Below are 57,671 nucleotides of genomic sequence, written 5' to 3' on the forward strand. Positions count from 1 at the left end.
ATCATCCCGAGTGACCGAGGTGATGACGACGTGTTTGAGGCCGAGTTTTTCGGCGGCCTTTGCGATTCGTTCCGGTTCATCGGCCGCGGGGGCTTCGGGTGGTCGTCCGCGACGTACCGCACAAAATCCGCAAGGCCGCGTACAGACGTTTCCCAGGATCATGAATGTCGCCGTTTGTTGGCTGTAACATTCCATGCGGTTGGGGCATTTCGCGTTCTCGCAAACCGTTTCGAGCCCGAGTTCGTCCATCAAATGGTCGGTCAGATGGTTCGCATTCGATTTCGGGATCGGCCGTTTTAGCCAACGCGGCAATCGCCCGGTGGCGCTAACAGAGGTGCCCACGGGCATTTCAGGTTCGGCAACGACAGGCAATCGAAAAGCCATCAGATCAATCTATTCCAACGAGTGTCATTCTGCGGAGGACGCAAGGTGCGGCGAGGCGAACCGAATCACGGGGAACGCCTGCGACGCCATTGTAGCCACGAGACCAAAATCTCACCATCGCCGCCCCCACCGCTTCCCAATCTCGTCTTCGCGATACAATGCGCACCATGTCGAAGTCAAAAACCAAATCGCACAAAACCAGCCTCACGGCCGCCGGACGCAAAGAAGCCGACACCAAGGCCAAGAAAAAAGGTGGCAAGAAGTCGAAGTCTGCGAAGGCACCCGCACCCGTTACCACGCCCGTAGCCGAGAATCGGAAGGCGAAATTCCGCTATGAGATCCTCGATTCAATCGAGTGCGGGATCATGCTCCGGGGGAGCGAAGTCAAATCGATGCGGGAAGGCAAACTGTCGCTCGATGAGGCGCATATTCGCGTGACGGATGGGGAGTTGTGGCTGGTCAATGCGGACCTGGCGCAGTACTCCAACGCGGGATTGTGGAACCACGACCCGCGGCGGGCTCGTAAACTTTTAGTCCATCAAAAAGAATTCAACAAATTCGCAGGACGCGCTCACGAGCGTGGGCTCACGTTGATTCCGTTGCGGGTGTATTTCAATGACCGCGGCATTGCCAAGTGCGTGATGGGTCTGGTCAAAGGAAAGAAATTGCACGACAAGCGAGAAACCATCAAGAAACGCGATACCGACCGTGGACTGCAACGGGCAATGCGTCGTGGGTAGGTGCGTCATGTTTAAGTGCGTCATGTTTAAGTGCGGCATGGTTAAGTTTGCCGTGGGGCGTCGTTAGGATGCGCATGATCGGGGCGGTTCGGGCGGGTCTCGCCGCCGGAGGAATTTCTCGTAGGAAGACTGCCGCATGGTTGAGACTGCTGCATGGTTGAGACTGCCCATGATCGAAATAACCCTGTGATTGAAATCTCCCCTGATGTTGTTCTGCTACTGTCTTTCTAAGAAGCTAACCTGCAAGGATTCCCGTCAATGCTGACGATCGAGAACCTTATTAAAAAATTCCAGCAACCCGGCGGCGGTGAACTGACGGTGCTCGACGTGCCCAAGTTCGAGATTGCCAGTGCCGAGCAAGTCGCGTTGATTGGCGAGAGTGGTGGTGGCAAAACAACCTTGTTGCACCTGATCGCGGGGATGTTGTCAGCGACATCGGGTTCGATCCGAGTCGATAACATTGAGTTGACTCGGTTGAGCGAGCAGGGGCGCGACCGATTCCGTGCGGCGACGATCGGCTATGTTTTTCAAACGTTTAACTTGCTGCCTGCTTTCTCGGCGGTTGAGAACGTCAAGCTAGGCATGACTTTCGGCAGCGGTCGTGTCGACAGCGAGCGTGCGTTGGATTTGCTCGACCGTGTCGGGTTGGCTGAGCGGGCGAATTATCGGCCGAATCAATTGTCCGTCGGTCAGCAGCAACGCGTTGCGATCGCACGAGCTCTCGCGGGACGGCCCAAGCTGTTGCTCGCCGACGAACCGACCGCGAACGTCGATCCGGCGAGTGCGGACTCGGTGCTCGACCTCATCATCGATTCCTGTCGTAGCGAATCGATTGCCCTTTTAATGGTCACCCACAGCATGGACGTCGCGGACCGATTCGAACGGATCGAACGACTCGAAGACATCAACCGCATCCCCGCCCTGAAGCAGAGCTGAACGAATGAATCTTCTGTTCATCGCGTGGCGTAATTTCCGTTACCGCGCGTTATCGAGTTTCCTCACCACGTTGTCGTTGATGCTCGGCGTCGGGCTCGTCGTGATGGTGATGGCGATTTACGGCATCATCAGCGAGGCGTTCGTTCGCAACGCCGCGGTGGGATACAACCTCGTGGTCGGGCCGCGTGGCAGTGCGTTGCAGTTAACCCTGAACAGCGTTTATTACCTCAGCCAACCGATCGAGAATCTGCCTTACACCGAGTACATGGAATTCTTCCCCGCGGAAGAGCGAGCGAAGATGGTCCGTGAATTCGGCGGTGATCCGAAGTTGGGCGAAAGGGACGGCGTCTATGCCGGTTTCGTCGGGGACGGCTATGCGATTCCGTTGGCGTTGGGGGACTATTTCGGCGAGTTCCGTGTTGTTGGAACCATTCCGGACTTCTTCGAAAAACTCCGTCATGGGCCCGAGGTCGACCAACCGTTCACGTTCCGCGAAGGACGAGCTCTGGAAACGTATAACGAAGAAAACCAATACTTTGAATGCGTGCTGGGGTCGAGGGTCGCCGCCCAATCCGGAATGAAAGTCGGCGATGTGATGAACCCGACCCATGGCGATCCGGAAGGCAAAGGGCACGGCCAAGGATTCACCGTGGTCGGTATTCTGGCTCCCACGGGGACACCCAATGACCGTGCGGTTTTTGTGAACCTCGAGGGTTTTTATTTGCTCGAAGGGCATGCCAAACCGATCGAAGACGACGCGGTGATCACGCTGCCCGAGCGGGATCCTGACGACACACGTCCTCCGCTGTTGATGATTCCAGAACGAGAGGTGACCTCCATTCTGGTGCGAAACGGGAACATCATGCACGCGCCCGGGATGCAGAATCGAATCAACGAAAGCGGTCGGGCACAGGCGGCGGCTCCGATCGGTGAAATCAATAAACTGATGTCCGTGATCGTCGGCCCGCTGCTGTCGGCGTTGTTGGTGATCACGTTGATCACGTGTGTGGTTGCCGCGTTTGGGGTATTGGTGGCGATCTATAATTCGATGAACGATCGACGCCGCGACATTGCCGTGATGCGAGCGTTGGGGGCTCGCCGTGGCAGCGTCACATGGGTGATCCTTTTTGAGAGTTTGATCATTGCGATCATTGGTGGTGCGGCGGGATGGTTGCTCGCACACGTCGCGATTTACTCCGCGGGGACTTTTATCGAACAACAGACGGGCGTGCAGGTTGGTCTGTTTTCGGTAAGTCAGTTCGAATGGTTGCTGCTGCCTTTCGTGCTGGTATTGAGTTTGATGGCGGGGATTGTCCCGGCTATGGCTGCGTATCGCACCGACGTGGGATCGAACTTGTCTGCGTGATGGGCGACGGTCGGGATCGATGAGTTGAAATGAAACAGGTGAACGTTGTGCTGCCGATTATTGAAAACGAATCACCTGGGAATGACGTCACGCCGTTTTCTCAACGCATGCGAGGCGGCGGGGAGCGATTCCTCCGTCGCGAGTTGACGGAACTGCAGATCAATCTCGGGAAGTTATGCAACCAGACATGCACGCATTGTCATGTCGACGCGGGACCGACCAAGCGGCGAGAGAACATGTCGGTTGATGTGGCGGAGCGAATCATTTCGCTCGCCGCGGCAACGCCGAGTTTGAAAACCGTCGATCTGACGGGCGGTGCCCCGGAGATGAACTCTTGCTTCCCGGAGATGGTGAAGACGTTTCGCGCAGCGGGGTTGAGGGTGATTGATCGGTGTAATTTGACCATCCTTTCAGAGCCGGGATATGATTGGTTGGCACCTTTCTTGGCGGAGCAACGCGTCGATGTGGTAGCCTCCCTGCCTTGCTATTTGGAAGAGAACGTTGATTCGCAGCGAGGCAACGGAGTTTTTGAACGGAGTATTGCAGGGCTGCAGCGATTGAACGAACTGGGGTATGCCCAAACATGCGAGTCGGACAGCGAGTTGCGATTGGATTTGGTGTACAACCCGACCGGGCCGCACTTGCCTCCGGATCAAGCCAAGCTTGAGGTGGATTACCGCCGTGAGCTGCGGCGTCGATACGGCATCGAGTTCAATTCTTTGTTGGCAATCACAAACATTCCGATTCGGCGATACGCACAGTATCTGCGAAAAAAGGGAATCTACGACGATTACCTACGGATGCTGGTCGATGCGTTCAATCCCGCAGCCGTCGCAGGTGTGATGTGTCGGTCTCTGCTTTCAATCGGTTGGGATGGACGCATCTACGATTGTGATTTCAATCAGATGGTCGAGCTCTCGATCGAATCGCCGACGGTCTGGACGATCGATTCGCTCGATCAGTTCGTCAACCGACCAATCGCGATGGCGGATCATTGCTATGGCTGCACAGCCGGTGCCGGCAGCAGTTGTTCAGGGAGTTTGGTTTAACTCTTTTTGTCATTCAACCCAACACTGTTTGCAGCAGCGTTGCTCCCGGCCGGGAAAGGATCACCGTGAAATCAGGCAGAGGACGTGTGATATCGCGTTGTTCTTTTGCGCAAAGTCGCTCGGGTGATAGGGGAATCCCCGATGACCGCGCGATGCCCCCACGGTGACCGTCGATTGGAGCATTAATTTCTCGTTTCTAGATGAATTATTGGATTGAAGGTCTTCCCGTAACGGCAAATATCGGAGATGCTCAACTTGAGCGTTTTGTGTCAGGGGTTTTGCCTTCGAGATGCAGATGAGCTTCGTACTGCGGAGAGCATTCATTTCGCGACGAGTTGGGGCATTGCTACAGGGGGATTTTCTGTAGCACTCTGGCAGATATTCATCATGCCACGGAATCGCTTTGTCATCTTCGAAGCCAACCACCGTTTCGTCGTCATACCGGACGACCCGACTCATTGAGTTACCGGAAACCGTCGCTCTTTGTGACGAGGAAATTCGTCAGGACGTGCGAGTTCTGCGCGAGCGGGGCGACTTTGACATCTTTCAACGCTGCGTCGACGGGGAGGCCGTGCCTGAGGCACTGAGCGATCATCTGGACTCGTTGGAGCTGAACGCCTCCGTCTCGGTCAGCACGAACGATCGGGTATTGCTCGGGTACAACGCGGTTGCGGCTCGGAACTGCTCTTTGGAGCCCGCGATGTTGGGGCGACGTCTACCACGCCTCCAATCGGGTTCCATTCGCCAACTCGATGAGACAACGGACAAGGTATTGCTCGGCGGTGCCCGCATCGTCTGGTTCGAGCATGATTCGCCTTCTCCCGACGGTTCTTGGTACCGATGGTCGACGCTGAAGATGGCCGTTCTCGGCTTTCAAAAGGTAGCGTTCTGTCTGTTGAGTCTTTCTCGTCCGGTGATGCGTTTGGCGAATGAGTCGGCGGCCCCCGGCCGGTTGTTGAACGAGCAATTGGTCGTCTACCAGCAACTCGACGAAATTGATCGGCAGATTTGCCAAGGGATTGCCGTCGGCGACTCTACCGGGGAAATCGCCACCTCGGTCGGACTGACCCGCCGCAGCATTGAGGTACGACGGGCGAAAATTCTCGAGCATTTTGGCTTTTCTCGCCAAGTGCAGATCGTTCGGTTGTTGGTTCGGCTGGAAGAAAACGGCCTATTGCCAGATTGATCTCGCGGTTGCATGCAAAACGCATTGCTTCTGCATTTCCTCTAAACTGGTTATATTGTCAGGGCCGACGCACGAAATCGTGATATTTGTCGGTGGGAACGGACCTCTCCCCCTTCATCAGAAGCTGCCTGACGGATGTTGCAGTGCCTATTGCCGAACTTTTTTTGGGTCACGTTCTTTCATGGGTGCCGAATCGGAGCTGAACGGTCAGAGTTTTCGTGATGCGATCTTGCGTCACGACGTCGCGTCGATCACCCAACAAATCGTTCACAGTCATTTTGTTCTGATCCATCTCGCCGAAGAGTCGGAGTCGGATGAGGTCCTCGGCGCGCTGACCGCCTGCAGTGAGGGGAATGACTACCTGGTTGTGTTCTCGAGCCACGAGCAGGCGGCCCGGTTTGTCGAATCCCGGACGGATTTGTTCGAGGAGGAATCCGAGGTTAGTGGCTTTTGGGTCGATGGCCGCACGATGCTGGATTACCTCGATGACGAGCTGGGCATTCTCCTGAACCCCGATGGAGAGGGGCACCGTCAGATCGGTACTGATTTGGTTCGTGAGATCCTCGATGAACTGGGCCTCGAGGGCTGATCCTGGCGGCGCGGGTGGATTGCCTGCGTAACCGGAACAGTTTCACATTTTCGGTGTGGGAAGCCGTTATGCGGCGTTCTTTTCCTAACGATGGTCTTAATTTTGACGATTATGCGGGCCGATACGACAGTTGTGAACTTAAAATCCCAAATCTAGGGACTTTCATCACTCGGTCATCCTTCTTTTGCGGGGTGCACGACCCTTCAGACGCTGTGCACGGACGACAGCAAGACGGAGTGGGGCGGGATGAAGCGGCCATCTAGATCGGGGGAACCATCGGGGAAGGATCCTATAAAGATGATGTCGAAACGATCTAAATTATTGTTAGTCCTTGGCGGCATCGCCGCAGCGACTTGGGGTTCGGTTGGCGTGACAGCGACGGCCCAGGATGCCTTGGTCTCCGAAGCCGCGTATCAGCAACCGGTACAGGACGTGAACCAGATCCAACAAGTTGGATTCTGCGGAAGCGGGTCGGAGTGCGACGCTGCTCCGATTTACGAATCCGATTGCGGGTGTGGTGGTCCTTGCGACTGCGACATGGGTGATTGCTGCAGCGACGAGAGTTGCGGATGCGACGACGCCGGCGGGTTCTTGCTCGACGGATGTCAGTGCGACCTCGGCGAACCATTCTCGCTGTTCGGTGAAGCGAACGGAATTTCCGTTGGCGGTTGGGCTCAGCTCGGCTACCACACCAAGGCGGTGCCGTTGTTCAACAACCGTCCCGATGAGTATCAACTGCATCAAGCGTGGCTCTACGCTGAGAAAGCGATCGATACCAGTTCCGGTTTCGATATCGGCGGACGTATTGACTACGTCTACGGTACCGATGCCCAAGACACTCAGGCGTTCGGTATCAGCAACGATCACTGGGACAATGACTGGGATCATGGTTCGACCGACAACGGGTATGGCCATGCTTTGCCACAGGTCTACGCCGAAGCCGGTTATGGAGACTTGTCCGTGAAGGTCGGGCACTTCTTCACGATCATCGGTTGGGAAGTTGTCGCTGCTCCTGACAACTTCTTCTACAGCCACGCGTACACGATGTACAACAGCGAGCCGTTCACTCACACCGGTGCGTTGTTCACATACAACCTTGGCGACGACGTCACCGCCTACGGTGGATACACCATGGGTTGGGACAGCGGGTTCGAGGACAATGGCGATTCGTTCTTAGGCGGGGCTTCGGTCGCGTTGACGGACAACTACACCCTCACCTATGCGGCGACGGGTGGTCGTTTCAGCAAGGCATACCCGGACGGTGGCGATAGCGAGCGTGGTTACATGCACTCGATCGTTTCAGACGTAACCGTCACTGATAAGATCCAGTACATCGGTCAATCGGATTACCTGCGGACCAAAGACGCCGCAGGCAACGTTCTTCGCGACACGATCGGGATGAACAACTACCTGATCTACACCATGAGCGACTGCTTGGCTCTCGGTACACGTTTCGAGTGGTATGACTCCGCGGGTGTGTTCGACAATGAAGTTGACATGTACGCGTTGACTTTGGGTGCCAACATCAAACCTCATGCGAACGTTTTGGTTCGACCCGAGGTCCGTTGGGACTGGGTAGACGGCAATCCAGCAAACATCCTTGAGAACAACGAAGATGAACAAACCACGTTTGGAATCGATACGATCTTCATGTTCTAAACGAGTGAGCCGGCTTGCCGCTGGCTAATCATTCGCTGTGCACCTTCGAAGACGAGGCGGTGACGATTGTTGCCGCACTCGTCTTTTTGCATGGATACGAAGCAAGCTTCCCCCTTGAGGAGGGGTGCGATGCGTTCTGTATTGAGTGCCGGTTGGCTGGCACCATTTCACTGGTAATATGCGTGAGATAACATGCATTGCCCACGAACTTCCCCAAACAATCTTTCGCGGACGTCGACGTGATCCATCGTTTTTTTCTGAACCGCCGAACTCACTATTTGTACACGCTGTTCGCCTTTGTTGTGGCGATCGGCAGTGTTGATCGTGCTGCAGCCGCCGACACCTATCTCAGCGGTTTGCGTCTGCTGCCTGCGGATGCGGCAGGTGTGGCGTGGGTCGCCGATATGCCGGTGTTGGTGGAGTCGTGGAAAAAGACGACGCTTCATGAACTCGGCCAAGACGACGTGATGAAGCCACTCGTGGAGGCGAACCTTGGTGCCGATGGGGCTCTTTGGAGCAAAATTGGTGACAAAATCGGAGTGCGACCGAAGGATTTGTACGAGATTGCCTCCGGTGAAGTGGTCGTTGCCTGGTTGCCCTTTGAGAATGATCGCCGCCGGCCATCCTGTCTGTGTGTGATCGCCGACACGCGCGGCAAGCATCAGAAGGCGATCGCGGTTGCCGATCGAATTGATCAGGATCTGAAAGCGGACGGTGCGACCCGCAAGGATGTTGAGAAGTTTGGCGAAACGATTCGCATCTATCAGCCCAAGACCCGGCCCGGTCAGTTGAAGATCGAGCAGGTGGTCATTTCAGTTACGGAGGATCGCGTGATCGCGTCGAACCGCGATTCGGTCGTGATGGATATCCTCGAGGCAATTCCGCAGGACGGATTAACGGATTCGGTCGAGCAGGCGGCCCTGTTTCAAACGGTTGCCAAACAGGTCAGCGACCGGATGGAGATCAAGACCCCGGGTTCGACGTTGCAGTGGTACGTACGCCCGTTGGCGATGGGACGTATCCTGCGTGACGTCGCCAAGGTGGATCGTGGCAACAAGGTGAAGATCTTGAACCTGCTCGAGAACCAAGGCTTTGATGCGATACAGGCGATGGGTGGAACGGTTGTTGTCCGTCAGGATGAATTCGATCTGTTGCACCGCGGATACGTTCACGCTCCACCGGTTACCGATCAACCGGATCGATATCGTTTGGCTGCACGAGTTTTGCAGTTCCCAAACGGAAACCTCCAAGAGTTACCGGGATGGATTCCAAAATCCACTGCCTCGGTAACGCAAATGAATTGGAAGATGGAAGAGGCGTTCTGGGCGCTCGAATCGTTAGTGAACGAAGCGTTCAACGATAAGATTTTTCGTCCCACGATCGCTGGGATTCGCGATGACGAAGAAGGCCCGCAGATCGACATCGAGAAAAACGTGATGCCGAATCTCGGCGAGCATCTGTTGTTGCTGACCGATAACACCGAGCCGATTACGGTGGATTCGGAGCGTCTGTTGGTTGCGATTGAAGTGATCGACCAAGATGTGATTGCCAACGCGATCGAGAAGGCGATGGAAGTCGAACCCGACGTGCTGTTAGTGGAAGCCGTTGAAGGTGTGGACATTTGGAAAGTCCAACGCGGTGAAGGTGAGATTGAAGAAGAGGCCTTCTTCGATGACTTCGGAAGCGATGAGGACATGCAAGAGGAACAACCACCACTTCTCGACACGTGGGCAATCGCCATGGTTGGAAAGGGGCCTGGATCTGATAAGCCTTATCTCATGTTTTCGAGTCATGTTGATTTCCTCGTCGAAGTTGCGACGCGTATCCAATCCGGAGCAGGCGATGGTCTGCATGAACAACCCGAAATCGTAGAGTTGCTCAAAAAGACGCAGGACTTTGGCGGAAAGCAGCCGTCGATCCAGCGTGTTGTGCGACTCCGCGAATCGTTGCAAGCGAAGTATGAACTGCAGCGGCGCGGTGAATTGCGAGACAACGATTCGGTGTTGGCCACGATCATTCGCAGGTTGTTCCAAGCCGACGAGCAGGAAGAGATTGAACGCCCCAACGCATCGAAGTGGCCACCGTATTCCGAGGTAAAGAACTTCTTCAAAAATGCGTCCAGCTACGTCGAGACGACCGACACCGGTTGGTCGCTGAACGCTTTCTTGTTGCACTAAGAACCGATCGAAAACTCTTCAGCCGATCGTCGTTCGCCGCGGCAAACGCATGGCGAGGGGAGCTAACGCTCGCCGGCGAATCAATTTGCCGCGGTTGTCGGACCGGTTCTTATCCTTTCGGATGGCTCGCCGATAGACGGACGCCAAACCTACTTAACTCGTAGCCAGATAGAATCATGACTGTTCAGACGAAGCGTGTATCGGACCCGCCCACGTTGGCTGCGGAGTTTGCAAAGGACTTTGCGGATTGGTCTGCGCGGCAGACGCACGACAAAATCAGCATCGCGTTGTCGGGTGGTAGCACACCCAAGATTCTGTTCAAGCTTTGGGCAGAACAGTACGCGGATGTGATCGATTGGTCGCGTTTGCATTTCTATTGGGGAGATGAACGTTGTGTCCCGCCGGGCGACCCTGAGAGCAACTACGGTGTCGCCAAAGAGTTGCTCTTTGACAAGGTTCCGGTTCCTCCGGAGAACATCCATCGCGTGCTCGGGGAAGCCGACCCGCAGGAGGAGCGATTCCGGTACGAAGATGAGATTCGTTCGGTTGTGGCGTTGGGAGCGAACGGTTTGCCACAGTTCGACTTGATGTTGTTGGGAATGGGCGATGACGGGCATACGGCGTCGATCTTTCCACACCAACGAGAGCTGCTCACGTCCACCGAGATTTGCGAGGTGGCTCAGCATCCTGTCTCCGGGCAAACTCGGATCACGATGACCGGGCCTGTCATCAAAGCCGCCAAGAAGACGGTCTTCTTAGTGACCGGTGCGGGCAAGAAAGCGGTGCTCGCGGACGTGATTCATCACAAAGGCGAGTTCGAAACCTATCCGGCCTCTTATATCGATGAAGGTGACGTGACGTTCTACGTCGATGATGCCGCTGGTGAGCTTTTGTAATATCGTTGGCACAGGAATCGCTGCCTCAAGACCCGGGTTTTGAATCTGGAGTCGCTCTGAAGCCCGAACAGAATCCCGGTTAGGTTTGAATCGTCATTGCGGTTCAACGAGCGGTGTTTCGGAGTATTAATGAGGAGACGCGGCATGCGTGTTCAAACTGTCCGGTCGAAGTGGCGTGCGGTTCGTGGGGGGGTGGTCCCACGGAGGAAGGTGCAGAGCCGGGCCGAAGTTTTGTTGAAGACGATGATGGGAATGATCGTCGGGACGGAGTTGATCGGGGGGCCGGTCTTATTGGCCGCATCCGTTTTTGGTGGTGTTGAGATTACGCAATCACCCATGGCGTGTGGGCTGTGGATGGCCGGTGCAGCGGTCGTGGGGGCATGGTTGAGTGTCCGATTTTTGCCCCGCTTTTCACGCGACCGAGGGCGAGTGGCGGACTTTTTGATCGACCCGAGACAGGTGCGGAGTTCGCTCGGGTTCGGCGATCATTGGATGAGGTAGCCCGAAGGCGGCTTGCCTTTGCCGCTGGTGCCGCCAAGGATAGTCTGTCGGGTCGGTCGCGCGGGTGCACGACCGACGACAGAACAACAGTGGCGTGTCAGAATTTTTGAAGGAACGACATCAATGTCCCGCTTTTTCTTTGGTCTCTTCTTAGGTGCGGCGCTAATGTACGGGGCGATGCACTATCACCTCGTTCGCGGTCAGGACGGCGTTTTCATGGTGCCCAAAGTGACCAGCGATTTGCGAGACGTTTATGTCGACATCCGAGGATTCACCCTCGAAGATTGGAAACAGCACAAGCCGTTGGCAGCAGCGATCATGAATAGCGATCGCTCTGAAGTGTTGTCTGACTCGACGTTGTCTGGATTTCGCGACAACGTTCATTCATTGGTCGACCGGTTATTGTCGACCGAATGAATGGTTGTCGGATTGATCGAACGCGTGAGGCGTCGTTGACGAAGAGTGTTTAGACTTCTTCTTCGGAACTCGGTCGGTTTCCTCGACCGCCTCGGCCTTCGCCGCCGCGACCTTCACCACCTCGACCGCCACGGCCTCCGCGTGCATCGCCACCGCGACCGCCACGACCTTCACCGCCGCGTCCTCCTCGCATGTCGCCACCACGTCCGCCGCGGCCGCCCATGTCACCGAAGTCGAAGGGCTCGCCCTTCATTTCTTCGAACTCGGCTTTTTGCTCCGACGTCAGGACCGCCATCACGTCTTGTTCGATTTCTTCGCGGATCTCTTCCATCTTTTCACGCATGCCGTTGCGGTCGCCCGACTGCATGAGGGTCCGCATCCGCTCGCGCATCTTTTCTTCTTGTTCAGAGCGAACTGTTTGCAGTTTTTCGCGTTGTTCTTTTGACATCTTGAGTGCGTCTTGGATCTCGGTGTCTCCGAGAGCGACGAGACCGCGACGTTGGAGAACGAGCTCATCGAGTCGTTCCATTTGGTAAAAGTCGAGGACTTCTCCGAGCAGTTCGCGGTGTTTCGCGGATTGCTCTTTTTGTTCTTCCTGCATTTTGCTGAAGTATTCGGCGCGTTCTTCTTGGCTCGCGTTGCGGAAATCGAAGTCACGTGCGCCGCCACTACGAGGTTCCTCGCGAATGCGTTCTTCGAGTTTGCGTAGGCCTTCTTCTTGCTCGGGTTCGAGTTTCAGGTGCTCGCGGACTTCTGGCGATCGCAGCAATGCCATCGCTGGGTCACCTCCTCGTGCTCCACCGCCACGCATGCCGCCACCGCCGCCAAAACCTCCGCCGCCCCGCATTCCGCCGCCACGTTGACCGCGGCCACCCTCACGTTCACCGCCCCCTGGGGGTTGCGCCGATGCAATGGAGGTCAACGGGAGATCCGCCACGAGATTGCATGCGAGGATCGCTGCGGTGACGATAACGAAGTGTTTTTTCATGATTAGGTCCTCAGAAAGGGGTTGTAAGGGCATCGCCGATGTACTTCTCGCGGCGCAAATTGAAAGATGCGTGTGCCGTTGGACACCCTCGCGAGATCGTGCAACTCCTTTAAAACACTCGTCTGCGGCGAAAGTTTCGTTGGACCTGATTGAGAACGGTTTCTAGCCGAGTTTTTTGATCCCGGCGGTCGGATGGATCGACCGCCACGCTTTCTTGACCTTTTCTTTCATTGGGATCCGCTTGGCGTACTGCGAAAGCGTATTGGACGCCGAGTGCGTTAGGCGATGCCAACGTGAGTTCGTGATCGTCCCGCAGGCAACGTCGGTCGTCGTGGCGGTTTGCTTTTGCTTGTACGGTTGTTCGCCATAGCCCATGTCGATGCTGTCGACGCCGTACTTCGTGGAGGCACGAACGAGTTCGGTGAAAAGGGCGGTTCCGGGTGAGTATCTCGCGTATTGCGGGTCGTAGGTTGGGAACCAATAGTGGAGTTGGCCCTTTTCGATCATCCCGTAGTGGGCGGCAACGATTTGGTCCCCTGCCCACAACACAGAAAGGAGCCCACCGAGCGGAGCGTCGGAAAGGTCGGCCATCGCACCGCGTTCCTTCCCGCCGTGGAGGACATCCACCATGCACCGGGTCCATTCGGGTAGGAACAGATCGAGGATGTGAGTGCGTTGATACTGCGACCGTTTCCACGCGATCGTTTGAGCGAGCACCTCCGGCGAACGGCAGTCGACTTCCAATCGAATGTCCCCGATTTCGCGGCCGAGTTTACGAGTTTTCTGGCCCTGTTTGGCAATCGTTCGGTGATCCCTGCACAGGGTCTGCAAGTACTGCTCGGAGTCGCCCGCAAAGTCAGCCCGGTACGCTCCGATACTGTTGAGATGGTACTTGTCCACCCACTGATCCGACGGGTGCACGATTGCATGCAGGTCGAACGCGACGACGTCGCATGCCCGCAGAAGCGCCTCCCAATCAACGAGATGGGGCGGAAGGCCGATGACGTTTTGGGCGTCGTTGAGGAACCTGCCGGCGGGAACGCCGATGCGGCCGACTCGGTGAAATGGGAGAAAGCCGACCGGACGATCAGGTTTTCCGGGCAACCGGTGGGCGATGACCGCCACCAACACGTCGCCCCGCGCTCGATGCACCGCAGAGGAGAAACGCGAGGCGAAGAAAGGCTGGCTCCACCGAGAATCCTGGCTCCGGCGATGTTCCCAACTTTCTAGCGTTTCGGCCGAGAGTTGATCGAACTCATGGACGGAAATGACGAGTTCCTCCGCGGAGTTGATCTCGTCGATTGGGTCCAAGGAGCTCGAGGCGTCCGCGTTATTGTCCGATTCGCGCATGAAAAATCGATCACCATCGGGTTGATCGATGGGCGATCGAGCTTTGCCTAAATCAGGCGGGGGTTCGGAGGAAACGTCGGGCAACACCGTGGAATCGCAATGCTCGGCAGAAAACTAGGTTCAACCGCGATATACGCGTGTACCTAAGAGTAGCCAAGGAACCCCATTCGCCAATAGAGAACGCCTTTATCGGCGACGTTTTTTGATTTTTGCCCCGCCTTGGCGGACCTTGAATTTCGGATTGCTTTTGCAGATCACATAAATTCGGCCGCGGCGTTTCACGACCTGGCAATCAGGGTGGCGGTATTTCAAAGCGCCAATACTACTAACGACCTTCATGAGAGATTTCTTCGGAAGATGGGCGATTGTTAGGGATTTTGATTTTTGGCCCCGCAGAATAGCGAATTCTCCACGTTCGGCAACGCCAATCGCGAGCTATTGCAGCATTTGCTCGAAGGCGGACGTCAATTCTTCGATCGGGAACAAGCAAAATGAGAGTTCTCGGCTGGCGAGAATCTGTTCTTCGGTTTGTTTCAACCGGAGTCTTTGCAGTGAGGCTTGTAGATTTTGACGTTCGGTTTCCAATTCTGCCGCGATGGCTGAATTGAGGCTGTCCATCTCGTGGTGCCACTCGCTGCGTTGTCCTTTCGGAGGCATGTTGTCGAGTAGCGTCTTCTTGCGTTGAACCAACGGGCTTTGCTCGCCGCTTCGCGTGAGGAGCCATTTTTCGCCGTGGTACCGCGTGTCTCGAATTTGGCGGTGGAGTTTCTCTGCCTTCAGCGGCAGGGATGGATCGCGATCTTGTCCGGGCAGGCGGACGGTTGCCGAGACCACTTCGAAGGCGGGGGGACGTTGTTGGAAGAACTGACAGATGATCCGATCGGCCAATTGATCGTACTTTCCGCCCCCAATCCCGTGGATGAACAGGTCGCTCAGCACGAGTCGGGCGAACATCGTTGTGACGAGCGCTCTGGGGCGGAGTTTGAACTCGGGTGACGCAGCGTCGGCGAGCACGGCTGCGGCGGCGTCTCGGTTGTCGGCCGGCAATCGCACCAGGGCCGCAGCGGAGTTCGATGATTCGCGATCGCTCAATTCGAGTTGGTTGCCGATGCGCCGCGCCCAAACCGGCCGACGAACCGGATTGTCGTTCCCGTAGACCCATAGCGGCAGTTCAAACCAATCGCCGTCGCGGGCGAGATTGGGGACCGGGTGGGCATTGCTGCGGATGCCGTGCCAGGCCCGATAGTGGTCAGCGGCGTCGTTGTAGACCTGCCGGAATCCTTCTGCTTGATCGGCGATTTCCATCACGAACCGAGCAAACGGCCAGCCACGGACAGCGACGCCGAGGGGAATCTCGAGCGTTTCCCAACCGAGTTCGCCTTCGAGGGCATGACGGGCCTGCGCGAGAGCACATCCGGCAATTTCGCAACGACGAATGGCGGCGCGGGCGTGCGGCCAAACGCGACTGATGGATGGGTCGGAAACGAGCGGGGCGATGGTCCGGCGGACCTCAGCGTCGAAGCGATCGAATTGGCGCAGATCGCGGATCTTTGCCTGTTCGAACGGGATCCCGGCGCCGCCAACGTCGTAGCTGACGGTTTGATATCGAACGCGTCCCAATGCGTCGCGAACCGGAACGCGGATCGATCGACTCGCGGCCACATCGTTGTCGATGACCAGGTTGATCGCATGGGCCCCGGTATCGCGTGCGATTCGATCGAGCGCATAATTTTTGAACCAAACACCCGGGTGAAATAAGGTTGGTTGGTGACCTGCCATCACGATCGGGATGCAAGCGGAGTCGACATCCGTGCTCGCCGTTGCCGAGTCGCTCGGCCGCGTCGTTTGGAAGGGCCGCGATGATTGGCGGGCCGGAGTCGATGGGGGGGCCGGAGTCGATTGCGAGTCCGGGGTCGGAGACGTTGGCGGAAGGTCCCGGTAGGCAGACGTGTACCGACGCGAATCGCTCAATAACTGCGATCGGGCTTGGTCGCGTAGCGAATCCCAAAAATCAGAATTCGAGCCATTCGATGATAAATCTTGGGCTGCCGACGGTCGGGGCAGGGTGCTCGACGACGTGCTCGACGAAAGATTGTTCTTGAGCAGCAGTTCAGCATCGCTCAGTGGTGGAACGATGAGGGCAGTCTTGTTCTCACCCCGAGCCCGATATTCCTGATACGTCTCGTCTTCGCATCCGCCCTCAGATGGGTCGACCCCAGATGAGCCAACTTCGGACGCAACCGGCCCAGCGTGTTTTTCGGGCATGGCGCCGCGTTGGGAGTTGTTTGCCCCCGATGTGTTTTGGGGCGGGGCTGCGGAATAGGGAGGGGTGGTTGTGTTTGTCAAAGCGAAACAGTCATGGCCATTGAGGATCGGTGATCGATCGATTGAGCGTTGCCAATCGCGATTGGACGTCGAGCAGACGTTGCCACGCGGACTGTTTTAGCAAAACCTGTTCCGTCGATTCATCCGTCTCCGCCGTCTCGATCAACCGTTCGAGTCGGTTTTGCAGATAGTCTAGGATCTCGCAAAGCTGCGCCTTCTGCCCCGGCGTCAAACTGTCGGGAATCGCGGGCAATTCGTCGACCTGCAGGGCTTCCACCGGGAGAGGGCTTTCGGGTTCCTGATGCAGTTCGACGGCGATCGATTCATCGGACGATTTGATGTCGCGGCTTTGCGAACCGCTGCCACCGCCCATCAATCGCAGCCTTTCGGCGATTTGCTCTTCCGACCCGAGCAGCAACAAACTGCGGCCCACGGCGATCAAATCTCCGTGCCGAAGGATTTTCAATTGGCATTCGGCGCCATTGACCTTTGTACCGTTCGTGCTGTCGAGGTCCGTCAACACGAGGCGGTCGTTGTCCCGCTGGATTTTCAGATGGCAGCGACTGACTCGTTCGTCGTTGAGTTGGATGTCGTTGCCTTCCTCGCGCCCGATCGTCAGCGGAGTATCGACGTCTTCAAACACCTTGCCGCGATCTGACCCGTGCAGAACTTTGATCGTTACATTCGTCACCGAGAGCCTCGATCGAGATTATTGGGAGTAAAGCGGGCAAAATCGACAGGAGTCCGAAGTTTGCACATCCTGCCTGCATAATCTAGTAATGCGAAAAATGAGTGGACTGACCGCAGGCAATTGAAATTTAATTTACAGGATAGCCCAAACTGATGCGCTGCGACTCAGTGAACTTGTGCGATTACGCATTTCAAGTAATCGCTTTCGGGGCAGGACACCGCAAGGGGATGGTCGGAAGCGGGGCCGCGTGACTGTAGAATAATAATGTCTCGCCTGCGTTTTCGTCCAACATCCGCCAACATATTCAAAAAATCGGCCCGCGAGACGTGCCCCGAACAACTGCAGGTGACCAACAGTCCACCGGGTTGGAGCAGATTGACCGCGGACATGTTCAAACGCGCATAAGCCCTCAGTGCCGAGTCGACTTGGCGTCGTGATCCCGCAAAACGTGGCGGGTCGAGCACGACGGCGTCAAAGAATTCGCCGCGCTCGTGACGTTGTTTCAGGTCGTCGAAACAATCCGCGCGTTCGAATTGGACGTGCGATAGGGAGTTGGCGTCTGCGTTTCGTCGGGCCATCTGCAGTGCTTTTTCGCTGCTGTCGACGCCGATGACTTCGCTCGCTCCCGCACGCGCCGCGGCCAACGCGAATCCTCCGGTGTAGGTACAGATGTCCAGAACCCGCTTGCCTTTCATATAGCGAGCTGCTTCGGCGTGGTTGGCTTGTTGGTCCAAGTATCCGCCGGTTTTCTGCCCGTCACGCAGATCAATCGCCATCTTCAAATCGTTGTGCCAATACCAAACAGTATGGTTCGATGATTCGGGATCTTGTTCCGCATCGGATGAGCTCGGGTCGGATGGGTTGGGGGCCGATAAGTTGGTGGGCGATGGGGCTGTATCGATGCCCCGGCTCCATGACTCGACCTCGGCGATTTGTTCGGGCGAAACCGCTTCGTGTTTGGCCGTGGCGGCATCCATTCGTGCGACCACGCGGCGGCATGGGGTCCCGTATTTCTCTGCCGCCGCGAGGACTTCGTCGATCAGGAACGGCCCCCGCGAGAGCAACGCCGCCGCGGTAAACTGTACGCTCAGGCAATCGGCGTAGCGATCGACAATGAGTCCACTCAGGCGGTCCGCTTCGCTGAAGATCAGCCGTTCGCCTTTTTGCGGAAGGCCGATAGGCATCTGGGCGTTTTCAGCCGTGCCGTCTTCTGCCGCTGCCGCGCCGGCGGGAGGATTTGCGGGAGTGGCGAGCCGACGCCGGGCGACCGCCTCGTCGATGCGTTTCGCGAAGAGGGCATCGTCGACGGGTTCGTCACGCGAGAAGCTGTAGAGTCGCAAGCGAAGACGACTCGCCGGGTTGGCGAGCCCGCGGCCGATCCAGTTGCCGTCATGGTCGAGCAAATCGATCGGCTGCCCGGGATCTCGTGGTTCTGTTTGCTGCTGTTTTGCGTGCTCGGGATCTGCGTGCACAGGTTCAGAGGCTGCTTGAGCGTCTTGGTGTTGGCCGCCGGGTGGATCGGAATCCGGTGAACCTGTTTTCGCGGATGCTGTCTTCTTGGAGGTTTGCTTTGGCGCGTCGGCGAGCGTGTTTGCGAGAACCCAGGGGTGCCGGGCGAGAAACGGGAAGTGGCGATTGGGTTTCGTTCGGTAAACTGCCGGTGACGACCCGCCGGTTTCGGATTGGCGACCGCCTGCGGAATCGGATGGTGTTGATGGGTCGGCGGAAGGGCTGGGGGAGGAGCTCACTTGGTCGGTTTTCGTTGTGGGGAGATGAGAGAACGGGAAAAGTATGGCGGTAAAAGCGAATTTTAGTTGTTGGGCGGTTTGCTGACGCTTGTCAAATAGGCAAAATGGGGCATTGTCGGTTGAAGCCAGTTTCGTCTTCGCGGATCGAGCAGCGCGTTTTACGCGAAAGTTCTCGGTCCGGTAGGCCGATACTCGACGAGACACTCGTCAATGGTTGCACAACCAGAAGGCGTTTTCTTCAAAGTTTTAAAAGGTAAGAGTTATGCACGTCGTCGCCGAACCCTGCGTGGGATGCAAGTACACCGATTGCGTTGTTGTTTGTCCTGTGGAGTGTTTCTATGAGGGCGAGAAGATGTTGTATATCCACCCAGAGGAGTGCATCGACTGCGAGGCATGTGTGCCCGAGTGTCCGGTAGAGGCGATTTTCCACGAAGATAATCTTCCTGAAGAGTGGCAGAAGTATATCGAGATCAACGCCACCGAATCGGAAAATTGCGAAGTGATCACCGAGAAGAAAGAACCGCTCGCGGACAACTAGTCCGTTGGTGCCTTGGCTCGCGTGGATCAAGAGAGTCGTTTTTCTGATCGTGCTGATCGGGTTGATCGGTGCAGCGAACAAAGCAATGAATCGTTGGCGGAGGGAAACCTCCGCGTTGAATGCGAAGGTCTTGGAACTTCGTAGCGAAGCCGCGAACCATCACGACCCGGAGGTCGCGGCGGAGTGGATGCGAGAAGCGGACGCCCGCGAGGCGTCCGTCGCGTCGCTGGCAAGCGTTCGCTGGGGGCGCGTCGCAGCGTCGGCGTTTTTTTACGCACTCGGCCTGTTACCGTCAGGTTGGGTTCTCTATCGATGTTTGAACGGGTTCTCGGTGGAGTGCTCGCTCCCTCGTGCGGTCGCCGCGCAATTAATCGGGCACGCCGGGAAGTACATCCCTGGCAAAGCAATGGTGGTCTTCTTGCGGGTGGATGCTGTCTTGCCGATCGCGGGCAAAGGCAAACCGGTTGCCGCTGCCGCGACGGGCAACACCACCAATCATGACGAGGGTGAGAAACTCTCGGGCAAGCCTCGTCCGGTCGGTCGCGTGGTGACCTGCGTCTTTTTTGAGACGTTGTTGATGATGGGAGTTGGTGGGGCCGTCGCAGGATGTTTGCTGTGGAATTCGAGTCTGCCGACCTGGGTCCGTTGGTGCGCCGCGGGCATGGCGGTCGGTTCCATGATTCCGCTCTGTCCGCCAGTGCTGCGACGTCTGCTCGGGTTTATCGCCGCCCGCAGGAAACGAAAGGGGCCAGGCATTTTCAACGACGAGAAGGTGTCTGAGAAAATCAACACCTCCGAGGGAAACGATGCATCGGCGGAGGAAACGTTCGGCTCTCCGATCACATGGGGATTGTTAGCGGAATGCAGTCTCTGCAATCTGCTGTCCTGGTTGTTGATCGGTTTCTCGTTTGCTGTTTTGATAACCGCGATCCCGTCGTTTGATCCCCAACCGCCAATGCAAGTGATCGCCCCGATGGCGACGGCGTCCATTGCGTTGGGGATGGTGATCGGCTTTGCTTCTTTACTGCCCGGTGGTGCGGGAGTGCGTGAGTATGTCACGTTGTTGGTTCTCGTGCCGCTGATCGGCGAAACACAAGCATTGCTAGCGGTTATCGCCGCGCGGCTGATGTTTATTGTTGTGGAAGCCATCTTGGCGGCGATGTCGGCTCTCTTTCTTCGAACGCTCAAACCCTCCTTCCGCGGATGAACCCCACTTCATCGCCAACACCTTTTGGTTTCCTTCCGTACGTTAAGCCGGTCGGGATGACCTCGCGCGATCTGGTCAATCGTGTGCAGCGGCGTCTCCGCCGCGAGATGAATCAACGCAAACTCAAGGTGGGGCACACCGGAACGCTCGACCCGTTGGCTGATGGGTTGGTCGTGGTCGCGGTTGGTGCGGGGGCTCGTTTGACGCCCTGGATGCTACAGCATTCGAAGCGATACCTGGCGCGTTTCGAGTTGGGGCTTTCGAGCGTTTCGGGGGACCTCGAGGAGCCGACCACACCGATGGCAAATGCCCCCGAGCCCTCTGCCGCCGAGATTCAGGACGCCGTCGATGGGATGCACGGTTGGATCGATCAGGTCCCTCCGGCGCACTCGGCGATTTGGGTTGACGGTAAGCGAGCCCATGAACGAGCCCGCGAGGGCGAAGACGTCGCGATGCCGACGCGGCGGGTATGGATCGATGAGATTCGGATCGTTGGCTACGAGTACCCGAACCTCGTTGTGGATGTTCGATGTGGTTCGGGTACCTATCTGCGAACGCTCGGGATGGACATCGCGCGACGCTGCGGCAGCGTCGCGGTGATGACGGGCCTGACTCGTACGGCGGTTGGTCCCTATGAAATCGAAGACGCGATTGCCCAAGTTCCACCGAATGATCCTCCTCCGCCAAACCTGACCCAGTTGCAGGAAGGTTTGTCGCCAATGGACGGAATCGAGTCCCTGATGAGTTGCATCCGTGATCCGATGTCGGGGCTGAAGCATCTGCCTCATCTGCACCTCGATGCAGAACAGACGGGTCGTGCCCGCAACGGGTTGCCGGTTGACGGAATGCCGACACAACCCAGCGAGGCTGATCTTGCGTCCGCGGGTTTTCGTGCCGAGACACCTACGAAACCGTATGGTGAACACGGACAGACCGAGGGGCCGCCTGAAGAGTGCATCGGAGTCGATGTGGATGGGAAGTTGGCTGCGGTATTGCGCCGAAAGGAAGGGCGTTGGGCGCCGTATCGTGTGTTCGCGTCGTTCGGATGAGCTAGAATGCGGGCAACCGAGGCTGAGGCTTCGCGTTTCCTCACTGCTTTCTCGCCTCCCCGAACTCCCGCCTTTTGCTGAGCCCCCGCCCGATGAAGAGCCCCCGCCTGATGAAGAGCCCCCGCCTGATGAAGAGCCCCCGCCTGATGAAGAGCCCCCGCCTGATGAAGAGCCCCCGCCTGATGAAGAGCCCCCGCCTGATGAAAAAAACACCGCGGAATCAATCCGTTCCTCTGTCTCGTTTGATCGCGATCATTCTCGTTGGGGTGATCGGTGTCGCCGTTGTCGGATTGAAGCTCGGTCAGACGCCCGCGGAACAGATGCAAACGTTTGCCGAGGCCTACCTCGAGACGCTCGACGAGTCGCAACGCGGGCTCACGATGAAGGACTTCGATTCACCCACTCGCGTCGGATGGCACTTCATCCCGAAGGACGAACGCAAAGGTTTGATGATCGGCGACATGAACGATGCCCAGCGGACCGCGGCGTTGCGTTTGTTGCGTGCCGCGTTGAGCGAAGCGGGGTACGGCAAAGTGAACCGGATCATGTTGCTCGAGGAAGTTCTCAATAAGATGGAGCAAGGCAAAGGTCGTTGGGAACGAAATCCTCAGCGGTACTTCGTGACTTTGTTCGGCGACCCGAGCGGCCGAGCGGGTGACGGTGGCAGTACAGCGGACGGTGACGAAAGCGAATCCCGGGATGATCGATGGGGGCTGAGCTTCGAAGGTCACCACCTCTCGCTCAATTTTGTCTGTCGCGGCAATTCGGTACTCGACAGTACGCCTCAGTTCCTTGCTTCGAATCCCGCGACGGTGATGCAGGAAACAACCGTGACGCTCGGAAAGGGGACAGCCGTTCTAAGTCGTGAAGAGCAGCTCGGTTTTAAACTCATTCATTCCATGTCCGAGGAACAGAAAGACGCCGCGGTGATCGCCAGCGAGGCGCCTTCGGAAGTCCGGTTCGCAGGAAAGCCGCAGCCCGAGGTGACCAAGCCGGTAGGAATCTCTTACGCGAAACTCAACCAGTCGCAGAAAGATCTATTGCAGGACCTCGTAACGACCTACACCGACATCGCAGCCGAGCGGGTTGCGCAAGAGCGACGGGCAAAGATCGAAAGTGACGGATGGGAGGGCGTGCGATTCGCGTGGGCAGGTGCGTTGGAACCCGGCATCGGTCACTACTACCGTGTTACCGGAAAGAGTTTTCTGATCGAGTTTGTCAACACGCAGTCCGATCCGGCTGGCAATCCGGCGAATCACATACACTGTTTCTACCGCGATTTGACAGGCGACTTTGATATCCCGGTCGATCCCCAAAACTGACGTCGCAGGATAGGGCGTTTCATTCGATCCCTGATCCAGTCGCGGTGCCACGAGTGTGGTGTCACGGTTTGGGGACGTGGCGATATTGACCGAAGTGATTTTCCGCGATGCTTCGCATTCGGTTTTCGCCTTCGCGGCTGTAGTAGCTGATCGTGTGGATGATACTGACCGGATTACTCTCGCCGAAAAGATTGGTGACCCGATTTTCTTCTTGCAGGAGTTCTTCGATTCGAGCCGGGAATTCACCGTCAGAAAGCAAGAAGATGACGTCGGGTTTGAGATCGTTGAGTGCGTAGGTTAAGGGTTCGTAGGGAGCTTTCCCGCGATCCATTTCGATTCGCATCGCCCAGCTCTTGAGACGCTGTTTGTTTTCGGTGGTTGCGTAAACACTGCGAGGTTCATCTTGGTCGGCTCGCGTGATCCGCATGTAGTCGCACTTGGTGTCGTAAAAGATCACGTAGAAACGTTGTTCGGCGCCGAGCATGTCGATCGATTCGAGCAGCGCTCTCCGCGCCGAGATAAAAGCGTCACCCATGCTTTTTGAGCTGTCGACGAGATACACAAAGTGATTGCCTCCGCCTTCGACGCCGCAGAACTGCATCTTCTTTTGCGAGTCGGATTTGAGTGATTTCAGGTTCGTCGTTGTAGTTTTCTGCGGCTTCTGGAACAGTTGAGTTGCGGGTGATGCCGGAGTGGTCAAACCATCGACTTTGGGAGTGACCTCGACCATGGCCATCTCGCCCATCGGATCGATCTCGTATTGAGTTTCGTCGGGCGTGGATTCGGAGGGGTCGGTTTCAGGTTGAACCGTTTCGATTTGAAACGTTTCCATGGCCTGTTCACTGACCTCAGTGACCGACGCCGATATGGCGACTTGGTCTTTGGGCACCACGTTGGAGAGCGTAAAACCGGCTAGGCAGATGAAAATGATGGCGTGCACGGCGGCACTGACCATCACGGCGAGCGAATTGCGGCGGCGTGGCGGAGCGTCTTCATCTTCGCTGAGTTGCACGTCGCTCGGTGGCAAAGGTTCGGCGACGGCAGTCGTGAACGGAATCTCGGGTTCATCGGTTTCCGGCGACGACGCGACGTCTTCGTACGAGCTTTCTTTGTCGGTCGTCTCAGGGGAGGCTGTTGGCGATGTGGTGCCGGGCGACTGTGTGGTGCCGGGCAACTGCGTGGTGTCTGGCGACTGTGTGACGCCAAGTGATTGGGGGTCTTCGAGGGAGTCTCGATCGGCAATGATTTGCGGCGAATCTGCGTCGGGCTGAGTTTCGATAGCCGCCAGCATTCGTGGGCGTTTGACGGATGTGTGTTTCGCGTCGAATCGAACTTCGGGGGTCGAACGTTGTCGAGCAACACGGACCGCGTCCCAACTGTCGAATCGGTGGTTCGTATGTATCTCGCTGGGCGGCAGGTTTTTTGGCTGCAGGTTTTTCGGAGAGGAGTCGTCTCGCGGTGGAACCGTTAATTCCGATGGTGGTTCGACGTTGGTGGCCGCTTTTTCTATTGAGGAATCATCGAGACCCAACTCGGCCAATTTTGCCGCCGGGATCGGTTCTCCCGCGTCGATGCGGTTGAGCAGCGACTGTAGCTGCTCGGCGGAGGCGTCGAGTCGCGATGCTTTTGCTTCCAGACGTGCGGCTTCGGCTTGTCGGCGGACGCGAACCAGTTCGTGCAGAATGACCGCCCGATGTTGATCGCTGGCGGCAACGGGGGCTTCGTTGTTGCCGGTACTTGGGCCATTCGGGCGATCAGGTTCGGGAAGGTTCATTTGACTGCGCCCGGGCTTCGGTTTCGTCTAAACGGATTCGAGTAATTGATGGAACTCACGTATCCATGCCGGATGGGCTGGCCAGGCGGGGGCGGTGACGAGGTTTCCGTCCACGTGGGCCGTGTCGAGGCCTTTTCCGGGCGTGATGTAACGCCCGCCGGCGGCGGTCACTTCTGGGGCAACGGCCGGATAACTGCTGCATTCGCGGTCGTTGAGAATCCCCGCGGCGACCAGAATCTGAGGGCCGTGGCAGATCGCGGCGATCGGTTTTGCGGTTTCGGCGAAGTGACGAACCATATCGAGTACCGCGTTATCGAGCCTCAGATATTCCGGCGCGCGGCCACCGGGAATGATAATCGCGTCAAAGTCAGCAGGGTCGACGGTGGCGAAATCGGAGTTGATCGCGAAGCGGTGCCCGGGCTTTTCGGTGTAGGTTTGGTGACCCTCGAAATCGTGGATGGCGGTTGCGACCGTGTCACCAGGGCTCTTCCCGGGGCAGGCGGTAGCCACCTTGTGCCCGAGCATGAGGAGCATTTGGTAGGGCACCATTGCTTCGTAGTCTTCCACGAAATCGCCAACGAGCATCAGAATCTTCTTGCCATTCGCAGCCATCTTGTTGATCAAACCTGCCTTGGTAGACGGAGGGAAATGTGAGCGCGGAGGCCTCTGTGTAGTGTACAGAAGGACCTGTCTTGCTGTGATAACCGGTTCAGCTTAACCCGATTCTGCTGCGGAGTAGACCAACTCGACGTTAAAATTTGGCGTTTCTGTTGGAGATGGATTATTATCGACTGCAATTCGTGCCCCACGGATTTACGCTCATCTTCTTTTCCCACCGGTCTTTGGATCTCTCCATGATTCGCGTCCTTCCGTCGCTTTCGGACAGTTCACGCTTTCGTCGTTGCCGTCATTTCTCGGCGGGCTGCACCGTCGTTTTAGCAGTGATCGGTAGCGCATTCACTGCTCAAAAATCGGCTCACGCGGCCGAACGCGACGTCTTGCTGCCGAGAGACCTGGAACAGGTTGATTTGGTGCAGGCGTGGCGGCGTTTGTTGAGCGTGCCGGCGGGGAAGCAGTCGATCATCGACCACTCGATTTACGTGCACAATTCGCTGGTCAAGCAATTTGTTGAGGTGGTTGAGAAGTCCGATGCCGGTGGAGGTTCTGCGGCGGATGGGGCAGGCAGTGACGCGGCGGGCGGTGGCGCGGCGGGCAGTGAGAGTGCAGGTGAGTCGACTGGCAAACAAGAAACAGCAGAAGATCGAACGGTCTTCGCCCGTTATCTGCTCGAGGTTCCCGATGTGCCCGAGGGCGAGCCGGTGACGTCGGTTGCCCGAAAGACACGAACGCTGACGATGCTCGATCGCATGACCTTTGGTGGTCGGGCAAGCTTCGCGACCAGCGGATTGTTGGATCGAGCCGAAGCGGAACGTAGGGCCAGGAATGAGATTCGACGGCTGAAACTGCGAGGGATTGAAGCGGAGATCGGATTTCGAGAAGTCCCCGCCATTCGAATGTACACACTGTCCAACGACGGGACCGTCGAGGCGCGTGACGCAGAATCCGGAGAAGTTATCTGGCTCCAACGGGTCGGGGATCGAGTCAGGGGGTACAGCGGATTCGGTGTGGGCGAGAAGTATCTCTCCGTCCTCAATGGTGGCGAACTGATCAAAATGGACGTCACCAACGGTGAAATCTTCAGTGTTGATAAGCTTCGTTACGTTCCAATGGCAGGGCCGCGGCACTGCGGCGCCTGGGCGATCATTCCTTCGATCGGAAACCGGATGGTCGGGTATCCGCTGGACAACACCCACCGCGATGTGTTCGCTGAAATGGTTACCGGATCCGCGGTGGCTCCCCCGACGCTTGCGATCGGACAGGAGAAGATTGCTTGGGGGACGTCCGAGGGTTTTGTGTACGTCATGGAAGCGACCGGAGAGCCTGAGATCCAATTCCGGCTCAATACAGACGGGGTTGTCGGTGGTGCACCTGCGGCCGCTCCCGGTGGGCGTTTCTACTTCGGGGCCGCGTCCGGGCAGATTTATGGTCTCCGTGCGACGCGTTCGGGCGAAGTGATGTGGAGTCGCCCGACGGGCGATCCGATTTTCGATTCCCCGGTGTTCTTCGACGAAAAGGTTCTGTTCCGTTCGACTTACGGGAACCTGATGTGCGTCGACGCTGCCACTGGCAAGGACATCTGGGATGGATTTTCCGGAGGCATCTCGCAGGTTTTGGGTGTGCTGGAAGATCGAATTTACGCTCGATCGCTCAGTGGGTCGCTAGTCGTGCTTGATGTTGCCGATGGCAGTATCGTGCAGCAGCTGCCTGGAATCAGCCCGAAAGTGTTGGAAACCAACATCGTCAGTGACCGACTGTACTTCGTGAATAAGGCCGGTGCCGTGCAGTGTTTGCATCGCCCCGGTGCCGATATGCCAACGTTGGCGGCGTCGACCGAGCCAGCGAGCCCGGACGAGGAAAAAGGCAAAGATGCCGAGAAAGCGAAGAAACCGGCTGGCGGAGCACCCGCCGGCGGCGACCCATTCGGTGGTGGAGCAGACCCGTTTGGCGGCGGGGGTGCTGACCCGTTCGGAGGCGGAGCGGATCCGTTTGGTGGAGGCGGTGCCGATCCATTCGGTGGCGGTGGAGCGGTTGATCCGTTCGCCCCGTCCGGCGACGAAAACGCCGACCCGTTTGGTGGATTCTAGATGTCCGCCTGATTGGCAGCGTAAGAGACTGGCGGTTCGGCGCAGCAGAAGGAACTTGTCGGCGGACAGGAAACCGTCGGCAGGGGATAACTGTCGGCAGGAAGAAGGCTGCGAACCGGGAGAATGGTCACCCGGCGGCTGGGACAATTGCAGGCAATTGTTTGCAGCCTGCTATGTCCATTGAGTGAGGCCTTGCCACTTTCGGTTGCGAGCCGAACTTGGGATTGGGCCAGGGTCGGTTCGGGGAAACGCTGGAGCAGACACCTCACGCTCAGGGCGATTTTTTGCTACAATCCGCCCCCGAACTTTGTGTGTTTTCGTCCTGGTTGGTCGGCTTTGCAGCCGCCGTTTTATGAGCGATTCTTCCTCCCCAGACCCTTCCGTTTCTGATTCGACACCAAATCCAGAGGCGGACGATCCCAGCGTTGCTGTTTCGTCGCCAGGTGAGGCGGGTGGTGAAGGGGCTCATATCTCGCTCGCGGCGAATTCTGAGTACACCGACAAAGACCTCCTGCACCTGTCGGACCTCGAGCACGTCCGTGAACGGCCGAGTATGTACATCGGCGATACGTTTTCGCGCGGATTGCACCACCTCGTTTACGAAGTCGTCGACAACTCGATCGATGAGGCGATGGCTGGATTCGCGAAAGCGGTATCGGTGGTGGTGCATACCGATGGCAGCGTCACGGTCGAGGATGATGGGCGTGGAATCCCGGTCACCCGGCACGATCAACTCTCAGAAGAGCTTGATCGAGAGGTCAGCACGCTCGAGGGTGTGATGACGGTGCTGAAGTTTGGCGGCAAGTTTGAAAAAGGTGCCTACCAAACCTCCGGTGGTCTTCACGGCGTCGGTGTGACGGTGGTGAACTTCCTCAGCCAATGGGCCGAGGTCGAGGTCAGTCGTGACGGATTCACCTGGACACAAGAATACGAACGCGGCGTGCCTACCGGTCCGGTTAAGAAGGGCAGGGCGACTAAGAAAACCGGGACGAAGACGACGTTCAAGGCTGACGGCCAGATCTTCTCAACGACCAAGTACGTCTTCGATACGCTGCTCAAACGCCTTCAGGAACTCGCGTTTCTCAACAGTGGCGTGCGGATTAAGTTCCTCGATGAACGCAACGGTGAGGGTGGCGACTTCCAATACAACCAGGGGATCGTCGAGTTCGTTCAGCACCTCAACCGTGCCAGCGATCCGTTGCACGCTGATGTGATCCATATTCTCGGGCAGCGTGACGGCGTCGAGTATGACATCGCGATGCAGTACACCGGTGAGTTCACCGACACGGTGCAGTCGTACGTTAACAACATTCATACGACCGAAGGCGGAACACACGTTTCGGGCTTTCGATCGGCCCTGACCCGGACGCTGAATAACTACGGCAAAAAGGAGGGGATGTTTAAATCGACCACTCCGACGGGCGATGACTTTCGAGAAGGTCTGACCGCAGTAATCAGCGTTCGCGTGCCGCACCCGCAGTTCGAAGGTCAAACCAAAACCAAGCTGGGGAATGGTGAGGTCGACGGGATCGTGACCAGCGGTGTCGGTGAGGCCCTCTCGAAATACCTCGAGGAAAATCCGCGGGTCGCCAAGACGATTGTCCGCAAAGGTTTGCTGGCCGCCGAGGCACGCGAAGCTGCCCGAAAAGCGAAAGACCAACTGCGAAAACGCAAAGACGCGTTGGGCGGTGGCGGACTGCCAGGAAAGCTCCGAGATTGCATCTCCAAGAACATGGAAGAGTGCGAAGTCTACCTGGTCGAAGGTGATTCGGCGGGCGGATCAGCGGAGGGAGGCCGGATGCGTGATTTCCAGGCAATCCTGCCTCTGCGTGGTAAAATCATCAACGCCTACAAGAGCCGCGAAGACAAGGTTCTCGCCAACGAAGAGGTGCAGTCGATGATCCAGGCGATTGGTACCGGGATCGGTGTCGACCAGGATTTGACGCGCCGCCGGTACAACAAAATCATCATCATGACTGACGCCGACGTCGACGGCAGTCACATCCGCACACTGCTGCTGTGCTTCTTCTATCGGCAAATGTATCAACTCGTCGCTGCCGGGCACGTTTATGTCGCCCAGCCGCCTCTGTTCCGCGTCGCCCACGGCAAGTCGCGGTATTACGTTCAGAGCGAAGAAGAGATGAAGGCTCAGTTGCTCGATCGAGGTCTCAATGACACGGTCTTTGAATCCGAGGACGGACGTCGGGTCGAAGCAGATAAGATGCGTGAACTCGCCGAAGCACTTGCCAGCATGGAAGACGCGATTCTCGCCCTCGAACGACGTGGCGTGAGTCTTCGTGTCCACGCGATGAGGCTGGATCCGGTAGCCGGCAAACTGCCCGCTTTCCTGGTGACGTTCCAAGGCGAAGAGCATTGGTATCACACCCTGGAAGAGGTTGAGCAATTCTTGACCGAACGTGGTGCTCACCTCGATATCGAAGAGGATGAGTCGTTAGACGATAGCGCCGATGGTGAAAAAGCGGATGCGAAGGTGCCTGTTGAGGAGGCCGAGGAGCGAATCGTTGCTCACCTGACCGAGCTGCACGAGGTTCGCACGATCAACAGCGGACTCAAAGAGTTGCAAACGCTCGGGTTCGGATTGGACGATTTGATCCCGGCCGATCGAACGGGTTCCACCACGCCTCGTTTTGAATTGATCCGTGGGGAAGACGTGCGTCGACCGATGGAAGACTTGCGGGCCCTGTTGCCGGAAATTCGAGCTGCCGGTGAAAAAGGCTTGGCAGTCACCCGCTTTAAAGGTCTTGGTGAAATGAACGCGGAAGAGCTTCGCGAAACGACGCTCGACCCGGCCAACCGAACACTCATTCGAGTCAACCTGTCTGATGCAGGGGCAGCGGACGAAATGTTCCGTCTGCTGATGGGAGACAAAGTCGAGCCGCGGCGCGAGTTCATCGAAACACACGCTCTGGAAGTCCGCAACCTGGACGTTTAGAACCCCTCATAAACCTCGGGGATGAAAACCCGCGGCTGTTGGACCGGGGTGCCAGGTTTCGACTACGGCCAGTATTCCGACGCAACTTAGTTTTCTGGGCTGCGGTAATGGAGCGTGTTAAAACTCCTCATGCAGAACGATCCTCAACGAGGCCCAAAACCGAAAACAGAACCTAATAGCTCCGGCCGGCTGACGAATCCCTAGTGGATTTCGTCGTAGAGGATCCTTCCGGCGAGCCAGATTCGGAACCGACGGATCATCAGTGTGCGGGAAAAACTGATTTCCACGTTCATCCTGCGATTGTCCGCGTCTCCCCAGCCCGGTTTGATCGCAACAGACTTTGGGATTTGAAATTCAAAACTGGGTTGGATCCGTAGCCAACTGATTCGAAACCAGCACGAATGTCCGTTAATCTCGACAACTTGTCGGAACCACCAGCCACTGTACGTAAGTGTCCCGGCTAGCGGGTGGTTGAACTCTATGACCCGGTACAGGAAGCTTTTTTGCCGCAATCTCGCGTGTTCCGCAAAAACACCTTTTTCCAGAGGAGCGGAGGCACTGACCGAAAACGGATTCGCAAGGTTTTTTCGCACTTTCTTTTCGAGAGCAGTGTTGAATTCGGGGACTCGTTTGCTTAATATCCAGTTGAATAGTTTGCCTAAGTTACCAGTTATCCGGGCTGAGCACCTACCACTACGATGAAATTCACCATGAAACGATTACTTGCTTTGGTTTCGGTATGCAGTTGGGCCGTTTGCGGCTTTTCTGTATCGAACGTCACTGCTCAGTCCACATCGCTCGGTGTGACTGATCACCTTACGGTACCACAATGGGTCAACCCGAAGACCCCTGGCGAGCTGAGCGGACGCATCATTCTGCCGGCTGCCGATGGTTCTTCCCAACCGATCGCCGACGCGACAGTCGTGATGACTGATCGCGATGGTGAAACCGTCCGCGGTCGCACTGATGATGCTGGACAATTCGTGATCAGCGGTGTCAACCCAGGTGTCTACGCTCTGACCGCCCGTGCCGACGGCGCGTTTGCTTGCTGTGCGATGCACGTCGTGAGCGAAGACATGGCTTCCGCAGAAGTTCTGCCTCGTGAAGTTGAGGTCGCTGCGGCAGCGATCGACTACACGATCATCAAGACTGCGATCCTGCGTTACCTCCCACCGATGAGCCAAGACAATCCTTACACGATCGCGAACGCTGATCTGAAGGAAATTTCGAGCCGCGTTGTTGGCGAGAATCTTTTCCGCGTTAGCCAATCCGATGGTGGTCTCAAGGGACGCATCCATGTTGCCGGTGCAAACGGTAAAACTCTCGGCGACGCTGGATTGCTGAACATCTTCTTGGTTCACAAGGGAGAGGTCATCGATCGAGTACTCTCGAACCGGAACGGCACCTTCGCGTTTGAAGACATTGCTCCTGGTGAATACTCGATCCTGGCGATCGGCCAGACTGGCCTGGGAATGGCTGGTTTCGAGTTGGTGGATGAAGCACTGGCATCGCAAACCGATAGCAGCGTATTTGTAGGCTCCGAAGGACGTACTCTTGTTGCGGCTTACAACGATCCTTGCTGCTGTTGCTGCACCGAATTCGCGATGCAAATCGCTCCACTCCCACAAGCGATTGAGTCGTTCGAAGAAGTGATCTACGAAGAACCACTCACCACCGAAGAAGGCGTTGTTGTTGATCCGGCCATGGACCCAGCAATGCAGGGTGCGGTTGATCAGTTCGGCAACCCCATCGGCGGCGAAGGCTTCGGCGACCCAGCCCTCGGCGGTAGCGGAGCACTCACCGGTGGCGGCTACGGCGGCGGTGGATTCGCCGGCGGCGGAGGCGGTGGCGGTGGATTCGGTGGTGGCCTTGCTGGCCTGGCCGGTCTGGCTGCGATCGCAGCGGTCGCTGGTGACGATAGCGACCCATTGCCAGGACCTGCACCACCAGCAAGCCCTATCCGCTAATCGGCGACAGCCGTAAGCGTATACTGAAATTCAGTGCCTCGAGAGCTTCGGCTCTCGAGGTTTTTTTGTGGCTGATGAGCAACGTCCGGCGGTCACGTTAGGGCGGGCCATGTGACGAAGCATGTCGTGTTCCACCATGCTTTGCACTCGATCGCATCGGGCTGAATAGTGGCCCCGCACGGCGGTATCTCCGTGGTCAGAGACATGCATACATCATGCGAGTCGGTTGACGTTCTTGCTTTGCCCCTTTTCTAGTTCGCACAATGTGTCCGACGGTTGTGGTGGCGATGCAACCGGCTCAGAATATCGACGCGGTATCCCGAATTAAATTGGTTAGTAGATTGAGGCAAACATGAGTGTTGTAGGCGAAGGTTCCGAAGCTGAAATCCAGGCTGCTGCGTCAGCGGCAAGAGACCGGCTCAACGAGCACACGCTCAAGACGGTCCACTGGCACTTCAGCGACGACACCGGTTGTCCATTCTGGCTAGAAAAGAAAGCGGAGCTGAATTTCGATCCCTTGAAGGACGTCAAATCCTTTGACGATCTCAAGAAGTTCCCTCATTTCGAGGATGAATGGCTCCGAGGCGGCCCGATCCGACGCTGGGTGCCCAAAGGGCATGCGGGAAAGCCCGTTTACGTGTTCGAGACCGGAGGCACGACAGGCATACCGAAGAGCCGGATGGTGATCGAGGATCACTGGACCGACTACGAATTGTTCAGCGACACGCTCCCGGACAAATACTTTCCCCGCGGGGCGAACTGGTTGATGCTCGGACCTAGTGGCCCGCGTCGCTTGCGGTTGGCGGTCGAGCACTTGGCCCAACATCGCGATGGCATTTGCTTCTGCATCGACCTCGATCCACGTTGGGTCGTGAAATTGATCAAGAAGGGATGGATGGAGCATCTCGAGGAATACAAGAAGCACTGCATCGACCAAGCGGTCACGATTTTGACTGCGGGGCATGATGTGAAGTGCATGTTTGCGACACCAAAACTTCTCGAGTCGCTAAGTGAAGCGTTGGAAGAGAAAGGCACGAGCCTGGCGGAAGTCGGCATCACCGGGATCTTTTCAGGTGGCACTGAGTTTACATCTCAGTGGACGAGGTTCTGTGTCGAAGAAATGTTGGGCGGTTCTCCTGAAGAGAGCGGCATTTACATGACCCCGACATATGGCAACACGCTGATGGGGCTCGCATGCAGCAAACCGATCACTGCCGCAGACGGTTATAAGATTGCCTACTACGCACCTCAGCCCCGTGCGGTCACCGAAGTAGTAACGTTTGATGACTACGATCAAGTCGTCGGCTATGGCGAGACAGGACGCGTCAAATTGTACACGTTGACCGATGAGTTTTTCGTCCCCGGCTTCATGGAGCGAGACGAGGGAGAACGCGAACGCCCGTTTCAAACCTACCCCTGGGACGGTGTGAGCGGCGTGCGCCCGTTCCATGAACTCGCCAGCGCGACAACAGTTGGTGTCTACTAGGAACGCATTGGGAAGTCGCCTTGATACATCGCAGTAGGAGTCGCCCGGTCTTTTCAAGGTCGGGAGGCGGATGTTCAGGCTAACCGCTCCCAAACGGTTCCTCCATTTCGACTATCGACTGCCCAGCTACCATTGATCGTTAACGGTAGGGATCGTCGATCCAATTCAGCTTTCACTATCAACCCACCCATTCCGATACCCGCCAGATTCATCTCATGATTACCCTTCATCCGCTTCGTTGGGGCAAACAATACGAATCCCTTGAGTTCAACGATGTCGTTCACTTCGACACAGGCGAACCGATTGCCCGGATCGGAACCGTCGGCGGAGGAATCGTTGCCCGTGACATGAGGAAAGCTCATCTCGCTCGAGAAGCCCTCTTGGAGGTGCCGACTGACGAGTTGATCGCAATGGGGAAGAAAGCGGCAGACCTATTCGAGAACGCCACGTTGAGCGTCGGTGATTCTCAGCAGAGTGTCGATGATTTCGTTCACCAGCAATCGGCGAGCACGGGATTGCCCGAGCACATGTGTCGATCCAACATGGCGAAGAACAGTTTCGTACTGAGCCGGATGGATGAGATCTTGCAGTGTCTTACCCGTGGGTTGGATCTCTCCATTTTATCCAAGGGGTATGGAGATGAAGGCCGTGGGGTGACGGTCAGTTATCAAGCTCAAACGCCTGTTCTCGGCGCGATCCTTCCGAACAACTCACCTGGTGTTCATACGCTTTGGCTGCCTGCCGTCGCGTTGCAAATCGGGCTGGCGTTGAAGCCTGGGTCACAGGAGCCATGGACACCCTATCGCATGGTGTCGGCGTTCATGGAAGCCGGAGTCCCCGCGTCCGCTTTCGGATTGTATCCCGGAGGACACGATGCCGGTGGAGCGATTATGACCAAGGCGCCGCGTAGCATGATTTTCGGAAGTGCTCAGACGGTTGCACAGCATTCCGGCAATCCGCGTGTGCAAGCTCATGGACCAGGCTTTTCCAAGATTCTTCTTGGTGATGACATTGTTGATGATTGGGAGATGTATCTCGACGTGATGGTCGAGAGCGTCCTGAGTAACTCGGGCCGCAGTTGCATCAATTGTTCGGGCATCTGGGCGAGTCGGCATACTCAGGAAATCGCAGCCGCAATCGCGGAAAAGATCGGCCCTGTCGATGTGTTGCCGCCCGCCGATCCCAACGCACAATTGGCTGCGTTCACGGTGCCGGCGATGGCGACAGGAACTTGGTCGATGGTCGAGCAGGACCTTGCGGAAAGCGGTGTTACCGACATGACCTCGCAGTTCGGTGAAAAGCTGATCGAACGCGAGCATTGTGCGTATCTGCGACCGATGGTGGTGCATGCCGATTCACCGGACCGCGCGGTAGCCTCCAAAGAGTATATGTTCCCATTTGTGAGCGTCGTCGAGTGTCCGCAAGATGAAATGCTTCGCCGGATTGGACCTACGTTGGTCGGGACCGTCATCACATCCGACGAGAAACTCATCACCGGTGCGAGCCGATGCGTCGATATCGATCGGCTGAATATCGGCCCATTGCCAACGAATCGTTTGAATTGGTTGCAACCACACGAAGGGAATATCATTGATTTTCTCTTCCGCAACCGAGCGTACCAAATCGCGCCGATGCCCACCGCGGCGTCGACTTAACGCGAACCTGAAAGTACGCGTGAGTAGATTGACCATCGCGCGTTCGCCTAGTTGTTTCGTCAACCGCCGCGAACGCTGGATCGATCGGTGCATGAACCAGATGGTCGTGGTTGCGACGTCCTTATTCGGAGGAAGCGTCGTTTGTAGTCGCATCCGTATCGGTAGTTTCTTTCTGAGGGCGAAGGCGATTACGGATTTCGTTGAGACGCACTGCCATGTCCGCCTCGTATCCCCGGTTCACCGGTTGGTAATACTGTCGATCGACTCCTAGGTAGTCGAGATCCACGAAACCGTCTTCGGAATCGTGAGCGTAGAGATAGCCGTCGCCGTGTCCGAGATCTTTCGATCCAGAGTAGTGGCTGTCTCTGAGCATTTTGGGAACAGGAATGACTTCTTTGTCGCGAACATCACGTCGGGCGGCGCTGATTGCGACGGTTGCGGCGTTGCTCTTGGGAGCGAGCGATAAATAAGCGACCGTTTGGCTAAGCGTTAGTTGTGCTTCAGGTAGTCCGATCATTTCACATGCTTGCATTGCGGCGACGGCCATCGGAAGAGCCTGTGGGTCAGCGTTGCCGATATCTTCACTTGCGAGGATTACCAACCGTCGACAAAGGAAACGAATGTCTTCGCCACCTTCGAGCATGCGGGCGAGCCAGTAAATCGCCGCGTCGACGTCGCTGCCACGGATGCTCTTGATCAACGCGCTGGACAGATCATAGTGGTCGTCACCGGTCGCATCGTATCCGCCGACGCGATTGGTGAGCGATTCCATCGCGACCTCGCGATCAACCTGTTTGCTGTTGTCGGCAACGCTTTCGACGGCAACCTCGATCGCAGCGAGCGCCCGCCGAGCATCACCATCGGTGGCGGACGCTAGAAACTCAATCGCTTCGTCCGTGACTGTAACGCCACGATCACCGAGCCCACGTTCGGAATCCTCGACGGCTCTCCGCAGGAGGGACGCCATGGGCTCCGTAGGGAGCGGTTCGAGCATGAACAGTTGGCTGCGGCTGATGAGTGCTCCGTTGACCGCGAAGTGCGGGTTGCTGGTTGTCGCACCAATCAACGAGATCACCCCAGCCTCCACATCGGCGAGCAGCGCATCCTGTTGGGATTTGTTGAAGCGATGGATTTCGTCGATGAACAGAATGGGACGTCGTTCGCCGGCGGACACCGCGTCGGTAGCTTTGCGAAGGACCTCCCTGACCTCTTTCACTCCGCTATTGATCGCGTTTAACGAGATCAGTTCGGATCCGGTCTCCTCCGCGATCAGGCGCGCTAAGGTGGTTTTGCCACTTCCTGGTGGGCCGTGCAAAATAATCGAGCCGATCCGGCCACTCGCGATCAATCGACGCAGGAGTTTCCCTTCACCTAAGATGTGGTGTTGGCCGACGAATTCCTGCAGATTTTTCGGTCGCATTCGGGCCGCGAGCGGTTGGGCGGCGAACAGATGATCGGCTTCTTGTTGTGCGAACAGATCCATTGAGTTCAACGGTGTTACAGAGTTTACGAGGGAAGAGAATGATAGGGTATGTTGCCGTTGGCGTCGGTGTCGCTATGGCGGGACGGATCGTTTGGATGATCGACGATTGGAAACGTGACTGGACAACGAACCACGCCCAATTGTCCGCAGCAAATTCTGATCCAGGTCTCCGGCCGATCGAGATCAATGCGGGGATGGAAGACGTTGATGGAATGATCCGAGCCTGGGTTCAAACTCAGTCGGCTTGGTCGGTTGTCAGCGACACAAACGGGGAGTCTGACGAGACCCAGTCCAGTATGCGGCGAATGCACCTGACACGCACCACCCCTCTGTTTCGGTTCGTCGATGATATCCATGTCGAACTGACCCCGGTCGAAACGGAGGCCGATTCGTCGACACGCACTCGCGTTGTCGCGGAGAGTCGATCACGTGTCGGTAAAGGAGATTTGGGGCAGAATCCGCGAAACCTGAAAGCGTTGCGAGAGGGTTTGCTCGCGCAGTCATCCGATCAATCTTAGAATCTTCTTACGTGGCATGTGTTCCTGAGCGATCAAGGCCGCAGCGTAGTCAACACTACTTTGGCTTCAGCAGTTTTTCGTACAGCCGAACGTGCCGTTGAATCATCGCGTCCACCGAGAAGTTGTTCTCGATATTTGATTTGGCATTGGAAGTCACTTTGGAAGCCAGTTGCGGATTGTTGAGTATCACATTCGTGATTTCGACCATCTTCGCTTCGTCACCTAAATCGAACAGGAAGCCTGTTTCGCCATCCTCAACCAAATCGCGGTTTCCCGGAATATTGGATGCAACGACCGGTACCCCAGCCAGCATCGCTTCGACGACCGCGTTGCTTTGTCCTTCATACTCGCTGGCGATCCAAAACGCGTCGGCGTGCGGCAACAGTTGTTGAACGTCATCGCGGGCGCCCGCGAATCGCACATGGAGAGGCCGTGAAACGGTATCGCGATGTCGCAGCATCTCTTCACGCTGCGGTCCGTCACCGATGATCACGAGAGTCGTGTCCTGACGAAGGGTGCCAAGCAGTTCGCCGGCCCAGATCAAATCACGGATTCGTTTTTGCGGCCACAGTCGACCCACTGCGACGATCAGCTTGCGATCGTTCGCAACTTCTAATCGTTCGAACGCAGTGCTGCGATCAATTGAAGATGACGTATGAGAAGCCGCCTCGACGCCGTTGGGGATGATCTCAAACTGGGCACCATCAATGCCATGCACGTGATAGAAATCGCGCACTCCCTCGCTGTTGGTTGTTATCGCATCGCTGAGGCGGGCGAGTCGGCGGTCGATGAAAAAGTGCCAATTGCGTTTCCATGGATCGACACAGCGTTCACTCGCAATGACGACGGGAACTTTGCAGAGTTTCGCGGCGACGCGGCCGAAGCTGTTGGCGGCAAATAGCCAAGTGTGAACCACGTCGGGCTTCCACTGTTTCATCCACTTCGTCAGACGCGACAAAGCGGTCGGATCCAGTTTGAATTTCTTTCCAATCAGAACGACTTCGATTCCTGCCTCACGGAGTGCTTCACTGCGAGAGCCGTCGCGTGTTAGCAAGACGACGCAAACTTGGTGGCCTGCCCGATGAAGTCCTTTCGCTAGGAGCACAACTTGTTTTTCTGCTCCCCCCGGTCCATCGTTGGGATCACCAGTGCAATTTTCATGGGGCGGTTGAGGGCGGTGGCATCGTTCATGCGGGCGCAGATTGGATTGCGATACGAAGAAGTCGTGATGGGCGAAATGGTGCGGTTACTCAGACGAAAAAATATGAGCCCACTGGTTTAATTCGTCGGTAAAACTCAAACGTTTTGCGGCATCCATGGCGACCTCCCATGCGAGTTCTTTTGCCGTTGGGAGGTCATCCCACACGGTGCGGAACGTCTTTCGAAAGGTCGATGGTTTCTTCCAATCGTACCACGCAAATGATTCGGCGACGTCGGCGTCAAATTTGTCTTCAATCCATGAACGAATCGAACGGTGGTCGGCGAGAACCGTTGGTAGGGCGTGGCTGATTGCGGCGGGAAGCGTGTAGCGTATTTGGTCTTCGTCCGTGACGACCACGGCATCAACCGCATTCCAAACGTCCGTCATGTCGGGGAACGTGCCTGGGATGGCGACGACGCTGCGGACGCCTTCAGCTTTCAATTCCGTGTGCACCCAATCGTGAAGTTCTCCGTCGCCGAGCATCCAAATTTTTAGATTGGGATACCGAGCACAAATGATGCGGGCACTCGCAACGATTGATTTCACTCCTTCGTTGGCGGGACCGTTCCCGGCCATGTGTCCGCACCACAATAGTACGTGATCCTGTTTTTCGGTTCGGAGATCCGTGTTGATGAGTTCTAACGAATGACGTGAAGATGCTCGCTGTTCTTCGGACACTCGTGCCGGGCGTGAGAAGCCTTTGGCAACGCGTTGGATTCGTTCGGGGGCGATCCCACTAGCAACCAAACAGCGATCGGCTTCCGAATGTCGGGTAAAGATCTTATCCAGTTCACCGATCGCATGAAGGCACCGCTTTCCGCCACGCGTTTGTCGTAGCCAGACCTCGTCACTATCTCCTCCCCAACCATCGCAGATCAGGCCGCAGCGAATGGGGCTCGCCGGATTCGCACCGCGTGATTGTTGGACTGCCGAAACAATGCTTCGGATGTCATCGTTGATCCCGTCGCAGAGTATCCAATCGAATCGATCGGCTTGTTCGGACAACCAGTTAGCTAGGTGCCGAACGTAACGTGGCATGGACCATTCGCCTTTGGGCGCGGCGGCTACGCGATGAACGCGGATGGCGTCGTGCAGAAACTCATGTGACCAACTCGATCCATACCGCGGAGTGACGACTTCCACATGAGTGCCCATGGCCGACCATGCGTTGGAGAGCGCCAGCGAGGCGGCTGCTCGGGCGTGTTGACCGGCACCATGAGGCCAGTAGCGACGGGTGACCCACAACACCGCCGAATTGGATCGGGTGGTCACATGCCTGGATGTTGCGGGCAGTTGTACACTCATCCGAATTCGTGCGCCGTGGCGGCAATTTCATCCGGTTCGAGTACTGCGATGTAGGGAAGGTTGCGATACATGTCGAGATAGTCCAGTCCGTATCCGACAACGAACTCATCGGGGATCTCAAACGCGACAAAGTCTGGGCGAACGCTGTGTTGGTCCGATCGTGTCTTGCGAAGCAGCACGGCGGTGGCAACGCTCGCGGCCCCGTAGGTCTCGAGCTCTTCCTTCAGTTTTGCGATCGTCGCCCCGGTATCAAAGATATCGTCCACCAGCAGCACGTCGCGATCTTTGACGTCGATCAACATTTTGGCATCAATGACCAGTTCACCGGGACGGGTACCGCCGCGATAGCTCGACGCCTGGATCACGCCGACGCGTTGTGGCATCGAGAGTCGGCGTATGAGGTCCGCAAACAGAACCACCGATCCTGTTAGGACGGCCACGACGGTGATCGGCTTGCCTTGATAGTGACGATCGATTTCGCCGGCTAGCTTCGAAACGCCGTCGGCCAGTTGGGCTTCTGTAATCAGGGTTCGCACGTGTAGCGGGCTCGAAACGAATGAGATTGGGTAGTTTGGGTCGGCGTTGACGAATGAGGTGGCGTTTCCGCGAAATGCGATAAGGCCGATGAACGTCGGTTTGCCTAGCCGATGTCAATCGGCAGCCGGAAATCACCGGCGGCAATATTTTGCCGCATTCTTTCGAGGTCGAACAGACGCATGACACCGTCGCAAAAACTCGCACGGGCCCGAAATTGTGTTCTCGCCTTTTGTCGCGAGCGATTTCCCGGAGAAGAGACGCAAATCCGCGACTGCATTTTCATCAATGACGGTTTCTATCGCGGGCGACGGTTCCGCAGCGAAAAGGTATCTGCGATTTGGTTCGCCGAAGAGGACCAGCTGAAGATCCACTCGAGCGACGGCGTCTGCTTGGCGAGTTGGGACGAGGAGGAGCTGGCTCAGCGTTACGCCGAGACGGGGCCGAGCACCCTACCAATGCCGTCCAGGAACGAATCGAGCTCCGATGCGTCTGAGAACGAGACCATCCGTCGGGCCGCGTAGGCAACCCGGTATCGGCTTCGTCGATCGAATCTGAAAACCGTTTCTACGGGAGGGTCGCTCGATCAGCGAACCTGCACGCCTTCGATTCGAAAAATTGCAAAGTGGCTGGCGCCGTTGGGGCCCGCCCCTGGCGGATATTTGTATTTGTCGGGGTCGTAGACGAATTTGCCCTCGACGGTCACAGGCCGCGTGACGAAATCGGTTGTTTTACCAGGCACCATTTCAACCATCACACAATCAAAAAAGTGCGGCTCCCGGGCCGAAACAGCATTCCAGGTTGTCCCGAACGAGCACGAATTGCTCGATATTGGTTTCCTTGAATAGGGTGCTCGGCAGGATATAGCCGCTGAGCTTCACCTTGCGACCGTTGAGAAATTTGAGGGTCTTGGTCAGCTTCGACGGATCGAAGGGCTCATCTTTCTCGATATCGAACTTCAAGTCGTCGAACGTGATTTTGCCTTTTTCCAGGTCAGCTTGGCTGCTCTTGCGTACTTCGACCTTGGCTCGTCCCTCGGCTTCGCCCCGCATGATGGCACGCCTTTGCTCGATAATCGAGCGAATATCTTGGCGAGTCTCATCCCCTCTGATGGTGGTGGCCGTGGCGAACGATACCGTCCATACCGACGCGAGCATCAGACAGACCGATGGTGAGATGAACGTTTTCATCGCGGAATTCATGTCCGATTGAGCCATCGCAGAATCCTGAGGGGTTATTTGAACTGATCGACTCGCATCTTATAGAACAAGGCGTTGTCGAAATCGGTTTTCTTTTGCGGCATTCGGTTGACCTTGAATGTTCCGGCCAACTTTCGCTTCATCACGTTCGCACGCACTGTGTTCCCCGGTGGCAAGCTGACTTCGATCATGTCGCTGCTCCGTGGTTGTCCTCCAAAGCAGCACGTGCCCAAGTCAGGCACGAGGATGAACTGGCGAAGCATCCCGCTGCCGCTGCTGGGGTGAATATAGCCTTTCAGAAAAACGGGTTTGCCGTCAATCGCAAGTGCGGTTTCAGTCGGCTGATCGGCACCCTGGGTATCGGCCTGAAGTTTATAGAATTGCACTCGCTCGTAGCCGTCGGGCACCTCCGTCAAATAAATGTAGGTGTGTTGTCCGACACCGCCAATGAATAGCAGCGAGCAGGCAACCAGCCCGAACGTGGCGAGTCCCTTGCCACTGAACTCCTCCGGGTAGCGTTTGATGGCACGGAGGGCGAAAACGGCGAAAAGGATACCCGGAACAGCCAAAATCAGCATCGGCGCGAACGTCGGTACCAGGCCGACCAAGGCGATGATGAAGAAGACGAGCGACCAAATCGCGCCGCGACTGATCGCCCGGTACGGAAAATCAACGGTTTCTGGGGTCGAGAATGGTTTAGCTTCGTCAGACATGGCTTCGTGAACGACTGAAAACAGAATTCGAAGTTGGGAAATATGGGCAGAATCTCAGAGAGTAGCCTCTACGCGTCGGAAGGCCAGTCGGTTCTCAACGGGTTTTTGCACCGTCACCGCTCGCCTCCGCCGTAATTTCCGGCCCATTCGGCCCCGATCTGACCTCGCCGCTTGACTGACGGCGTTGTGGCATTGGGTGCCGGACTCTCCGCATTCCGGCTCTCCGCGTTGGGGGCACTGCGTTGGGGGCACTGCGTTGGGGGCACTGCGTTGGGGCTCACAGCGTTGGGGCTCACAGCGTTGGGGCTCACAGCGTTTCGATCCGCCGCGACCGGTTGGGATCGAAGCGGCTATATTTGTGCGGTTGTCATTGAGTGACACACGATTTCTGCCCCTCAGGAAAATCCGTCACACGGAATAACGCAGGCTTGCACCATGATCCTCTCGATTGCCCAAAAACTTTTGATGTCGACCTGTTCGCGTTCATCACGGGGACTGCTACTCGCGGCATTCCTTTTGGGGTCTCTGGCAACTGCACCCGCTCTACGTGCCCAGGCTCCGCAACTTCCGAACGTCCTGATTCTTTACGCGGACGACATGGGGTATGGCGATTTGGGAGTCCAAAACTCCGATTCGAAGATCCCCACGCCCCACCTTGATGAATTAGCGAAACAGGGAATGCGGTTCACGGACGGTCACTCGTCATCGGGGATCTGTACGCCAAGCCGGTATGCCTTACTGACCGGTCGGCATCACTGGCGAGATTTTCACGGCATCGTGGGCGCTTTCGGCGAATCCGTGTTTCAGCCCGAACAGCTCACAATGCCTGAGATGTTTAAGGAACACGGCTACGCAACCGCCGCGATCGGAAAATGGCACCTCGGGTGGGATTGGGAGGCAATCATGAAGGAAGATGCCAAACCCTCAGGCAATGGGAAGAAACGTCGATACGGTCCAGACGATTTCGATTGGTCCCTGGCGATCCCGGATGGCCCTCTCGCACACGGATTCGATTCCTATTTCGGCGATACGGTGATTAACTTCCCACCGTATTGCTGGATTGAAAACGATCGCGTGAAAGACGTGCCCGACACAGTCATGGATACGACCAAATGGAAACCGATCAAGGAAGGAAGATGGGAGTGCCGTCCCGGTCCGATGGTGTCTGGATGGGACCCTTATGAAAACATCCCAACGATCACCTCCAAAGGTGTTTCGTTCTTGGAGTCTCGCCGAGATCAGGAACAGCCATTCTTTCTGTATTTCGCGTTCCCATCTCCTCATGCTCCGATCATCCCCAACGATCAGTTCGACGGACGTTCCGAGGCGGGCCCGTATGGAGATTTTGTTTGCGAGACTGACGATGCGTGTGGGCAAATTTTGGCTGCTCTCGAAAAATCAGGGCACGCGGACAACACGATCGTGATCTTCTCAGCAGACAATGGTCCGGAAAAGTACGCGTATCAGCGCGATGCCACTTTCGATCATTGGTCGTCCAAGCCGTTTCGTGGACTCAAACGTGATCTCTACGAAGGCGGGCATCACGTGCCATTCCTAATCCGTTGGCCCGGCGTCACCACGCCTGGAAGCGTATCGGACGCCATCGTTTCGCAGGTCGATTTGATGGCCACGTTGGCCGGCATTTTGAGCTTCGAAATTCCAGAAGGCCAAGCCAAAGATTCGATCAGTTTGCTGCCGGTGCTACGCGATCCGCAGAAAACGCCTCGAACCACACTCGTCCAGAACACACGTGCGAAGGACTACGCTCTTCGGGACGGACGTTGGTTGCTCGTTGATGCGAAATCAGGTTATGTCAGTGCTCGCAATAAGGATTGGGAATCCCAACGTGGATACCCAAGCGACGACCGTCTCGACGTTGAACTGTATGACTTGTCGGTCGACGTCGGCCAGAAAAACAACCTCGCCAAGCAGAATGCCGAGCGGGTCGACCGTATGAAGCATTTGCTCAGACAAATTCGTGACGTCGGTTATCCAATGAATTGACCGCGACTCGGTTCGAGGCCTACGGAGATAGCGCAACGATCAGTTGTTTTCCGTCGGGCGTGTAGGTGGGATCGAAAGCGCGGATGTTCTCAGGAAGATTCGGGAACGGCCTTGGATCCAGGACGCCGTCGATCGACAACTGATGCCCGACGGGGAGTCCCTCGCGACGGCAAAGCGTTGCAACCCATTTGCCGTCAGATGAAATGCTTGCGACTCCACCTCCCGGAACAACGAAGTTCGGGATTTGAGGAAACTGCAACTTCACGATCCTTAGCGAGCGAATGCCTTGGTCGATGTCAACGACACCCATTGCCTTCTTGCCGTCTCGCAGTGTGCCGTTCATGACGGCGAGACGCCCGCGCCGGCTGACATTGAGATGAAAGTGCAGGCCACTGAATGGACTCTCATCGGGTGAGAACACATTACGAGTCGTTTCGGTTTGCAGGTCGTACACCCGAAGACAGTTTCCCGACACGTGCCGACCGTGATCGTCCAATCCACCGCGGAAAACAATTGATCTGCCGTCGGCGGTCCACCGTGCGCCCCACGCGTAGTTGTCTTCGATCATCTTCTGATCGGTGCCATCGGCTTTCATCGTCCAGATCGACTGTCCGCGAGCGTCATCAGCCGGGGCGTGTTTGGTTGGGCGACTGTAGACGACGTGTGAACCGTCCGGCGAAAGACTCGGGATCACGCCCCGTCCGATATTCCGAGCGTTACTGCCATCGATATTGGCTACGATAATTCGGGCGTCGTCCCATGCCTCGCCGTTGGTTGACCATGCATCAAAGGCAATGGTCGTTCCGTCCGCGGACACGTCAGGAGTACCCTGTCGATCAAAATGGTCTCTCAGTTGAATGTCATTGATCAACGGGCGCAGCACGGTGCCATCGATGTCGCAGAGATGCATGATGCGGCGTTCCGGATCGTCTGGGTCGATGTCCAGACGCGATGAGAGAACGAGAGTATTGTTGTCACCTTTGTTGGTGGGGCGTTGGAGTGCTTCTGCGTCCGTTGGCATCCGGACTTCGTGTCGTTCGCTGCCTGCTCTTAGGCTTTTTCGCGTCGACGCATAGTTCGGATGCTGCAATTCGTATTCAACTGTTTCAGCGGGTGCATTTCGAATCGTGGCCAGCCCGTCTGCATCGCTCACGGCATCGAGCCGGAGTGCTGTGGAATTCTCCCAAGAGACCGATCGCACGTGCACGCCGCTGAGTGGTTTTCCCGCGGGCGTGACACATCGGAATCGAATCGTGCGGCCGGGAAGAAGGCGAATCGTCATTTCTGAATTCGAGTCGAGCTCGCCGGCGACAGCGGGCCCAATGGTTACTCTTCGTGGGCTCAGACGGTCCGCCATGACGATGAGGCCGTGTCCCGCGTTCAGGCCTGTGCCCAAATCAAATTCCCCAGACTCGTTGGTGGAAACGCTCAGTCGGCTTTCCTCCGAAACGACGGTGGCGTTCGCGACCGGTTCGCCTCGGTAGTCCAATACCCTTCCGCGAATTCGCATTGGTTGAGGGAGGGTTAGCGTGGGCGCGAGATCTCCTGCCACAGTGAACCACTGTGTCTCGTGCTGTGGATGTGAGACCTGCACATTGATCGACGAGTCTTCATCGATCGAGTCGAAACGGAAAGTTCCGTCTGCATCGGTTTCCGTATCAAACGATGTGTAGAAATAGCCGTGCCGCGAAATGTCAGCCGGCGTTGTGGTGGAAACTCGAGCGTTTGAGATCGGTTGTCCCGATGAATCAACAACCCGTCCGTTGAGTACTTTGCCTGGTTTGAGCGAGAGTTTGATCGGGGTTTGCGGAGGGCGGACACGGTTCAATGCCACATGGTAGGGCCGGTAGCCCGTTGAACGTACTGTTATCCGAAGGCGGACTGCGTCGTTTGCAAGGTTGCGAGCGTAGCGCACCCTGCCTTCTGCATCGCAGCTCATTTGCACCGCAGCATCAATGTCGTCAAGGTCCAAGATGTGAACAACGGCGTCCGGCACCGCTTGTTCGGTTTTCGCGTCGACGACATCGAATTGGAAGGTGTTACTTGAGGTCTTTGTCTGAGCAAAGGCATGCGTCGAAAAGACAAGCGTGAGCGAAAAAGTGATCAGGGCGATGGCAGGGGTTCGCAACATCGTTTTGTCCTATCGCTGATAGATTGGCAGCAACTGGTAAGGGGGAGTCAGCGCCAAGACGGACATGGCAGTGGTGTAGACCCGTCCGAGTTCTGGCCGTTTTAATTCGGGTTCCCAAGAACCGTCGCCGTTCTGATGCGTCAAAAAGGTATCAACGAAACGAGGATAGAACTGTTCCCATGTTCGTCCTCCAATCTGAAGTGCGGCTTGGCTTTGGTAGTACGCCCCATAATGATAGTGTTCGTGAGTGCTGAGTTTGTGATTGTATCGATCGTAGGGATGCTTCAATAACCATTGCCCGCATCGCTGTTCCATTTCTGGTTCCTTGTGTCCGGTGAGGAACAGGCAAAGGACCCCGGCGCCAACCATTCCACGCGTCACCATATGAGGATGCCCCGGGGCGTAAGAGAACGCACCGGAGCGTTCATCGTAGCATCGCAAAACGTAGGCGATCGCTTGTTGAGCCCATTCAATTGGCACATCAAACCCCGCGTTCTCCGCGGATCGCAGGAACATCACAATCCAACTGGTCACGGAGAGGTCGCTGTAGAAATCGCCGTGCGTGGGACCGTCGAGGTAACGCCAACCGCCTCGGTCACGAGCCTCCGCTGCCGCCGGTATGGAACGTTTTTGTAGGACGCGGACAAAGCTCAATGCTTTGTTCATCGACAGTTCGATTCGCTTGGCACGTTTGGGGTTGGTCATCCCGTACACTTCCGCCAAGAACATGCCACAAATCGCATGATTGTAGATCATGAATTTGGAATACTCCGACGATGCAAGCGATTGCGGCGAATGGCCGAGCAACCCGTCCTTTCGTTGGCGTGAAAGCACATAATCGATTCCACGGACGATTGCCCGCGAAGCACCTGATGCCGTATTGGACTCATCCGGAGCGTGCCCTCGTGAGATCAACGCCATGCACACGAGCGACGTAACGGCTGGTTGCTCGAGTTCGTGAACGCCGAAACTGCCGTCCGCGTTTTGCCGATCCAGCATATAGCGGATGCCGCGGTCGACCGACTGTTCAATGGCGTGCCACTGGGTGTCAGGAATCACGGTGAAGTCCGGTGGGTCTTCCATCCCGGTCGACGCGTGCAAACCTTTCCCCGGTTCATCCGCGGTAACGCATGATATTCCAGGCACTGTTGATCCGAAGACAGCGATAGCTGCACCCAGGATTAGATAGCGAACGGAGATGCTCATCGCTGGTAGATCGGTAGGAGTTGATAGGGCGGCGTGAGTGCAAGGATGGACAGAGCAGTCGGATACACTTGACCCAGGTCAGGACGTTTGCTTTCGGCAGCCCACGAACCATCGGGGTTTTGGTGATGTAGGAAGGTATCAGCGAATGGAGGGTAGAATTGCTCCCACGTGTTCCCTCCGATTTGCATCGCCGCTTGGCTGATGTAGTAAGCGCTGTAATGGTAGTGTTCTCGTTTGTTCGTTTGGTAGTTGTATCGGTCGAACGGATGTTCTTTGATCCGCATCGCGGTTCGTTGTTCCATCTCGACGTCTTTGTGTCCCGTTAGGAACAGGCACAACGTCCCGGCACCGAGGAGGCCACGGGTCGCCATGTGAGGATGCCCGGGCGCGTAGCCGAACGTGCCGGATGATGGGTTGTAGCAACGCAGCACATACGCGAGTCCCTGTTTTGCCCATTCGTGAGGCACGTCAAACCCTGCGTTCTCTGCAGATCTCAAGAACATGATCACCCAACTCGTCACCGAGAGATCGCTGTAAAAGTTGTCGATGTTGATGTCGGGTTCGCCGATGTATCGCCAACCACCTCGGTCGCGAGCCTCCACTTCCGGGGCGATACGGCGTTTCTGTTCCCGTCTGGTAAACGACAACGCTCGGTCGACCGCAACTTCGATACGTGCAGCCCGTTTGGGATCGGTCATCCCGTAGACTTCGGTCAAGAATAAACCACAAATCGCGTGGTTGTAGTTCATGAACTTGGAGAAATTGAAAGCGGTGTAGTTGTGAGACGAAAGCGTTTGAGGGGAATACCCCAGCAGTCCATCGCCGCGTTGGCATGAAAGCACGTAGTCGAGTGATTGGATGATGGCTTTCGATTCATCGCTGGCCCCTTTTTCATCGCTCGGCAGATGCCCGCGAGAAATCATCGCCATGCAGACCAACGACGTCACAGCAGGCTTCTCAAGTTCGCCGATACCATAGCTGCCGTTGCGATATTGATGGCTGAGCATGTAGGCAATGCCGCGGTCGACGGAATGCTCGATCGCACGCCATTGTGAATCCGGAACGACAGAAAAGTCGGGTGGGTCTTCCAAACCCTTCACGGCATGCAAAGCACCCATCGGCTCCTGAGCGGTTGCGAGCGGCAGGAAACAACAGAAACAGGCGATCGTTAGTACGGTGCTTCTCAAAAAATAGCCTGATGCGATAAGAACCATATCGGGCGCTGACTCAAAGGTCGGCACTACGGAGGTGAACTGTCGGGAGTAGGCGACTCGATCGAGCCACTGATCAATTCGAAATAGCGATCGATACTTTTGCGATACGCCTCCGGTGGTAACCCATCGGATCCCTGCAACAGCCCCGAACTGAGCCGGCTGCGAACGATGTTCCATCCGAACGCTCCGCCGGTTCGCCGGTCGACGTCGTCCATCTCATTCGTCCTCGGAACGCCCGCGTTCATTAGCAGTTGTTTGGCCCGATCGAGAGCTTTCTTGGATTTCTTGCCTTCGGCGTTCATGGCCGCACGGATCATTGCAATCAGCCGTGCCCGGCCGGCACCGCCGGGGCCCTTGCCGCCGTTGGCCCAGTCATTGACGATTTGCAGGTTGGTCGGCCTGGATGGGATACCGAGCAATTCGGCGAAGTCGCGTTCTTGTTCGAGGATCGCTAGGATTTCATCGAGGGTCGGGTCGTCCAAGAGATCCGCCAGCGGATCCGGGGGCAGTTTGTCGAGTTGTTCGATGACTTCGCTGAGCACGGCGTCGAGTAACTCGCGTGCATCGTCGAGTGATTCAGCCGCCATCTGTGTTCGGACCGTCGCTTTCGCAATCGTGGATTGTTGCAGTGCCCGAATCGCTGCCAATTGAACCGGTTCGACATCACGATCGAGTTTCGCGAGCAGTACGTTGCAGCGATCGGCAATGGATTGTGGAAGCATTCCCGTTTCGCCGTCGAGCAGACCCGCCAATTCAGCCTGCAAACCGGTGAGTTTGTCGGTAAGCACGTGGGTTTCAACCGCAATCGTAGATTGATCAACGCCGATCGCGGGTGAAAACTCTTTGCGTGAAAGAAATGCCGCTTTCCGGTTCCAACGTGACGCGTCGTCTCGCATTTCGCTCAGTTCAACAATCCGGCGCAGCGCGTTGGAGGCGTACTGCTCATCGGACTGAGCGAGGACGCCGAGTTGGGCGGCAACCTGATCGAGTGATTCGATCAACTTCGTCATGGACGTTGATACCCGCGTTAGCGCATCCTGTGCCATCGGCCACGTCGCATCCCCGATCAACAGCGTTGAACCAGGGGCGATTTCGTAGTGGCTGGTGATCATGGCGGCCGTCGAGGTGCTCTCCAAAAACGCGTCACGGGTGATAGAGACGGTAGATGATTCGCTGTCTCTAAGTGGGAGCCAAGTCTCAAACGTTTCTTCAATCTCGAACGCTCTTTGAACGAGATCGAGAGACTCTGTGGCGAGTTCTTGGGCATGTTGAAGAAGGAGTCGTTCGAGCGTCTCTTCAGACTCCGAGTCCGCATACTGAGTCAGTTGCTGATGAAGCGTGGATTGCTGATCCGCCAACGCGAAAAGTTGCGATCGGATGCTCTGCCCCTTCTCCCCGAAATTCTGAAAATAGCGACGCATCAATCGCGGATCGTCAGCGAGTAGGCGCGCGAGTTCCGCACGCAACTCGTTTTGCATTTTGAGGACTTCCTGCAGACGTTCGAGGTAGTCTTCGTCGACGTCGAGTTCCGCCATCGTTCGCCGGAGTCCCTCGGGATCATCTTTCGTCGCTTTGCTAAGCTCCGCCAGAGAGTCTTCGAGATAGACACGGTACATCTTCTGGATCTGCTCGATGTTGTCGGCTTTCTCAAAGTCCTTCTTCGCCTTTTCAAATGTCTTGTAGAGCTCGCGAAGTCGTTCGATTGCTCGGATGGTTTGTTGGCGGGAGGCCATTACCAACGCCGTGCGTGTGTCGCCGGAGACATTAACGACGGAACCGGCGTCTTCTTCAGCGGGACGAATATGGGTGTGAGTAATTTCTGCCAATTGCACGCCGATGAAAGCGTAGGGTGTCCCTTTAGTGCGACTGAGGAGTGACTTGACCGCGTCGATTGCCGATAGCAAGTGCGAGTGTGCTTGATTGACATCGACTTGAAGTTCGTCGTTCCATGCGTTCGTTTGGGTTTGTGTTTTGAGAACCTTCGATAGCCGTTGCCTCGCGTTGTCCAGTTCATCTTCGACGCGATGAATGGTCGCCGCGACGGCGATTTCCGTTTTCCGCCTAGCGGTGCCTTCAAATGAACCGATGGTTTCGGTGATTTGCAGCCTCATCTGTTGGCTGCTTCCCGGTTGAGGGACATCGAGCCCGCGGCGAGTCATTCCGTCGGGTGGCGTGGACAGGTTTTCGTCAGGAGATTGTTGCTCATCGTCGTCCGATGAATCGGCGGGAGGCGAACGCTGAGCGCCGGGGGCTGATGATTGTTGATCCGATGGTGAGTTTTGAGACGAACCGGCGGTAGTCGTGCTGTTTGGTTTGTCTGCACTGGCGGCGTCTTCTTGCGCCTGTGATGAAGGCGGATTTTCATCGTTCGACGAAGTGGTAGCGGACGCCTTTTCGGATGTATCGTCTTTTGTCGCATCCTTATCGGACTGCTGCGAGGATGCCTGCTGACCGCTTGGGGGCATGTCGTTCACCGGTGCGGCGCTATCGGTTTGTTGTGCATCTGCAGCGGACATTGCAGAGATGGTTTGGTTGGTTTGATCGCTCGTTTGATCTTTTGAGTCGTCGCTCTCTTGGGTCTCATCAGAGGCTTGTGCCACGTTGGGCTGAGGAGTCTGCGATGTCGAATCGGTTGATTCTGGTTGGCTACGATTGTCAGCGGTCGATTGCGTCTCGGCGGTTTCGCTTTCTGATGTATCCGCACTTGAGGATGAGGGCGTATCGCTCATCGACGGTGATGTTTGCTTGTTGTTTTCTGATGCCGATTCGTTTGATTGGGAGGCGTCGGCAGCCGATTCCTCCGTGGCTTGGTCGTTGCTAAGGATGGAATCCCGCGGTTGCGATTCACTCGCTGCCGATGAGGTTTGGGTCTGCGGGGTGTCTTCTGAATCTGATTGTGCGGAGGCTTCCACGATGGCCGATTGTTTGGTGTCATAAGCCTCGATTCGGTACCGCAGTGTCTGACCTTCAGAAAGGCCATATTGCGATAGATCGATTTCGGTTTTCCCGTTCCACTTTTGAATCGGCTCGCCGTCTTTCATTGGAACGGGGAGTTCGATGATGTCGAGTGTTTTCACCGTCGCGTCTTCGGACTCCGATTCGATGACCAATTGTGCTTTTGCCAAACCCACGTCGTCGGTCGCCTGAAAGGTCAACGTGACCTTGTCATCGGGGCGCACTTTCTGATCGGGCCGTGGGGTTTTGATTCGAACGGTTGGCGGGAGGTCGCGACGTGTCAGCACGCGGCAACTCGGTGAGCGACGGTTGACTAATCCGTGAGGTTCGATGAGTTGAGGCGAGAGCGTCATCTCCGAATCGGCAGCGACCGATACGGAAAATGTTTTCCCGTTGTCGGACCACATCGTTCGTGGCGATTGGCCTTCGATCAGCAACATGGCTTGATCGATTTGGCCAAAACCGGTGACGGTGATTTCGACTGTCGATCCTTCGATCACCGTTAAGCGGTTGGGCAGTCGCGAATGTGTCGTTGCCGATAGCTGTGCGTAGGAAGGCGGCGTGACGGTCAGGGAAACGCTCGAGATTCGTGGCCGATCGGCCACGGTAACGTCGTACCACCGCGTGCGCAGGTCTCCTGCGGCGAGGCGATACCGGAATGATCGCGACAGGCGACGTTGGCGGAATCGGAATTGGTTTTCCGAACCACGTTTCGGTGACAGAGTGACAGATTCATGAACCGGCAGGGTGTCTTTTTCGGATTGCAGAGAATCTCCGTTCGCGGTCGTTTGGGGCTCTGCATCAAAGACTCGTTCCAGGACAACAGTATCCGTCGGAGGACCGGATGCGGTCAATTCAATTTGCCACGGTTCGTCGCTCGCAATGACCTGATCTCCCGGAAGGTTGTGGAGTTCGTGACGAGTGATGTCGGCGGTGGGTGCCACTAGCCTGGCAACGAGCACACGGATATCGGATCCAACCTGCATCGTGACAAGTAGCCATCCAACGAGTCCTGTCGCTGCGATCAACAAAGGCCAACGCAGCGAGCTCTCTTTCGCGGCTTCTTTGGGTTTGAGTTCATCGATGAGCGTATCGGTTTCTGACGCCACGAGGTTGAACATCACAGGATCGAAGCCCGTGCGTTTGCCGTCGCGATCGAGTTTGATGCCGGATGACGTCGATAGGACCGTCTGCAAACGTTCTTCGAGCGACGGGGTTTGGCTGTCGGCGACTCGAGCCAACTCGAGATCCTTGCGAGGTGAAAGTAATCGGCGGATTCCGATGGCGGCGACTGAAACGGTCAACGCGGCAACAGTGGCGGATAAAAAGACTCGCACCGGTTTCGACCACCATCCAAACGTGGCGTCCAGGGCCAAGGCAACCGCAGAAGCAAGCAGCAGTGCAGCGAGCGTCCACGCGAGTGTGTGGATCACACGGTTCGATTGACGAGCCCCATGCAGACGATCGAGTCGGTCTCGAACGCGATTGGAAACGGGTTCAGGTTTGGCGGCAGTAATCATTTCAAATGAGCCCTTTCCTGCGTCGAATCCACCAATCGGTGGTTAAGCATCCAACAATGATCCAAAGGTTCGCCCATCGATTCCACAATGGGGTCATGCGTTGTGTTTTGGTGACGTCCGGTGCCAGCGAGACCACATGAAGGACCTCTTCGAGTGCCGCAGGGAAAATGCTGACGCCGCCGCTTGCTTCGGCGATCTGACTGAGCAACAGCGGATCGGCTTCGGTCATCAACCGTTCCACGTCGCCGGCGGACTGGACCGTGAAGGTGGTTGTCGACGGATCTTTGGTCGTGTCGACGCTGTTTTCACTCGTTGTCGCGGTACCTGGTTCCACGGCGACGGACGTTTTTCGGAGGGTATCGATCGTCGGGCCGATTGCAGTCGCCTGATACACACCGGGGGGCAGGCGGTCGACGGAAATTTCGTAGACGCCCGCGGCGAGTTCGTTTTCGACCAGTTTGACTGTTCTCGGTGGAAACTCACCGTCAATGTCATCGAGTGCTGCGAGGCGAATTCGCACATCGCCACGTCGGACAGGAAGGCCTGATGCGTCGGAGAGGCGAACTCGAATGCCAGAGCGTTGACCTTCGTCGTAAACGGCTCGATCTGATTTGATGTCGACCATTCCATCACCCGATGACAACTCCGCCGACGTCATCCAGCGGACGAGTTGACCCCAGAACCGATGGTGATACATGTCGCCCGCCCGAATACGCAGTCGATAACTGATTGGTGATGAAAGGTAGGCAACCTGCCCACTGCCCACACGATGAACAGACAGCCACGCGGGACGCAGATTGGTTTTGTTGTTGTCGGGGGCCGCAACGGCATCGTCGTTGAGTGAGGACGAAATTTGATTGACGTCGGACAGGGACGCGAGGACCGACGCGGTTGGTTTGGCTGAGTGAAAAGGGGACAGGTATCCGGGTGTGGGGCCGGACATCCAACGCCGCCACAATTCCGAGTTGAATTCCAACGAATCATGCAAACGGATGGCGGGGTGCGTGAAACCTTCCGGCGCCGGTGTGGGGCGATCCGCCCGCGACACTGCCATTGGTTGCGACGTGATCGGCAACAAGCCGAACCAGGGCGATAACCGGTACGCCGCAGGCATGGCGTGTTCACCCGCTACGACGATGATGTTTCCACCGGCTTTCACCCAACCTTCCATCGCTTGGCATACGTCGGGTGTCATCACGTCCGGTGGCAAGTCACCGAGTATGGCCACGTCAAATTTCGACCAACCATCGATCGTGCTCGGCAGAAGACTGGGGGACTTTGCGGAAGCGTCCGTCAGAGTCGTTTTCAACGTGGGCATTAACAGAAATTTGTCGAGTTCGACCCGTTGGTCTCGTCGAAACAACTGTTCGAGATATCGATATTCCCAACGAGGTTGGCGGTCGGCGATCAGTAGATACAGTTTGCTCTTGATGGTTTGCACCGAGAACACGGCTTGGTTGTTTTGTTGGCTGATTTCATCGACAACCGATTCCACTTTGATCCGGTATTGTTTTCGCCCGGGGGGAGATGGGGGCAGTTCAAATCGGACGGCAACGTCGCTGATCTCCGAAGGGAAAAGAATGGTTTGCGTGTCGATCGTGCCCTCTTCGTCGAGTAGCGTGACGGTCACCTCATCGCCTTCGCACTCGTAAGAAGACACGAGAATCTCGGCGACCGGACGGTCGTCCTGATAGGCGATCGCCGGCGCGTTGACGCGATGAATCGCGATATCGCGTCGGCGAGATTGATTGCCGATGGGAACTGTGAAGACCGGTGTGCCAAGCAAGGCTGTGGCGGCCTCGACCGGAGTTTGGTCGGAGGTGGCGTTGTGTTGACCCTCGGAAAGCATCAGCACGGCAGCCAAATGTGCGGCCGGATCGAGCGACCTGACGTATGAAAGCGCCGATGCCACGTTGGTCCTCGCCGGAGCACCGTTCGGTTCGGTGCGGTCTCCTTGGTCGATCTCGAGGGCGTCCGACCATGATGCGGATTGCACCGGTTCGACATCGTCCGAGAACACTGCTCGCCGCAATGAAACCGGTTGTCCGGGTAGCTGTTTGAGTTGTTGTTCGAACCGGTCGAGTAAACGAGCGACGAACTCTTTGCGAGACTGCGGCGCCCCGGCGTTACTAGACGAGCGTTCGGACTGCAGGGTTGTGCGAAGGATCTCAATTTCCAGCAATGCTGACTCCACCGCGTCCGTTCGCGACGCCGCCCGAGCGAGTTGTTGGGCTCGATCGAGTGTTTCGGACGAATCGGAGGAGCTTTCCAACGCGGACCGGAGGCTGGTGAGGCACGGTTCGGAGAGGTCGGGACTGAGATTCGGGATCGCGCTGAGTTGCTCGATTGCCCGTTGAAGCAACTTAGATTGATTCGTGTCAATCTTGTTGGCCATTTGCAAGTCCAGCTCAATCCGTTGGACCATCGCAAGAGGATCGTCGGGATTGGAAACCGCCAAATTCCAATCGTTGGAGAATCGGGTTGCCGGCGGATCGACCGTGTCCATGCTGCCGCTGCCATCGGCGAGGACAACAATCTCGGCGCGACGGCTAACAGTTTCGGTTCGTGTCCACGATGGTTGAATGATCATCCACACCGCTACGAACACCACGATTACACGTAGAAGGATCAGTAGAAGAAACGTGGGTGTCCCTAAAAGCTCGCGCTGGCGACTCAACCACCACACCGTCGCGACGCATAGGACAACGATCACGACGAGACTCGCGTTCCATCCGAGCGTGCCGTTGGCTTGAAGGCCTTCGGTCACCGATACTTCGGTGCCAGCGGGTAGCGGTTGCCCTTGTGCAAGGAGCGGTGATGCAAACAACGATGGTGCAAGGAGCATTGGTGAAGTCATACCAGTGTTCCTTTGGATGGTCGAGGAATGTCGGACGGTGACGGGCTGTGTAAATCAGAACGGTTTGTCCCCACCGCAATAGGATCGGTGTCACGGATTCGCAGGCGTCCGTAGCGACGCAGTGCTGCGTATCCGGCCAAGAAAGTTTCGAGTGATATCGCGATCAAGAGTCCGAGCAGCAATGCGGGCCACAAAGGGGTTCCACTCGGTCCGCGAGACTGGTCTTCCGGGAGTGTCGCGATGATCGAGTGCAAATCGATGCCGGTGGATTGCCGATGAAGATCGACACGAGGGGCATCGGCCAATCGCGTTAGTGTTTCCGTTGAGTCGACAAAACACGCGGACTCACTCGGGTCACCGGCAACCGAAAAAACGATCGGTGCCGTGTCGCCGTCGGTGTCTTTGAGGTGATACAAACCCGGTTGATCAGTCCGGTCGAAACGCACGACTCCGGCCGTTTGGTCCGCACGCTCTTGATTCAGCGATCGTCCAAACTGCGGCAGGGCGATCAGGACTTCTGTTTGACCGGTAGGCGTCGTGAGTTCGTATTCGTGATCGGTCTCCCTAACGTTCTTTCGAAACATCTGGCCTGATGCAAGGTTATAGTTCTCGCCGACCGGTTGGGAGAGGTGATCGAGCACCTGAAGCACCCAAACTACAAACGATTTTGATAAAGCAAAGTTGGACCACGATGGGTCCATCGGTAAGGCCTGCAGGACGACGCGACCACGACCGAGTCCCGAGAGAATCGCGACCGGGTTTCCTTCAAACGTACGCAACAAAACGCGAGAAGAGGCATGACCGCGAGGTGGATGCAGGTCAATACGTCGACGAATTCTGACGAGATCAAGGTCGAGCCTCTCGGTATCGGAAAGCGGAGACAGAATGCTATCTGTCGGTTCAGGCGGATGGATCCGTTGCAGTTGGTCGTGGGAATAGTTGACGACCAGCTCTCCGATGATCCCGTTGGCTCGGTCATCGGACTGTGAGCGGGACTCGGTAGGGATGTTGAAAACCCTTCGGTTCAAAACATCGTTCATCGATCCACGATCGGTTTTGGAATCCAGTGTGATCCACAGCCCCGCACCCTGGCGGACACGATTTATCAATCGGTTTAGAACGTCGGGAGGTAGTTCCACGCCTCCGAGCCAAACGATCGCTGGATACCGATGC

44 protein-coding genes (1 of these 44 running past the window's edge) are annotated in these 57,671 nt (G+C 56.6%); 23 read left to right on the forward strand and 21 right to left on the reverse strand.

Annotated elements, in window-relative coordinates:
• Positions 1-384: radical SAM protein (locus tag RSSM_RS10985; protein WP_008678047.1), on the reverse strand; the 384-nt coding region annotated here is incomplete at its 3' end.
• Between the two features lie 158 nt (positions 385-542).
• On the opposite strand from RSSM_RS10985, the gene smpB reads away from it, so the two are divergent.
• The 11 genes from smpB (at position 543) to RSSM_RS11040 (ending at position 11,900) form a co-directional block, all read left to right on the forward strand.
• Complete coding sequence (smpB, locus tag RSSM_RS10990; RefSeq protein WP_008678050.1) at positions 543-1,124, forward strand: SsrA-binding protein SmpB; 582 nt, start codon at positions 543-545, stop codon at positions 1,122-1,124.
• 258 nt (positions 1,125-1,382) lie between these two features.
• Positions 1,383-2,060, forward strand: coding sequence for an ABC transporter ATP-binding protein (locus tag RSSM_RS10995; protein WP_008678052.1), 678 nt, complete (start codon positions 1,383-1,385; stop codon positions 2,058-2,060).
• Positions 2,061-2,064: 4 nt separating this feature from the next.
• Positions 2,065-3,426, forward strand: a complete 1,362-nt coding sequence (locus tag RSSM_RS11000; RefSeq protein ID WP_008678053.1) for an ABC transporter permease — start codon at positions 2,065-2,067, stop codon at positions 3,424-3,426.
• 38 nt (positions 3,427-3,464) lie between these two features.
• Complete coding sequence (gene arsS, locus RSSM_RS11005) at positions 3,465-4,475, forward strand: arsenosugar biosynthesis radical SAM (seleno)protein ArsS (protein ID WP_390174052.1); 1,011 nt, start codon at positions 3,465-3,467, stop codon at positions 4,473-4,475.
• Between the two features lie 403 nt (positions 4,476-4,878).
• Positions 4,879-5,661 carry a helix-turn-helix domain-containing protein gene (locus tag RSSM_RS11010; protein ID WP_008678058.1) on the forward strand — a complete coding sequence of 261 codons (783 nt, stop codon included), beginning with the start codon at positions 4,879-4,881 and terminating at the stop codon, positions 5,659-5,661.
• A gap of 181 nt (positions 5,662-5,842) precedes the next feature.
• A complete protein-coding gene (locus tag RSSM_RS11015) occupies positions 5,843-6,250 on the forward strand; it encodes an SseB family protein (RefSeq protein WP_008678060.1) in 408 nt (135 codons plus the stop codon).
• A gap of 297 nt (positions 6,251-6,547) precedes the next feature.
• Positions 6,548-7,909 (forward strand): porin, encoded by a 1,362-nt coding sequence (locus RSSM_RS11020; RefSeq protein ID WP_008678062.1) that lies wholly within the window; start codon positions 6,548-6,550, stop codon positions 7,907-7,909.
• A 197-nt stretch (positions 7,910-8,106) separates the two neighbouring features.
• On the forward strand, positions 8,107-10,086 hold the full coding sequence (locus RSSM_RS11025) for a hypothetical protein (protein ID WP_008678064.1): 1,980 nt from the start codon (positions 8,107-8,109) through the stop codon (positions 10,084-10,086).
• A 176-nt stretch (positions 10,087-10,262) separates the two neighbouring features.
• Positions 10,263-10,982: a 6-phosphogluconolactonase gene (gene pgl, locus RSSM_RS11030; protein ID WP_008678068.1), complete on the forward strand. Its 720-nt coding sequence runs from the start codon at positions 10,263-10,265 to the stop codon at positions 10,980-10,982.
• A 144-nt stretch (positions 10,983-11,126) separates the two neighbouring features.
• Positions 11,127-11,483, forward strand: coding sequence for a hypothetical protein (locus RSSM_RS11035; protein WP_236621078.1), 357 nt, complete (start codon positions 11,127-11,129; stop codon positions 11,481-11,483).
• Positions 11,484-11,606: 123 nt separating this feature from the next.
• Positions 11,607-11,900 carry a hypothetical protein gene (locus RSSM_RS11040; protein ID WP_044302281.1) on the forward strand — a complete coding sequence of 98 codons (294 nt, stop codon included), beginning with the start codon at positions 11,607-11,609 and terminating at the stop codon, positions 11,898-11,900.
• Positions 11,901-11,949: 49 nt separating this feature from the next.
• Here the strand turns inward: RSSM_RS11040 and RSSM_RS34255 are convergent, their stop codons facing one another.
• The 6 genes from RSSM_RS34255 to RSSM_RS11065 all read right to left on the reverse strand — a co-directional run bounded on the left by RSSM_RS34255 (position 11,950) and on the right by RSSM_RS11065 (position 19,002).
• Positions 11,950-12,888 carry a hypothetical protein gene (locus tag RSSM_RS34255; RefSeq protein ID WP_008678073.1) on the reverse strand — a complete coding sequence of 313 codons (939 nt, stop codon included), beginning with the start codon at positions 12,886-12,888 and terminating at the stop codon, positions 11,950-11,952.
• A gap of 162 nt (positions 12,889-13,050) precedes the next feature.
• A complete protein-coding gene (locus tag RSSM_RS11050; RefSeq protein WP_081613751.1) occupies positions 13,051-14,238 on the reverse strand; it encodes a GNAT family N-acetyltransferase in 1,188 nt (395 codons plus the stop codon).
• Positions 14,239-14,424: 186 nt separating this feature from the next.
• Complete coding sequence (gene ykgO, locus RSSM_RS32430; RefSeq protein ID WP_044257420.1) at positions 14,425-14,577, reverse strand: type B 50S ribosomal protein L36; 153 nt, start codon at positions 14,575-14,577, stop codon at positions 14,425-14,427.
• 96 nt (positions 14,578-14,673) lie between these two features.
• The gene (locus RSSM_RS11055) at positions 14,674-16,503 is read right to left on the reverse strand and encodes a hypothetical protein (protein ID WP_008678079.1); all 1,830 of its coding nucleotides are present in this window, start codon (positions 16,501-16,503) and stop codon (positions 14,674-14,676) included.
• Positions 16,504-16,594: 91 nt separating this feature from the next.
• The gene (locus tag RSSM_RS11060; RefSeq protein ID WP_008678081.1) at positions 16,595-17,254 is read right to left on the reverse strand and encodes an FHA domain-containing protein; all 660 of its coding nucleotides are present in this window, start codon (positions 17,252-17,254) and stop codon (positions 16,595-16,597) included.
• 164 nt (positions 17,255-17,418) lie between these two features.
• A complete protein-coding gene (locus tag RSSM_RS11065; protein ID WP_008678083.1) occupies positions 17,419-19,002 on the reverse strand; it encodes a class I SAM-dependent rRNA methyltransferase in 1,584 nt (527 codons plus the stop codon).
• Between the two features lie 262 nt (positions 19,003-19,264).
• Here RSSM_RS11065 and RSSM_RS11070 point away from each other — a divergent pair, with 262 nt between their 5' ends.
• The 4 genes from RSSM_RS11070 (at position 19,265) to RSSM_RS11085 (ending at position 23,118) form a co-directional block, all read left to right on the forward strand.
• On the forward strand, positions 19,265-19,540 hold the full coding sequence (locus tag RSSM_RS11070) for a ferredoxin family protein (RefSeq protein WP_008678085.1): 276 nt from the start codon (positions 19,265-19,267) through the stop codon (positions 19,538-19,540).
• Between the two features lie 85 nt (positions 19,541-19,625).
• A complete protein-coding gene (locus RSSM_RS11075) occupies positions 19,626-20,747 on the forward strand; it encodes a lysylphosphatidylglycerol synthase transmembrane domain-containing protein (RefSeq protein ID WP_236621079.1) in 1,122 nt (373 codons plus the stop codon).
• Positions 20,744-21,796 (forward strand): tRNA pseudouridine(55) synthase TruB, encoded by a 1,053-nt coding sequence (gene truB, locus RSSM_RS11080; protein WP_044302283.1) that lies wholly within the window; start codon positions 20,744-20,746, stop codon positions 21,794-21,796. Before RSSM_RS11075 ends, truB begins: the two co-directional genes overlap by 4 nt.
• A 110-nt stretch (positions 21,797-21,906) precedes the next feature.
• Positions 21,907-23,118 carry a DUF3500 domain-containing protein gene (locus tag RSSM_RS11085; protein ID WP_236621080.1) on the forward strand — a complete coding sequence of 404 codons (1,212 nt, stop codon included), beginning with the start codon at positions 21,907-21,909 and terminating at the stop codon, positions 23,116-23,118.
• Positions 23,119-23,179: 61 nt separating this feature from the next.
• Here the strand turns inward: RSSM_RS11085 and RSSM_RS11090 are convergent, their stop codons facing one another.
• On the reverse strand, positions 23,180-24,892 hold the full coding sequence (locus RSSM_RS11090; protein WP_008678093.1) for a vWA domain-containing protein: 1,713 nt from the start codon (positions 24,890-24,892) through the stop codon (positions 23,180-23,182).
• 27 nt (positions 24,893-24,919) lie between these two features.
• Positions 24,920-25,504 carry a DJ-1/PfpI family protein gene (locus RSSM_RS11095; protein ID WP_044302292.1) on the reverse strand — a complete coding sequence of 195 codons (585 nt, stop codon included), beginning with the start codon at positions 25,502-25,504 and terminating at the stop codon, positions 24,920-24,922.
• 242 nt (positions 25,505-25,746) lie between these two features.
• Here RSSM_RS11095 and RSSM_RS11100 point away from each other — a divergent pair, with 242 nt between their 5' ends.
• The 5 genes from RSSM_RS11100 (at position 25,747) to RSSM_RS11125 (ending at position 35,658) form a co-directional block, all read left to right on the forward strand.
• Positions 25,747-27,597, forward strand: coding sequence for an outer membrane protein assembly factor BamB family protein (locus tag RSSM_RS11100; protein ID WP_008678097.1), 1,851 nt, complete (start codon positions 25,747-25,749; stop codon positions 27,595-27,597).
• Between the two features lie 352 nt (positions 27,598-27,949).
• Positions 27,950-30,550, forward strand: coding sequence for a DNA gyrase subunit B (locus tag RSSM_RS11105; protein WP_008678101.1), 2,601 nt, complete (start codon positions 27,950-27,952; stop codon positions 30,548-30,550).
• A 710-nt stretch (positions 30,551-31,260) separates the two neighbouring features.
• Positions 31,261-32,517, forward strand: a complete 1,257-nt coding sequence (locus tag RSSM_RS11115) for a carboxypeptidase-like regulatory domain-containing protein (protein ID WP_044302284.1) — start codon at positions 31,261-31,263, stop codon at positions 32,515-32,517.
• 352 nt (positions 32,518-32,869) lie between these two features.
• On the forward strand, positions 32,870-34,003 hold the full coding sequence (locus RSSM_RS11120) for an acyl-CoA synthetase family protein (protein ID WP_008678107.1): 1,134 nt from the start codon (positions 32,870-32,872) through the stop codon (positions 34,001-34,003).
• Positions 34,004-34,218: 215 nt separating this feature from the next.
• A complete protein-coding gene (locus RSSM_RS11125; RefSeq protein ID WP_008678109.1) occupies positions 34,219-35,658 on the forward strand; it encodes an aldehyde dehydrogenase family protein in 1,440 nt (479 codons plus the stop codon).
• A gap of 121 nt (positions 35,659-35,779) precedes the next feature.
• Here RSSM_RS11125 and RSSM_RS11130 read toward each other — a convergent pair whose 3' ends face one another.
• Complete coding sequence (locus tag RSSM_RS11130) at positions 35,780-37,141, reverse strand: replication-associated recombination protein A (protein WP_008678111.1); 1,362 nt, start codon at positions 37,139-37,141, stop codon at positions 35,780-35,782.
• 38 nt (positions 37,142-37,179) lie between these two features.
• Here RSSM_RS11130 and RSSM_RS11135 point away from each other — a divergent pair, with 38 nt between their 5' ends.
• Entirely contained in the window at positions 37,180-37,659 is a 480-nt protein-coding gene (locus RSSM_RS11135; protein ID WP_044302286.1) for a DUF1499 domain-containing protein, read from the forward strand.
• 55 nt (positions 37,660-37,714) lie between these two features.
• Here RSSM_RS11135 and RSSM_RS11140 read toward each other — a convergent pair whose 3' ends face one another.
• The 3 genes from RSSM_RS11140 to hpt all read right to left on the reverse strand — a co-directional run bounded on the left by RSSM_RS11140 (position 37,715) and on the right by hpt (position 40,701).
• Complete coding sequence (locus RSSM_RS11140) at positions 37,715-38,764, reverse strand: glycosyltransferase (RefSeq protein WP_008678115.1); 1,050 nt, start codon at positions 38,762-38,764, stop codon at positions 37,715-37,717.
• Positions 38,765-38,905: 141 nt separating this feature from the next.
• Positions 38,906-40,165 carry a glycosyltransferase gene (locus RSSM_RS11145; RefSeq protein ID WP_236621081.1) on the reverse strand — a complete coding sequence of 420 codons (1,260 nt, stop codon included), beginning with the start codon at positions 40,163-40,165 and terminating at the stop codon, positions 38,906-38,908.
• A complete protein-coding gene (gene hpt / locus RSSM_RS11150) occupies positions 40,162-40,701 on the reverse strand; it encodes a hypoxanthine phosphoribosyltransferase (RefSeq protein WP_008678120.1) in 540 nt (179 codons plus the stop codon). Before hpt ends, RSSM_RS11145 begins: the two co-directional genes overlap by 4 nt.
• Before the next feature lie 180 nt (positions 40,702-40,881).
• Between hpt and RSSM_RS11155 the strand changes: the two genes are divergently transcribed.
• Complete coding sequence (locus tag RSSM_RS11155) at positions 40,882-41,223, forward strand: hypothetical protein (RefSeq protein ID WP_008678122.1); 342 nt, start codon at positions 40,882-40,884, stop codon at positions 41,221-41,223.
• Between the two features lie 237 nt (positions 41,224-41,460).
• Here RSSM_RS11155 and RSSM_RS11160 read toward each other — a convergent pair whose 3' ends face one another.
• Both RSSM_RS11160 and RSSM_RS11165 read right to left on the reverse strand, forming a co-directional pair.
• Entirely contained in the window at positions 41,461-41,916 is a 456-nt protein-coding gene (locus RSSM_RS11160; protein ID WP_008678126.1) for a putative secreted protein, read from the reverse strand.
• 17 nt (positions 41,917-41,933) lie between these two features.
• A complete protein-coding gene (locus RSSM_RS11165) occupies positions 41,934-42,611 on the reverse strand; it encodes a DUF4190 domain-containing protein (RefSeq protein WP_008678128.1) in 678 nt (225 codons plus the stop codon).
• 465 nt (positions 42,612-43,076) lie between these two features.
• On the opposite strand from RSSM_RS11165, the gene RSSM_RS11170 reads away from it, so the two are divergent.
• The gene (locus tag RSSM_RS11170; RefSeq protein WP_044302295.1) at positions 43,077-44,615 is read left to right on the forward strand and encodes a sulfatase family protein; all 1,539 of its coding nucleotides are present in this window, start codon (positions 43,077-43,079) and stop codon (positions 44,613-44,615) included.
• Positions 44,616-44,634: 19 nt separating this feature from the next.
• On the opposite strand, the gene RSSM_RS32435 is transcribed toward RSSM_RS11170, so the two are convergent.
• The 6 genes in view from RSSM_RS32435 to RSSM_RS11200 are tightly spaced (at most 53 nt apart) and all read right to left on the reverse strand, a layout consistent with a single transcriptional unit that may run on beyond the window.
• Complete coding sequence (locus tag RSSM_RS32435; RefSeq protein WP_008678134.1) at positions 44,635-46,746, reverse strand: carboxypeptidase regulatory-like domain-containing protein; 2,112 nt, start codon at positions 46,744-46,746, stop codon at positions 44,635-44,637.
• 9 nt (positions 46,747-46,755) lie between these two features.
• Positions 46,756-47,952 carry a prenyltransferase/squalene oxidase repeat-containing protein gene (locus RSSM_RS11180; RefSeq protein WP_236621082.1) on the reverse strand — a complete coding sequence of 399 codons (1,197 nt, stop codon included), beginning with the start codon at positions 47,950-47,952 and terminating at the stop codon, positions 46,756-46,758.
• On the reverse strand, positions 47,949-49,139 hold the full coding sequence (locus RSSM_RS11185; RefSeq protein WP_236621083.1) for a prenyltransferase/squalene oxidase repeat-containing protein: 1,191 nt from the start codon (positions 49,137-49,139) through the stop codon (positions 47,949-47,951). Before RSSM_RS11185 ends, RSSM_RS11180 begins: the two co-directional genes overlap by 4 nt.
• 53 nt (positions 49,140-49,192) lie before the next feature.
• On the reverse strand, positions 49,193-53,641 hold the full coding sequence (locus RSSM_RS11190; RefSeq protein WP_008678141.1) for a hypothetical protein: 4,449 nt from the start codon (positions 53,639-53,641) through the stop codon (positions 49,193-49,195).
• A 1-nt stretch (position 53,642) separates the two neighbouring features.
• Positions 53,643-56,498, reverse strand: coding sequence for a hypothetical protein (locus RSSM_RS11195; protein ID WP_236621084.1), 2,856 nt, complete (start codon positions 56,496-56,498; stop codon positions 53,643-53,645).
• On the reverse strand, positions 56,495-57,671 hold the final stretch of the coding sequence (locus RSSM_RS11200) for a BatA domain-containing protein (protein WP_008678146.1). 1,286 nt of this gene lie beyond the right edge of the window; 1,177 of the gene's 2,463 nt are visible here — the last part of the coding sequence; the start codon falls outside the window, past its right edge; it ends in the stop codon at positions 56,495-56,497. Before RSSM_RS11200 ends, RSSM_RS11195 begins: the two co-directional genes overlap by 4 nt.

It is taken from the genome of Aporhodopirellula sallentina SM41 (assembly GCF_000346505.1).
Classification (GTDB): Bacteria; Planctomycetota; Planctomycetia; order Pirellulales; family Pirellulaceae; genus Rhodopirellula; species Rhodopirellula sallentina.

Excerpts from the sequence above, each read along its gene's own strand:
- ykgO (WP_044257420.1), bottom strand. The coding sequence starts at position 14,577 with ATGAAGGTCGTTAGTAGTATTGGCGCTTTGAAATACCGCCACCCTGAT.
- RSSM_RS11160 (WP_008678126.1), bottom strand. The coding sequence starts at position 41,916 with ATGGCTCAATCGGACATGAATTCCGCGATGAAAACGTTCATCTCACCA.
- RSSM_RS32435 (WP_008678134.1), bottom strand. The coding sequence starts at position 46,746 with ATGTTGCGAACCCCTGCCATCGCCCTGATCACTTTTTCGCTCACGCTT.
- RSSM_RS11050 (WP_081613751.1), bottom strand. The coding sequence starts at position 14,238 with ATGCGCGAATCGGACAATAACGCGGACGCCTCGAGCTCCTTGGACCCA.
- RSSM_RS11090 (WP_008678093.1), bottom strand. The coding sequence starts at position 24,892 with ATGAACCTTCCCGAACCTGATCGCCCGAATGGCCCAAGTACCGGCAAC.
- RSSM_RS11070 (WP_008678085.1), top strand. The coding sequence starts at position 19,265 with ATGCACGTCGTCGCCGAACCCTGCGTGGGATGCAAGTACACCGATTGC.
- RSSM_RS11100 (WP_008678097.1), top strand. The coding sequence starts at position 25,747 with ATGATTCGCGTCCTTCCGTCGCTTTCGGACAGTTCACGCTTTCGTCGT.
- RSSM_RS11190 (WP_008678141.1), bottom strand. The coding sequence starts at position 53,641 with ATGATTACTGCCGCCAAACCTGAACCCGTTTCCAATCGCGTTCGAGAC.
- pgl (WP_008678068.1), top strand. The coding sequence starts at position 10,263 with ATGACTGTTCAGACGAAGCGTGTATCGGACCCGCCCACGTTGGCTGCG.
- RSSM_RS11035 (WP_236621078.1), top strand. The coding sequence starts at position 11,127 with ATGCGTGTTCAAACTGTCCGGTCGAAGTGGCGTGCGGTTCGTGGGGGG.
- RSSM_RS11135 (WP_044302286.1), top strand. The coding sequence starts at position 37,180 with ATGATAGGGTATGTTGCCGTTGGCGTCGGTGTCGCTATGGCGGGACGG.
- RSSM_RS34255 (WP_008678073.1), bottom strand. The coding sequence starts at position 12,888 with ATGAAAAAACACTTCGTTATCGTCACCGCAGCGATCCTCGCATGCAAT.
- smpB (WP_008678050.1), top strand. The coding sequence starts at position 543 with ATGCGCACCATGTCGAAGTCAAAAACCAAATCGCACAAAACCAGCCTC.
- RSSM_RS11170 (WP_044302295.1), top strand. The coding sequence starts at position 43,077 with ATGTCGACCTGTTCGCGTTCATCACGGGGACTGCTACTCGCGGCATTC.
- RSSM_RS11075 (WP_236621079.1), top strand. The coding sequence starts at position 19,626 with ATGAATCGTTGGCGGAGGGAAACCTCCGCGTTGAATGCGAAGGTCTTG.
- RSSM_RS11095 (WP_044302292.1), bottom strand. The coding sequence starts at position 25,504 with ATGGCTGCGAATGGCAAGAAGATTCTGATGCTCGTTGGCGATTTCGTG.
- RSSM_RS11085 (WP_236621080.1), top strand. The coding sequence starts at position 21,907 with ATGAAGAGCCCCCGCCTGATGAAGAGCCCCCGCCTGATGAAGAGCCCC.
- RSSM_RS11155 (WP_008678122.1), top strand. The coding sequence starts at position 40,882 with ATGACACCGTCGCAAAAACTCGCACGGGCCCGAAATTGTGTTCTCGCC.
- RSSM_RS11055 (WP_008678079.1), bottom strand. The coding sequence starts at position 16,503 with ATGCCCGAAAAACACGCTGGGCCGGTTGCGTCCGAAGTTGGCTCATCT.
- RSSM_RS11125 (WP_008678109.1), top strand. The coding sequence starts at position 34,219 with ATGATTACCCTTCATCCGCTTCGTTGGGGCAAACAATACGAATCCCTT.
- RSSM_RS11195 (WP_236621084.1), bottom strand. The coding sequence starts at position 56,498 with ATGACTTCACCAATGCTCCTTGCACCATCGTTGTTTGCATCACCGCTC.
- RSSM_RS11145 (WP_236621081.1), bottom strand. The coding sequence starts at position 40,165 with ATGAGTGTACAACTGCCCGCAACATCCAGGCATGTGACCACCCGATCC.
- RSSM_RS11015 (WP_008678060.1), top strand. The coding sequence starts at position 5,843 with ATGGGTGCCGAATCGGAGCTGAACGGTCAGAGTTTTCGTGATGCGATC.
- RSSM_RS11020 (WP_008678062.1), top strand. The coding sequence starts at position 6,548 with ATGATGTCGAAACGATCTAAATTATTGTTAGTCCTTGGCGGCATCGCC.
- RSSM_RS11165 (WP_008678128.1), bottom strand. The coding sequence starts at position 42,611 with ATGTCTGACGAAGCTAAACCATTCTCGACCCCAGAAACCGTTGATTTT.
- RSSM_RS11040 (WP_044302281.1), top strand. The coding sequence starts at position 11,607 with ATGTCCCGCTTTTTCTTTGGTCTCTTCTTAGGTGCGGCGCTAATGTAC.
- RSSM_RS11105 (WP_008678101.1), top strand. The coding sequence starts at position 27,950 with ATGAGCGATTCTTCCTCCCCAGACCCTTCCGTTTCTGATTCGACACCA.
- RSSM_RS10995 (WP_008678052.1), top strand. The coding sequence starts at position 1,383 with ATGCTGACGATCGAGAACCTTATTAAAAAATTCCAGCAACCCGGCGGC.
- RSSM_RS11180 (WP_236621082.1), bottom strand. The coding sequence starts at position 47,952 with ATGAGCATCTCCGTTCGCTATCTAATCCTGGGTGCAGCTATCGCTGTC.
- truB (WP_044302283.1), top strand. The coding sequence starts at position 20,744 with ATGAACCCCACTTCATCGCCAACACCTTTTGGTTTCCTTCCGTACGTT.
- RSSM_RS11000 (WP_008678053.1), top strand. The coding sequence starts at position 2,065 with ATGAATCTTCTGTTCATCGCGTGGCGTAATTTCCGTTACCGCGCGTTA.
- RSSM_RS11115 (WP_044302284.1), top strand. The coding sequence starts at position 31,261 with ATGAAACGATTACTTGCTTTGGTTTCGGTATGCAGTTGGGCCGTTTGC.
- RSSM_RS11130 (WP_008678111.1), bottom strand. The coding sequence starts at position 37,141 with ATGGATCTGTTCGCACAACAAGAAGCCGATCATCTGTTCGCCGCCCAA.
- RSSM_RS11120 (WP_008678107.1), top strand. The coding sequence starts at position 32,870 with ATGAGTGTTGTAGGCGAAGGTTCCGAAGCTGAAATCCAGGCTGCTGCG.